The organism is Streptomyces sp. NPDC048734, assembly GCF_043198675.1.
GTDB lineage: Bacteria > Actinomycetota > Actinomycetes > Streptomycetales > Streptomycetaceae > Streptomyces.
In genome coordinates this window covers 220,828-278,498 of record NZ_JBICUZ010000010.1, presented here as the reverse complement: position 1 = coordinate 278,498, position 57,671 = coordinate 220,828, and the positions used below count along the sequence as shown (strand labels likewise).

Sequence of the window (57,671 nt, the reverse complement as noted above, 5' to 3'; positions counted from 1 at the left end):
GTCGACGTACTGCCCCTCGGCGAGGCCGAGACCGGTGATGTCCTCCGGGTTGACGAGCACCACACGCCGGCTGCCGTGGATGCCCCGGTAGCGGTCGTTCGACGTGTAGGGCACGGTGTTCCACTGGTCGTGCGAGCGCATGGTCTGCAGCAGCAGGTGCCCCTCGGGGGCGTGCGGCATCTCCCAGGCGTTCCGGGTGAACAGCGCCTTGCCCACGGCGTTGTGATAGACGCCCTCGTTGACCGGGTTCGGCAGCTGGATGCCGCCGGGACGTGTCACACGCCGGTTGAAGTCGTGCAGTCCGGGGACGACGCGGGAGATGCGGTCGCGGATCGTGCCGTAGTCGGCCTCGAACTCCTCCCACGGGATGTCGGCCCTCGCCCTGCCGAGAGTGCGGCGGGCGAGCCGGCACAGGATGGCGACCTCACTGAGCAGCAGGGGAGACGCGGGCTGGAGACGGCCGCGGGAGGTGTGCACCTCGCTCATCGAGTTCTCCACGGTGACGAACTGCTCCCCGTCGGCCTGGATGTCCCGTTCGGTGCGGCCGAGGGTCGGCAGGATGAGCGCCGTTTCGCCGCAGACGGTGTGCGACCGGTTGAGCTTGGTGGAGATGTGGACGGTCGTACGGCAGCCGCGCACGGCCTCCTCGGTGATCTCGCTGTCCGGTGCGGCGCGGACGAAGTTGCCGGCCAGGGCGAGGAAGAACCTGATGCGGCCCTCACGCATCGCCTTGATCGAGTTGACGGAGTCCAGTCCGTGGGCGCGCGGAGGGTCGAAGCCGAACTCCTCCTGGAGCGCGTCGAGGAAGCCGTCCGGCATCCGCTCCCAGATGCCCATCGTGCGGTCGCCCTGCACGTTGCTGTGCCCGCGCACCGGGCAGGCGCCGGTGCCTGCCCGGCCGACGTTGCCGCGCAGCAGCAGGAAGTTCACGATCTCCCGGACGGTGGGGACGGCGTGCTTGTGCTGCGTGATCCCCATCGCCCAGCAGACGACGACGCGGTCGCTGCGCAGCACCTCGTCCCGGACCTGCTCGATCTCCTCGCGCGTCAGTCCGGTCGCGGCGAGGACGTCCTTCCACTCGACGGTGCGGGCGTGCTCGGCGAACTCCTCGAAGCCCTCGGTGTCGGACTCGATGAAGTCGCGGGCGAGCACCTGGCCCGGCCGGGCGTCCTCGGCCTCCAGCAGCAGCCGGTTGATCCCCTGGAACAGGGCGAGGTCGCCACCGTTGCGGATGTGGAGGAACCGGTCGGCGATCTCGACGCCCTGCCCGATCATCCCGCGCGCCTTCTGCGGGTTCTTGAACCTCAGCAGGCCGGCTTCCGGCAGCGGGTTCACCGCGATGACACGGGCGCCGTTGCGCTTGGCCTCCTCGAGTGCGGACAGTTGCCGGGGGTGGTTGCTTCCGGGGTTCTGTCCCACCAGGAAGATCAGGTCGGCGTGGTGGAGGTCGTCGAGGCTGACCGTTCCCTTGCCGGTGCCCAGGGTCTCGTGCAGGGCGAACCCGCTGGACTCGTGGCACATGTTGCTGCAGTCGGGCAGGTTGTTGGTGCCCAGCGCCCTGGCGAACAGCTGAAGGACGAACGCGGCCTCGTTGCCGGCCCGGCCGGAGGTGTAGAACACGGCCTCGTCGGGGGAGCCGAGCGACGTCAGCTCCGAGGCGAGCAGGCCGAGGGCGTCGTTCCAGCTGATGGGCTCGTAGTGGTCGGATCCCGGCCGCTTGACCACCGGTTCGGTGAGCCGGCCCTGCTGGTTCAGCCACGCGTCGGAGCGCCGGCCCAGCTCGGAGACCGAGTGCGTGCGGAAGAAGTCGGCGGTGACGCGCCGCGTCGTCGCCTCGTCGTTGATGTGCTTGGCGCCGTTCTCGCAGTACTCGTTGCGGTGCCGGTGGCCCGGCGCGGGGTCCGCCCAGGCGCAGCCGGGACAGTCGATGCCGCCCACCTGGTTCATGGTCAGCAGCGTGTGCCCGGCATTGCGGGGGGAGGTCTCCTCCAGGGAGTACTCCATCGCATGGACCACCGCGGGCAGGCCCGCGGCCCACTTCTTGGGCGGGGTCACGGTCAGGTCCTCGGTCGGCTCGTCGCCGGGCGCCTTCTTCATCGGGTTGCCTCTCACTCACGCTGCTGCCGCTCGCGGATCAGCCGACGGGCCAGTGGGCCACCCGGCTCCTGCGCGGCTTGGCTTCCCGGGGCCGCACCCGCCCCCCGCGGATGATCCCCCGCCAGGCCCCGGTCTCTTCTCCCAGGCCCTCGATGTACTCCTTGAAGTGCCGCAGCTCGTCCCGTACGACACGGTCGGCCAGCCCGGTGAGGCCGGCGAGCACGCCGGTGACGCCGCGCGGTTCGATGTGGATCCGCACGGTCATCTCCGTTCCGCCCGCCGCGCCGGGCCGGAACGTCACTTCGCCCCGGTGGGCGGGATGCCGCCCGAGGCTCCGCCAGACCACGTGCGAGTCGGGTTCCTGCTCCACGATCTCGGCCTGGAACTCACGGCGCACCGGTCCGGCCGCGATGGTCCACGTGGTCAGGGCCGGCCTGACCTGGTCGACCCTCTTCACCACCGTCATGAACCGGGGGAAGCCCGTGACCTGCGTCCACTGGTTGTACGCGGTACTCACCGGAACCGCGATCCCGATCGTTTCCTCAACGCTGTGCATGGCCCACCCATCGTCAGCCGCCGCTCGTCCCAGTCTCACCGCACGCCCGGCCGGTCGCCACACGTCGGCCCGTACGCGGCCGACCGCCGCGGCCGACCGTCGGGGCCGCGCGCCGGCCCGCTCCGCCGCGCGTCCGACCACCGCTCACACAGGGCGCCTGACGGGGGGCGAGCGGTGACCGGGCGACGAGGCCGCCTTCGCGGACAGGGCCGATACCGATGCCGACGGGCATCTCCAGCAGGACTGCGTAGTTTCAGGCCATGGCGGGCACCCGTCACCGATGACCTCGGCTGATTTCCTGTTCGCCCTGCTCGGAGTGGGTGCGCTGGGGGCGGCGGTGCTGCCCCGTCTGGTGGCCGGCCGGCCCCTGTCGGCGCCCCTCGTGTTCCTGGCCTGTGGCGGGGTCCTGACCCTTCTGCCCGTGCCGCTGCCGGACCTCGATCCCATCGGTGACCGCATATGGGTGGAGCACCTCACCGAGATCTGCGTCATCGTCTCGCTGATGGGGGCCGGGCTCGCCCTGAACCGGCCCTTCGGCCGCCGCCGGTGGGGTGCCACCTGGCGGCTGCTCGGCATCACCATGCCGCTCACCGTCGCGGCGATGGCGCTCCTCGCCTGGGGGCTGCTGGACTGGCCGCCGGCCGCCGCACTGCTCCTCGCCGCCGTGCTGGTGCCCACCGACCCGGTGCTCGCCTCGGAGGTCCGGGTCGGTGAGCCCACCGACTCCGAGCACGACGAGGACGAGGTGCGGTTCGCGCTGACCAGCGAGGCGGGACTCAACGACGGGCTGGCCTTCCCCCTGGTGGCGGCGGCGATGGCGCTGGCCGGCGCAGCCGGTACGGGGATGTCCGGGGACTGGGTCGGACACTGGCTGCTGGTCGACCTGCTGTACAAGTGCGCCGTGGGCGTGGCCGGCGGTCTGGCCGTGGGGGCGCTGCTGGGCTGGGTGTTCTTCCGCGCCGGCTGGCGGATGATGCGGCTGGCCGAACACGGCGAGGGCTTCGTGGCCCTGGGAGCCATGTGCCTGTCCTACGGTCTGACCGAGCTCGCCCACGGCTACGGCTTCCTGGCCGTGTTCGTCACCGCCTGCCGCCTGCGGTCCGCCGAACGCGCCCACGGCTACCACAAGGTGATGCACGACTTCGTGGAACAGGTCGAGCGTCTCCTGACCGCCGGCCTGCTCCTGCTGCTCGGCGCCTACCTCGGGCAGGGGATCCTGTCCGAGCTGAGCTGGCGGGGGATCCTCGTCAGCCTGTCGCTGCTGCTCGTCATCCGCCCCCTGACCGGCTGGCTCGCCCAGCTCGGCTCGGCCGCGGGCCCCCGTGAACGCCTGGTGACCGCCTTCTTCGGCATCCGCGGCATCGGCTCGCTGTTCTACCTCTCCTACGCGCTCGGCCCGCAGACGTTCCACGTCCCGGCCGAGGAACTGTGGGCGGTGGTGGCCTTCACCGTCCTCGTCTCCGTCGTCCTGCACGGGATCACGGCCTCGCCCGTCATCTCCCGGCTGGACCGGCTGCGCCTGCTCCGGGCGAAGCGGGACCCGGCCACGGGACCCGAACCGGACGAGGTCGACATCGCGAACCAGCGGCTGTGAGCGAACGGGGGGCACCGGTTCGGCCGGTCCGCATCCGTGCGGGTCGGGCGATCTCCTCCGGACGGGCGTCGGCGACCGTCGTCCGCCGGGGACCCGGTCCGCTTCGTGAACTCGTCGCGTTCGCCCGCGTCCCCGGCCCGGGTCCCTCAGGGTGCTGCCGCGGGGCGCGGGGCGCAGGGTGCAGGGGGCGGGGCGCCGAGGAGGACCTGACCGGTGTGCCAGGCGAGGTGGCCGGCGGCGACACGGCGTGCGCCCGGCTGCGGCCCGACGAGCGGTCGGCCGGCGAGTGCCGTGACCTGCTCGCGGGCGCGGTGCGGAGTTCGGTGATCTGGCGAAGCGTCCGTACGACGTGCCCGGCGTTTTGGTGGTGCTCGTCCCGTGGCTGCCCCTGGTGGCGCGGTGACGGTGGCCCGGAGCGTGCCTCACCGTGGTGGCGGGAGCCTTCGCCGTCCACCGACTGGCCGCCTGTCCCACCACGTTCGCGAGCGTGGGGCCGTACGTCGCTCTGTACAGCGTGGGAGCCCACGGCAAGCCCGTCACCGGTGCCCGCCTCACGTCGACGGTGGCCCTGGCCACCGGGCTGTACGCCTTGTTCGCCGTCGGGCTGCACCACAGGGGCTCACCGCAGCAGGCGTCCGCCTCCCTCCTCGTCCTCCTCGTCCTCCTCGCGCCGGCCTCTTGCCGGGCCGCGGGCCGGGGCTGCCGGGGCGGCCGAGGCGTCCGGGCGCGGCAGGCCCCTGCCTTGCCCGGTCGTGCCGGCCGGCTCCGCGGCCGCCGACGGGAGGGTCAGAGGCGGATGACCACGAGTGCGGTGTCGTCGGCGTTGCCGCTGGAGGGGAGGAGATCGGCCAGGAGGCCGTCCGCCAGGGTCTCGGGGCCGGCCTGCCCGTGGCGGGTCAGGGAGTCGGCGAGACGGGCGAGACCGGTGTAGATGTCCTCGGTCCGGCGTTCGACGAGGCCGTCGGTGTACAGGACGAGCGTGGCGCCCTCGGCGAAGGGGACGGCCGCCTCGGAGCGCAGGACGTGCTCGGGGCTCACGCCCAGTGGAGGGTCGGTGGCCCCGTCGAGGAAGGTCACGGTCCCGTCGGGAGAGAGCAGTGCGGGCGGCGGGTGGCCCGCGCAGCTGTAGGTGAGGGTGTGGCTCTCCCAGTCGACGAACGTCTTCGCCACGGTGGTCGATTCGGCGCCGTCGACGGAGCGGGCGTAGAGGCCGAGGGCCTCCAGGGCCTGGGCCGGACCGTCGGCGACCTGGGCGGCCGCGCTCAGCGCGCTGCGCAGTTGGCCCATGACACAGGCCGCGGCGAGCCCGTGGCCCACGACATCCCCGACGGCCACCGCGATGCGGTCCCCGGCCAGGTCGACCAGGTCGTACCAGTCGCCGCAGACGTTCAGGCCGCCGATCGCGGGACGGTAGCGCACGGCCGCCCGGTGATGTCCGACCGGGCCCGGAGCGGGCAGCATCGCCCCTTGCAGCGTCAGGGCCACCTCCCGTTCCCGGGCGTGCGCCCTGCGCAGGCGCTCATTGACTTCCTGCAGTTCACGGGCGCGGGTGTAGAGCTCGGCCTCGAGCACCCGGGCCCGGTCGCTGCCGCCCCGGCCGCCACGGGCGCGGATGAGTTCGGTGACCTCCTCCACCCGGTGGATGATCAGGACCACTTCGCCGTCGGGGCCGAGGACCGGCGCGTTGACCGGGCTCCAGAAGTGTTCCTCCCAGTGGCCGGGCCGCCGCGGATCCTCGATGTCGTAACGGAGCAGCGCCATGGTGTCGCGCTCGCCCGTCTCCAGCACGCGTGCCATCGACGTCCGCGTCTCCCGCATGCCGGCTGCCGCCGGTTCACCGGGGTTCTCCGGGAACACGTCGAAGATGTGGCGGCCGAGCAACTGCTCGCGGGAGCGTCCGGTGAGCTGCGCGAAGTCCTCGTTGACGTCGGCGTACGCCAGGTCGGGGGTGAGCAGTGCGACCATGCCGGGAAGGGCCCGGAACACCGCCGCGTAGTCGATCCGCGGTCCGTTCATGTGCTGCCGCCTCGACGCCGCCCGTCACCACATGTGCGGTTCCACGATAGTTCGTGCCTGCCGTCCGAGCTCGGTCATTGCTCCGCCCGGGGACGGCCGGCGCCTGGGTGGACCCATGATGGCGAGATATGGCGCCAATTTGATTTCCTGTGGCGCCATCAATGTGCCATGATGATGCATCGGAAAAGGAGAACGGCAAGAAGGAGCACGCCACCATGTCCCTCGCCCCCGCCCCCGGCGCCCAGGACGAGGCAGCGCCCGGCGCCCGCACCGCCTTCGCCCGCTTCGTGCTCTGCGGCGGCGGGGTGGGGCTCGCCGCCGGCTTCGCCGTCGCCGCCCTGGCCTCCGCCGTCCCCTGGATCCTGGCCAACGCCCTGGTCACCGTGGCCTCCACCCTCCTGGCCACCGAACTGCACGCCCGCTTCACCTTCGGCGCGGGCGGGCGCGCGACCCGGCGCCAGCACGCGCAGTCGGCCGGCTCCGCGGCCGCCGCCTACGCGGTGACCTGCGCGGCGATGCTCGCCCTGGAGCAGCTGGTGACGGCCCCCGGTGCGGTGCTCGAGCAGGCGGTCTACCTGTCCGCCTCCGCCCTCGCCGGAATCGCACGCTTCGCGGTGCTGCGCCTCGTCGTCTTCGCCCGGAGCCGTTCGCGGGCCGCGGCCACCGCGGCCGTCCGCACCGCCCCTGCCGTGCACCCGGTCGTGACGGGCACCGCCCCTGCCGTGCACCCGGTCGTGACGGGCACCGCCGCCCCGGGCGGTCCCGCGGCCCTGTGCCACGCCGCCTGACCACCCGGGTGTGGGCCCCGCACGAGCGGCGGGGCCCACTTCGTCAGCAGGTGGAGTCGGTCTGGGTGAGCAGACCGAGCCGCCACGGCAGGCCGCTGCAGTCACCGCTCGCGTTGGGGTTCAGGCCCTGGTAGAGGTACTGGAGCCGGCAGGAGTTGATGCTGAGCGTCTGGCAGTGGCCCGCGCGGATCGTCTCACCGTGGCTGATGTCCCGGGTCCAGGCACCGGCGGGGAAGGTCACGTTGTTCGCCCGGGCGAAGGGGTTGCTCTCGGACGCGGCCAGCGGCGTCCACGAGCCGGTGAGGCTGCTCGCGGTCCAGGATCGAGGTGTAGGTGCCGTCACCGAGCTTTCCGGCGGCCACGGCGGTTCCGAAGTACCGCCCGGACTGCGCCGCCTGGGCGCCCGGTGTGCCTGCCCGCTCGGCGCCGGACGCGCCGGTCACGGTGGCGGGCGTCACCATGGCGGCCACGGCCGGCAGGCCAGGGCAAAGGCTCGGCGTCGGCCGGACCGTTTCAGCGGGTTCATCGTTCTCCTCGTACGGTGGGGGGCGGGCGGGGGAGCCGGTTGACCGGATCGGCTCAGGGCACGGACAGCTCGAACCGCGTGACGCGGACCGCGCCGCCGAGTGCCTGCGTGGCGTGGTTGAAGAGGGCGAACCGGTAGCCCATGAAGAACCGCCAGTCGTTGCCCAGGGAGAAGACGGGACCGAGGCGGGTGAAGTTGGTGCCGTCGGTGCTGTAGGAGAAGGTCCCGGGGCGTCCCGCGCCGGGGCGGATGTCCGCGCCGGCGCGCAGCCAGACGCGGCTTCCCGGGACGGCCGCGCTCGCGACCTCGGTGCCGGTGCCGGTGGTGTTCCAGTTGCCGTCCATGGTCAGCCCGTTGACCATCACCACCCGCGTCGTGCCGCCGTCGCGCTTGACGCCGATCCAGGCGGAGGAGTCACGCAGCAGCGCGAGCCCGGCCCGGTCGCCGTCCCGCATCGCGGAGTGGTCGAGCTGGACCGTGGCGGTGGAGGTGGGGCCCTGGATGCGGTGGGTCAGGGTGTTGCGGGCCGAGTACAGGTCGTCGGTGACGGTCGCGGTCCGCAGGGTCAGGCCGTTGCCGACCGACCACTTGGTGGTGTCCGGGTTGTGGTTCCACTCCCACCTGGGCTTCAGGGCCGTGCCGTCGAAGGTGTCGACGCCGACCATGGGGGTGACCTGGCGCGGCGGAGCGGGCACGGCCGGGCTGGGGTACGAGGTGCCCCATGCGCCGTTCACGAGTTGCACGACGGGCCAGCCGTCCGGCGTCCAGGTGACCGGCGCCAGGGCGGGCATCCGGCCGCCGGGGTAGGCGTCGACGAAGGCCAGGTAGTACCAGGCGCCGCTCTGCGTCTGCACCAGCCCGCCCTGGTGCGGAACACCGCCGCCGGGGATCGGCCCGCGCAGGTCGAGCAGGACCTGCCGCATCGTGTACGGGCCGAAGGGGCCGCCCGACGACTTCAGGATGTACTGACCGTTCGCGGGGCGGGTGAGGAAGATGTAGTACTGCCCGTTGATCTTGTAGAAGCGGGCGCCCTCGAGGGTTCCGACACTCGGCGGTGTGGTGAACACCTGCTGGATGCGGACCTGGCTGCGGCCGTCGGGCGAGAGCTGGGCGACGCTGATGGCGGTGTTCCCGTAGGCCACGTACAGGGTGTCGTCGCTGTCGACGAGCAACCCCGCGTCGTAGTAGGGGGTGCTGATGGTCGTCAGCCTGTTCCACGGCCCCTCGGCGGCGGTGGCGGTGTAGACGTACGTCCGGGCGAAGTCGATCTGGCCCAGCCAGTAGAAGGTCCGGTTGCTCGGACGGTAGGCCAGCGACGACGCCCAGATGCCGCGGACGTAGCCACGGGCCCCGTTCAGGTCGTACTTGGCGCCGAAGTCGAGGACGGGCACCGAGTGACCGGCGATCTCCCAGTTCACCAGGTCGTAGGAGCGCAGGACGGGCGCGCCCGGGGAGTAGTGCATCGTCGAGGCCGAGGCGTAGTACGTGTCGCCGACGCGCAGGACGTCGATGTCGGCGAAGTCCTGCCAGATCACCGGGTTCGTGTACTGCGCGGCGGCCGCGGGAGCCGTACCCGGGGCGGGAGGGGGAGCGGCGGCGGCGGTCTCGGGGGCCGCGGCCAGGGGCAGGAAGGCGCCGGTGGCCAGGCCGGTGGCGGCGGCCAGGACCCGGCGGCGGCCCAAATATTGATGAGAGCATGACATGTCCACGTTTCGTTCTCCTCGTGCGACCCGGGAACGCGCGGTAGGTCCTGCCTGCCGCGAGCTGAGCGGTCGGGCAGGCTCGCCTCGGTTCGTCATTTCGAACATCGATCGACTAACCGAGCAATTGGGACAGTAGAGAGCTTGGCGATCCCGTCAATCCTTCTCGCATGATTCGCTGTTCACATCGAAAAATTTCGAAGTGCGGGTGTGTGATTGCGTGCTGACGTCCCGTCGGGTGCCGTGGGGCCGGCGATCCGGACGGTGTTGACATGCTCAGCACCATCCCTGATGATCCGTCAAGGTCCTGAGTCCCGAATGGTGTTCGTCATGTCGAACGAATCTTTCGCTGCCCAGGTGTTCCGAAGCGGCGGGTCCGGTGTGGCGGCTTCAGGGGTCCCTGATGCGTCCGTGCGCCGCGCGGGCCTCACACCCGCCCTTGAGCGCAAGCAGTTCACGGCTTCCCCTTCCGGGAAAGGAGCCCCGGTGTTCAGACGATCAGGCAGGACACTGCTTCACCTCTTCGCGGCCGCCGCCCTGACGGTCACCGCCTCCGTCACGGCCGCCGTCCAGCCGACCGCTTCGGCCGCCCCCGGCAGTCCGGCGCTCACCCCACCGCTGGGGTGGAACAGCTGGAACAGCTTCGGGTGCGCAGTCACCGAGGCGCAGGTCCGCCAGGCCGCCGACGCGATGGTGTCCTCGGGGATGCGGGACGCCGGCTACCGGTACGTGGTGGTCGACGACTGCTGGTTCGACCCGCAGCGCGACGCGGCGGGCAACCTGCGGGCCAACCCCACCAAGTTCCCGAGCGGAATGAAGGCGCTCGGGGACTACATCCACGGCAGGGGCCTGAAGTTCGGCATCTACCAGGTGCCGGGCGAGCGCACCTGCGCGCAGGCCACGGGCGGCTACCCGGGGTCCACGGGCAGCAGGGGCCACGAGGCCCAGGACGCCGCCACGTTCGCCTCCTGGGGCGTCGACTACCTCAAGTACGACTGGTGCTCCTCCAGCGGCACCCGTGACGAACAGGTCGCCCGGTTCACGCTCATGCGCGACGCCCTGCGCGCCACCGGGCGGCCGATCGTCTACAGCATCAACCCCAACAGCCTGCACGCCATCACCGGCGCCACCTACGACTGGGGCGAGGTCGCCGACCTGTGGCGCACGACCGAGGACCTGCTCGACATCTGGCAGAACGGCAACACCAACAGCTACCCGATGGGCGTCGGCAACGTCCTGGACGTCACCGCCCCGCTCGCGGCGCAATCCGGCCCGCGGCACTGGAACGACCCCGACATGCTGGTCGTCGGCCGTCCCGGCCTGTCACTGACCGAGTCCCGCTCCCACTTCGCCCTGTGGGCCCTCATGGCCGCCCCGCTCATGGCCGGCAACGACATCCGCACCATGTCCGCCGACGTGAGCGCGGTCCTGCGCAACCCGCGACTGCTGGCGGTGAACCAGGACCCCCTGGGCGCGGGCGGGCGCAGGGTGCGTGACGACGGGACCACCGAGGTGTTCGCCAAGGCCCTGTCCGACGGTTCGGTCGCGGTGGGCCTGTTCAACCGGGGCGGCGGCACCGCCACGGTCACCACCACCGCCGCACAGGTCGGCTTGTCCGGAGGGCCGTTCACCCTCACGGACCTGTGGACCGGCGGCACGTCGAGCACCTCCGGGCAGATCTCGGCGAGCGTCCCCGCGCACGGCGTGGCCGTGTTCCGGGTGAGCGGCGGCAGCCCGTCGGCCGCCACCACCTCGCGGCTGCGCGGCAACGCGTCCGGCCGCTGCCTGGACGTGGACAACGCCTCCACCGCGGCCGGGGCCACGGTACTGATCTGGGACTGCCACACGGCCGCCAACCAGTTGTGGACCACCTGGGCCGGCGGCGAGATCAGGGTCTTCGGCGACAAGTGCCTGGACGCCTACGACGGGGGCACCACCGACGGCACCCGCGTCATCACCTGGCCCTGCAACGGCCAGGACAACCAGAAGTGGACCGTCGGTTCCGACGGAACGATCCGCAGCGTGCGCGCCGGGCTGTGCCTCGACGTCGACCGGGCCGGCACCGCCAACGGGACCCGACTGGTCCTGTGGACCTGCAACGGCCAGCACAACCAGAAGTGGACCCGCACGTGAGGGACGTCGCCCGCCGCCCGGCCGCTCGTTCCGCCGGCCGGCGTTCTCCTTCCCCGGCGCCGGACCGGCCGGGGAAGGGGTGCCGCCGGGCCCCCTAGCGATCGAGGGGCTCGTAGTCGAACCAGTCGAAGCGGACGGTGCCGGCCGCGGCGTACATGCCGAGGACCCGGCCGCTGAAGCCGCCGGCGACCTCGGTCGACAGGTAGCGGCCGTCGAGCGCCGCGAGCACCGTGAAGGTGCCGTCGGGCTCCTCGACGCCGAGGGAGACGACGTCGGGTCCGGTGACCGGTCCGTGCGGAGGCGGCGGGTCCGTGATCGTGAGGCCGAGCACCACGGGCCCGGCGGGCACGGGGTGCTCGGCCACGACCGTGCGCAGGGAGCCGACGCGCGCGATCACCCGGACCTCGGTGCCGGACGCCTCGATCGCGTAGTGGTGCCGCTCGTCCAGCCGGACGGCGAGCCCGCCGCGCCCCTGCGCGGGGTCGACGAGGGTGCGCGCCCGGCACGACAGGTGCTGCTGGCGCCGGCCGGTGAACACCACGTCGGGCTCGTCCAGGGAACCGCCCCGCGCCCGGAGCGTCAGCCATCCGGGGCGCTCCTCGGTGGTGCAGTGCTCGGCGGGCCGGTCCCGCAGGGAGATCCAGGACGGCCGCAGTCCGCTCAGCTCGAAGTCGTCCCGGTGCTCCTCGGCGGGCCCGGGGGAGAGGGGCCAGGGGAGCGTGGCCGGGTCCGGTCCGACCTCGCCGACGACCGGCCAGCCGTCCACCCAGGTCACGGGCGCCAGGAAGGTCTCGCGGCCGAGCACGTGCCAGCCGGGGGTGCCGCCGCGCGGTCGTACGCCGAGCAGGACCATCCACCACGAGCCGTCGGGGCCCTGGACCAGGTCGGCGTGGCCGGTGTTCTGCACGGGGTGGTCGGTGCTCCGGTGGGTGAGGACCGGGTTGGCCGGACACGGCTCGAACGGGCCGCCGGGCGCACGGCCCCGGGCGATCGACACGCCGTGGCCGCGCTCGGTGCCGCCCTCGGCGATGAGCAGGTACCAGTGATCGCCGATCCGGTACAGGTGCGGCGCCTCCGGGGCCTTCGCGCCGGGCGTGCCGGACCACACCCCGTGCGGTGTCCCGTACGTCCGCCCGGTGGACGGGTCGATACGGACCTGGGCGACCCCGGCGACCGTGCACCAGCAGGTGCCGTCCTCCTCCCAGGCCAGGTCGGGATCGATGCCCGGTACGCCCGGCGCGGGTACGGGATCCGACCAGGGTCCGGCGGGATCGGTGGCCGTGACGATCAGGTTGCCGCCGCCCTCGCGCACATGGGTGACGATCAGCCAGAAGCGGCCGTCGTGGTGGCGCAGGGTGGGGGCGTAGATCCCGCCGGAGGACGGCATGCCGGCCGGCAGGCGCAGTTGTTCCGGCCGGTCCAGGGCGTTGCCGAGCTGAGTCCAGTGCACCAGGTCGCGGCTGTGGAAGACGGGTACGCCGGGGAAGTACTCGAAGCTGGAACAGGCGAGGTAGTAGTCGTCGCCGACGCGGCAGACGCTGGGGTCGGGGTGGAAGCCGGGGATCACGGGGTCGCCCGGCCGGGCGGTCCGGTGCCGGATCGGCGCCTCCGCGTCGTCATGGCTTCGGCGGTTCAACTGCTGGCTCATGGTGGCGGCCCTGCCCTGGGGTGAGTGTCGAAGCGCTTCACTTGGTGGCAGGCGAAGGTAGCGGATGGGTTTCCCGTGCGACAAGAGCCGTAACGGCGGGAGAGTCTCGCTGCTCGGAATGCCGGCTGTTCCTCGGTCGGGGGTTGCGTCGATGCGCTTCGACGGGCGCGGGCCGTCGGCCCGGGCCCTCTTCTGCCCGCTTCTGTGCCGCTGAGGGGCCGGCGGGTCTCCTCCGCCCCGGCCCTGCGGCGGCCCGGTTGTCCGCCGGCACGTCACAAGGTGTTGAGTTCCTGCCCGGCGGGGGTGTCCTCGCGGTGCAGGAAGGTGGCCAGCAGGTCGCCGACGGGATGGCCGGCCTCGGCGGGATGGCGGAGGGCGACGCTGGGGTCGATGGTGTAGCGGTTGCGGCGGCCGACGCGGGTACGGGTGAGGTATCCGGCCGCTTCGAGGTCGGCGACGATGAACTGCACGGCCCGTTCGGTGATGCCGATGGCGTCGGCGACGTCCCGCAGGCGGGACCCGGGATCACGGGCGAGGGTGATCAGGACACGGGCGTGATTGGTCAGGAACGTCCACTGGTCACCGCGCGCGGAGGGCTGAGTCATGGCCTCCATCATACGAAGCGGACTTCGTCCGACCAATACTTTCTCACGAAAAAAGATTGACGAAAAACTTTTCGCGTAACTCTTGACCGGTGTCGGGTGGCCGGGTGACGCTGAGAACACCCCCCACCACTGCTCCACCCGCCGAAGGGAGCCCTCGATGAATGACCTGTCGTTCACCGTCCCGCTGTGGATGTGGGCCGCGGTCACCCTCGTCATCGCCGTCATGCTCGCCGTCGATCTCCTCGCCCACCGCGACAACCACGTGATCGGCTTCAGGGAAGCGGCGATCTGGTCCGGAGTGTGGATCGCCGTCGGTCTCGCCTTCGGGCTGGTCCTCCTGGCCTGGCAGGGCGGCGAGGTCTCCTCCACCTACTACGCCGGCTACCTGATCGAGAAGGCGCTGTCCATCGACAACGTCTTCGTCTTCGCGCTGGTCTTCTCCTTCTTCGCCGTCCCCGACGCCTACCAGCACAAAGTCCTGTTCTGGGGCGTCATCGGCGCCCTGGTCCTCCGGCTGGCGTTCATCTTCGTCGGTGCCGAGCTGCTGCAGCTGTTCTTCTGGACCGCCTACCTGTTCGGCGCGTTCCTGATCTGGACCGGCTACAAGATGGCCGTCTCCAAGGACGCGGAAGTCCACCCCGACCGCAACGTCGTCGTCCGCCTGGTCAAGAAGATCGTTCCCACCGACACCCGCTACCACGGGAGCCGGTTCTTCACGAGGATCGGCGGACGGCGGGTGGCCACCCTGCTGTTCGTGGCGCTGGTCGCGATCGAGGCCACCGACCTGATCTTCGCCGTCGACTCCGTCGCCGCCATCCTCGCGATCACCACCAACACCTTCCTGGTGTGGACCGCCAACGCGTTCGCCGTACTCGGCCTGCGCAGCCTGTACTTCTGCCTGGCGGGACTGCTGCGCCGCTTCGCCTACCTCCACTACGGGCTCGCCGTGCTGCTCGCCTTCGCCGGCGTCAAGCTCATCCTGTCCGAGACCCCCGTCGGCAAGCTGCCCATCCCCCTCACCCTCGGCGTCATCGTCGTCACCATCACCGTCTCCATCGCCTGGTCCCTCATCGCCACCCGGGGCGACCACGGTGACTCCGACGGTGGCGCCACGGCCCGAACCGACGGGACCGCGGGCGCCGAATCCGCACCAGCCGCCGGCGCCACCGGTCCGCACCACCCGGACGCGGCGTCATGAGCACCCGGACTCCTCACACCATCGGAGGGGCGCTTCCGCGCGATGCGGCCCAGCGCCCCCCGGTGGCCCCGTCCGCGTCACCGGCCCCGGCTCCGGTTCCCCGGGTCCCGGTTCTCCGGCCCCGGGGCCCGGCCCGAGCGCACCGCCCGGCTAGACGCGGTCCTGGAAGACGCAGTTCCACGCGTGCGTGCCCGCGACGCCGCCGTCGGCGCACACCGCTTCCAGGGTGTAGAAGTGCGTGGTTCCCCGCGCGGCCGTGGTGTCCGTGTGGGCACGGGTCTCGGCCGGCAGCAGTCCGGTGTGCAGCGGCTCGTACGCCTCCGTGGCCGCGTTCCACCGGCTGATCCGGTAGCCCACCGCGTCGTCGCACTCGGCCGTCTTGTCGCACCGCCAGTTGACGGACGGCCCGTCCTCGGCGGGTCCGCCGATCACGGTGCCGTGACCCGTGCTGCCGAGGTCCCAGTCCCGGACGACGGTCCCGGACGGCCGGACGTCCAGTTCGGTGGCCTGGACGACCGTGACCTTCGGGTCGCTCGGGGGCAGCGCGTTGCCCAGAGGTCCCTGGCGACGACCGCGTACACGTACGTCTCGCCGTCCGGCAGGTCGCCGCAGAGGACGGCGAGCGGGCCGCTCGTGCCCTCCCGGCAGGAGGTGGGGCCGAGCCACGTGACCGTGCCGTCGGCCTGCCGGGCGCCGGTCCAGACCGCGTGGCGCTCGACGTCGTCCTCGTCCGAGGCCGCCCAGCTCACCAGCACGCCGTCGGCGCGCGGGACGGCCTGCACGCCGGTGACCGGGCCGGGCGCGACGCGGTCGCCGGTGCGGACGACGAGCGGGGCGGACAGCGCCGACTCGTTTCCGGCCGGGTCCACCGCCGCGACCGCGTACGTCACGTACGTGCCCCCGGGCATGTCCAGGTCGTGGCAGATGCCGCCGGTGCTGGTCTCGTCGCTCCCCTCGGCGCAGGTCACGCGGGTGAGCGCGGCCGGGTCGAGGGGCGTGCCGGGCGAGCGGTAGACGTGGTACGTCCCGCCGTTGTCGAAGTCCTGCGTGGCGGTGACCAGGCCGCCGGTGGCGGCGAGGGCGGCTGTCGCGGCCAGCGCGGTCAGCCGGGTACTGCCGCCGGCGAGTGCCGGCCTATGTGCGACAGGCGGCCGTCGCGTCGGGGCGGGGGGTCGCGGTGGGGGCGTAGTGCCGGGAGAAGATCGCCGCCACCAGGTCACGGCGGCTGCGGACCCCGGTCTTGTCGAACACGGCCTTCAGGTGGTCCTGCACGGTGTGCGGCGACAGCCGCAGCCGTCGGCCGATCTCCTGGGTGGAGTAGCCGTGGAAGACGAGTTCGGCCACCGCGCACTCGCGTGGGGAGAGGCCGTAGGCGCGGACGAGGAAGGCCGCCCGTCCGAGCGGATCGGCGGGCTCCATCGCGACGGCGACGCACGCGCCGAGGTTCTCGTCCAGCGACCAGGCGTGCAACTGAACGGCCTCCCGGCTGCGCGCTCGGGCCCACGAGGTGACGGACCGCGACGCCTCGCCCGCGCGGGCGGCGGCCCGGACAGAGGCGGCCACCGCGTAGACGGCGATGGGCAGTCCGTGGCCGTCGTGCCCCGACTCCAGTTCGCCGAGCCAGTGATCGGCGGTGGGCGAGGTGAAGACCGGCTCGTAGTCGGCGTCCAGCATGACCAGCCCCGGGGCGGTGGGGTGGGAGGCCGCCCGCGCGCTCTCCTGGACGAGCAGGCGCCGCAGTACCTGTCCCAGCGGTTCGGCGAGTGAGCCGGCCGCTCCGAGTTCCGCCTCGTCGAACGGGGGGAGGTCGGCGCTGCGCCCCAGCACGAGGGCGCCCCAGCTCCCGTGCCGGTCGCGCAGCACCACCCGTAACTCGTCCCGCTGCCCCAGGGGCTGGCAGATGTCGCGGTAGCGCGGACTGGTCCGCGGGTCGCCCTCCACCTCGCGGCTGAGCAGACCGACCGGCGCGGGCCGGCGGGCGAGGTCCGGGATGTGGTTCACGTCCCCCTCGCGGTACTCGATGTCCAGCATCCGCGGCATCAGTTCGATCGGCACGCCCCGCCGGTAGTTCCCCCCGGTGCTGATCAGCGTCAGCGGATCGAGCGTGACACCCGCCCACACCTCGCAGGGGAAATCCGGAAGCATCACCTCCGTCACCCGGTCGAAGAAAGCCTGCACATCCCGCGCACCCGCAGCCGCCCGCAACGTGTTCCGGTGAATACGAGCGGACCGACCCCCGTCATGGCTCATGGGACGGAGCGTAACGCCGGGCACCGGATCAGGGGCAGTCGCAGGAGAGGAACAGGAGCGGAAGAGGAGCGCGCGCAGGCCCCCGGATTTCTCGGATCGGCCCGATCCGGCGGTGCTGCAGGCCTTGCCGGGCCGAGTCGGCACGGAGCGGCCGGGATCCTGGGGGGTCCTCGTCCGCGCGTACGAGGCGGAGCCGGACCCGGCGCTGCGGGAGGCGGTGGCCGCGGAGCGGATCGGCCGCCGTGTGACGCGCGAACCGCGCTCCCCGCCAGGTCTCCGCTTCGGGCGGTCCGGCACCGCACGGGCGCCGCTGGACGCCGGACGGGCCCTGGACGCACCGGAGTCGGTCCGACCGGCCCGCGATCTGGCCCCGCGCGTCCCGACGGTCTGCCCGAACCCCGACGTCTGCCACGGCGCCTCCGGGGCCGGACCGACCCGGCTGGGGCCCTGGGAGGCCACCGGCGAGCCCGTCTTCCTGGACCGGGCCTGAGACCCCCGACGGGTCCGGTCCGCCCGCCGCACCCGGCGGGCGGACCGAAGCGTCGTTTTCCTTTCCCCGGCTGCGGGAGCCGGTCGGGGAGGGGCCCGGTGCTCACCACGGAGGCCAGGAGCCACACCGCACAGGAGGAACTGCGGCGAAGGACGGTGCCCCTGACGCGCCGTCGGGTCATTCGGCCCAGGCACGCGTCGGGCCGTAGGATCGGGTGCCCTTGGGGGTGGGACTTGTGGTCAGACGGAGTTCGGGCACGCCGACGCTGGAAGAGGTGGCCGCCCTGGCCGGAGTGGGCCGGGGCACGGTCTCCCGCGTCATCAACAACGCGGCGGGCGTCAAGGAGTCCACGCGCCGTGCCGTGCGGCGCGCCATCGACGAACTGGGCTACGTGCCCAACCTGGCGGCGCGTTCACTGGCCGGGCGACGTGCGGACGCCGTCGCGCTGGTGATGACGAACACGGACTGGCGGTTGTTCGGGGAGCCGTTCTTCTCCGAGGTCGTGCGGGCGGTCGGGGACGCCCTGTCCGGTACGGCGGTGCAGCTGCTGCTCACCCTGGTCCGCACGGACGCCGACCGGAAGAGGTTCGTGGAGTACGCGCGCGGCGGCCGGGTCGACGGGGTGCTGCTGATGTCCGTGCCGGCCGAGGACCGGCTGCCGGACATGCTCGCCGACGCCGGGCTGCCCACGGTGCTGCTGGGCCGGCGCTCGGGCGACGAGCGGATGACGTACGTGGACGCGGACAACGTCGGCGGGGCGCGTACGGCGGTCCGCCACCTGGTGGCCGGCGGCCGCAGGGCCGTCGCGGCCATCACCGGCCCGCCCGACATGTACGTCGCCCGGTGCCGGCTGCGCGGTTACCAGGAGGCACTGGCCGAGGCCGGGCTCGGCGACGGGTCGGCCCTGGTGGCCCAGGGCGACTTCACCGAGGCCAGCGGGCGCCGGGCGATGGCCCGGCTCATCGAGCGGCGCCCGGAGGTCGACGCCGTCTTCGCCGCGTCGGACGCCATGGCGGCAGGGGCTCTGGACGCCCTGCGTGCGGCGGGGCGACGGGTGCCGCAGGACGTGGCGGTGATCGGCTTCGACGACTTCGAGCTGGCCGAGCAGACGGATCCACCGCTGACGACCGTCCGCCAGCCGCTGGAGGAGATCGGGCGGACGATGGTGCGACTGCTGCTGGAGGAGATCGAGCAGCCGGAAGTGGCCTGGCGCCATGTGATCCTGCGGACGCGGCTGGTGACGCGCGAGTCGGCGTGAGTCCGCCACGGGTGCGCCGGAGCGACCGGCGGCCGGCGCCCACGGGCACACGCCCACAGATCCACGCCCACCGGCCGAAGCCGCTCGGGCCCCGGCAGCGAAACTTTCGGGAGCGCTCCCAACCACCCTGCTCATGAAGTCTGTTGGGTATTCCGCATCCTCACCCGCCGCTGACCTGTGGCTTCGAAATCTGTTCGACACATTCGGCTTCCCGAGGGTTGTCAGGGGCGCGGGCGGCTCCTAATGTCCCATCCGAACCAGTGGGTGGGAGCGCTCCCAGCCAGGACGGGCCGGGAGCGCTCCCGATGTCCTGTGCGCTCCATCCGGTTGTCCCTCCCAGAGAGGCCCCCACATGCGACCGTCACCGCACCGCCCCAGAACCGCGCGCGCCCTGCTCGGCGCGCTGCTCACCGCTCTCGCCACCGTCGCGGCCCTCCTGGCCGTCGCGCCGGCGGCCCAGGCGGACACCGTGGTCTGCGAACAGTTCGGCTCGACCACCATCCAGGGCCGCTACGTCGTCCAGAACAACCGCTGGGGCACCAGCTCCCCCCAGTGCGTCACCGCCACCGACACCGGCTTCCGGCTGACCCAGGCCGACGGTTCCGTGCCCACCAACGGCGCCCCGAAGTCGTACCCGTCGGTCTTCAACGGCTGCCACTACACCAACTGTTCGCCCGGTACCAACCTCCCGGCGCAGCTCAGCGGCATCGCCGCCGCCCCCAGCAGCATCTCGTACGGCTATGTCGGCGACGCCGTGTACAACGCGTCGTACGACATCTGGCTGGACCCCACGCCCAGGACCGACGGGGTGAACAAGACCGAGATCATGATCTGGCTCAACAAGGTCGGCCCGGTCCAGCCGATCGGCGCCCAGGTGGGCACCACCACCGTGGGCGGGCGCTCCTGGCAGGTGTGGACGGGCAGCAACGGGTCCAACGACGTGATCTCCTTCGTCGCCCCGTCGGCGATCTCCGGCTGGAGCTTCGACGTCATGGACTTCGTGCGGGAGACCGTCCGCCGCGGAATGGCCCAGGACAACTGGTACCTGACGAGCATTCAGGCCGGTTTCGAGCCGTGGCAGAACGGTGCCGGGCTCGCGGTGAACTCCTTCTCCTCCGCCGTGAACCTCGGTACCCCCGGCGACCCCGGAAACCCCGGTGACCCGGCGGCGGCCTGCAAGGTGACGTACGCGACGAACGTCTGGACCGGTGGCTTCACCGCCGACGTCACCGTCACCAACACGGGCTCGACGCCGGTCGATCCCTGGAAGCTGGCCTTCACCCTGCCCTCCGGGCAGCGGATCACCAGCGCCTGGAACGCCACCGTCACCCCGTCCACGGGGGCGGTGACGGCGACCGCCCTCGCGCACAACGCGCGGATCGCGCCCGGCGCCGGACAGACCTTCGGCTTCCAGGGCACCTACAGCGGCTCGTTCGCCCAGCCGGCCGGGTTCAGCCTCAACGGCACCGCCTGCGCGTGAACGGACCCCCGCCTGCCGCCGCCCGGCGCCCGCACCGCCCGGTTCAGGACGGTCTCCGCCTGCTCCGGTGGCTACCGGGCGGAGGTCACCGCCAAGAACACCGGCACCGCAGCGTCACCGGCCGGACCGCCACCCGGGACCTGGGAGGCTCCACGATCAGCAGCTCCCTGGAACGGCTCGGCGACCGTGTCCGCGGGCCGGGCCGCCGTCCGCGACGCCGCCCCCAACGGCGCGCTGTCACCCGGCGCCACCACCTCGCCCGGCTTCACCGCCGACGGCCCCACGGGCATGCCCGCGACCCGGTGCACCGGCCCCTGACGCACGACCCCCACGTACTCCCGCGGAGGGCACGATGAACCGTCCGACCGGGCCCGGCGCCACCCGCCCGCGCCCGACCCGCCGACGCCCCGGCCGTCACCGCCCACGCCGGCACCGTGCTCATGCGGGCACACCGCCCGCCTGATCCACGCACGTCCACCCCAGATCCCCCCGCCCGTCCGGCGGCTTCCTCCCCGGACGGGCGGGGGCTCCATCACCGGACGGTGAACCGCGAAGGAGAGAAGCGCGACCGGAAGACGATCCCCACACAGGCACAGGAGACACCATGGCTCGACGCAACAACCGACTCGTCCCACTGGCGGCCGCGGTGCTGGCGACGCTGCTCGGCGGACTCGGTCTGGCCCTGCTGGGCCAGAAGGACGCACAGGCGCACGGCGTCACGATGACGCCCGGATCGAGGACCTACCTCTGCTACCTGGACGCCAAGACCAGCACCGGTTCCCTGGACCCGACCAACCCGGCCTGCCGGGCCGCGCTCAACGAGAGCGGCGCGAGCGCGCTGTACAACTGGTTCGCCGTGCTCGACTCCAACGCCGGTGGCCGCGGCCCCGGTTACGTCCCGGACGGCAAGCTGTGCAGCGCCGGCGACAGGTCGCCGTACAACTTCACCGGCTACAACGCCGCCCGCTCCGACTGGCCCCGCACGCACCTCACCTCCGGGAGGACGATCCAGGTCAAGCACAGCAACTGGGCCGCGCACCCGGGGTCGTTCCGGGTGTACCTGTCCAAGCCGGGCTACTCGCCCGCCACCGAACTGGGCTGGGACGACCTGGAGCTGATCCAGACGGTCACCGACCCGCCGCAGACGGGCTCGCCGGGCACCGACGGCGGCCACTACTACTGGAACCTGAACCTGCCCTCGGGCCGTTCCGGTGACGCGGTGATGTTCATCCAGTGGGTGCGCTCGGACAGCCAGGAGAACTTCTTCTCCTGCTCGGACATCGTCTTCGACGGCGGCAACGGCGAGGTGACCGGCATCCGGGGCTCGGGCAGCACCCCGACCCCGACTCCCACACAGACGCCGACCTCCACCCCGACGCAGACCTCCACTCCCACCCCGACACCGTCCGACCCGCACACCGGGTGCATGGCCGTGTACAGCGTGACCAACTCCTGGAGCGGCGGCTTCCAGGGCTCGGTCGAGGTCATGAACCACGGCACGACGGCGCGCGACGGCTGGGCCGTGAGGTGGACGCCCGGCGCGGGCACCAGGATCAGCAGCGTCTGGAACGGCGCGCTGGGCAACGGGTCCGACGGTACGGTCACGGTCGGAAACCTCGACTACAACCGGACCCTCCCGCCGGACGGCAGCGTCACCTTCGGGTTCACCGCGACATCGACCGGCAACAACTTCCCGGTCGGCTCGATCGGCTGCGTCAATCCGTAAGGACGCTGGTCCGGATCGGGCCGGGGCTTTCCGTTCCGGCCCGATCCGGACGGAAAGCCCCGGCCACCGACCCGGGGCGGGGGGGGGGGGGGGGGGGGGGGGGGGGGGGGGGGGGCCCCCCCGCCCCCCCGGGGGGCGCGGGGGGGGGGGGGGGGGGGGGGGGGGGGGGGGGCCCCCCCCCCCCGGGGCGGGGGGGGGGGGGGGGGGGGGCCCCGCGCGCGGCGGCCCCCCCCCCCCCCCCCCCCCCGGGGCCGCCCCCCCCCCCCCCCCCGCGCGCCCCCCCCCCCGCCGCCGTGCGTTCGCACGCGGTGCCCCTCCGCCCCCGTGAGACCCGTGCGGCGGGGACCTCCGGCCACGGTCCGCAGGCCCTCGGGTCCGGTGCGACGCGCGGGGTGGCGGGGAAACGGGGATGCTGGTGGCAGGAGCACGGACCCGTGACCTGCTGGGACGAGGTGGTGAGCGTCGTGGTGGTGAGCGATGGAACCCCGCGTGGAGCTGCTGTTTCACGCGTCGATCCGTTAGGGGATCCGTTTCTGCGGACGCGCTTCGTCCCGCCCGCGAGACCCGGCACGTTCCTGCACCGCGAGCGGCTGGTCAGGCACCTGGACCAGGCACCACCGACACCGCTGACGATGGTCAACGGATCCGCCGGCGCCGGCAAGACCCTGCTGGTGGCGGAGTGGGCCGCACAGCTGCCGCAGCCGGTCGCCTGGCTCACCCTGGACCGGGCGGTCCAGGGACCGGGGGTGTTCTGGGCACATCTGCTCCAGGCACTGCGCACCGCCGGTGTGCCGCTGCCCGTCGAGATCGGTTCTCCCGCCGACGCGAACCGGGTGAACCACACGTTGCCGACCCGGCTCGCCGCGGAGCTCAGCGACCGCGACCGCCCCGTGGTCGTGGTGCTCGACGAGTACGATCGCGTGACCGCCCCGGAGATCTCGCAGCAGCTGGATTTCGTCCTGCACCACGCGGGGCCGGGGCTGCGTCTGATCCTGGTCACCCGCACCGAGCCGCTGCTCCCGCTGCACCGCTACCGGGCGGCCGGGGAGATGACCGAGATCCGCGACGCCGAACTCGCCTTCACGCCCGAGGAGACGGTCGAGCTGCTGGAACTGCACGGGCTGGACCTGTCCGTCGAGGCGGCGGGGACGCTGGTGGACCGTACCGGGGGATGGGCGGCCGGCCTCCGGCTGTGCGCCCTGGCCGCGCAGCAGAGCCCGGACCCGGAGCTCTACCTGAAGGAGTTCGAGGCGGGGCGCAGTACGATCGCCGACTTCCTGCTGGCCGAGGTGCTCAAGCGGCAGACGTCCCAGACGCAGGACCTCCTGCTGCGCGTCAGCGTCCTGGACCGCTTCTGCGCCGATCTGGTGAACGCCCTGACCGGGCGCGGTGATGCCGAGCCCATCCTCGCCGGACTCCACCGAGAGAACGCGTTCGTCGAGCACCTCGGGCACGGGTGGTACCGCCTGCACCCACTGTTCCGGGAGATCCTCCGGGCCCACCTGCGGGAGCGTTCTCCCGGCCTGGAGCCCGAACTGCACCGACGGGCCGCGCGGTGGCTGCGGCGCTCGGGCTCCCTCGCGGAGATGCTCGCCCACGGCGCCGCCGCGGGGGACTGGGAGTTCACCTCCCGTGCCCTCGTCGACGATCTGGCGATCGGGCAGCTCCTCACCGGCCTGCGCGCCGACGGCCTGGCCGAACTGTTCGCCGACGTGGAACCCGGGGCGACGAGCCCCGCGGCTGACCTCGTCCGCGCGGCCCGTGACCTGTCCCGGTACGACCTCGATCGCGGCCTGGCCCATCTCCGGCACGCCGGGAAACAGCCGGCCGCCGACGCGTGCGAGCCGGCGGCGGCCCGGCTGAGCCGCGCCCTGCTGGAGGCACTGGCGGCCCGGCTGGCCGGCTGCCCGGACCGGGCCGAGCAGGCCGCGGAGACGGCCCGGGAACTGCTGCAGGAGATCCCCTCCCCCCTGCTCGACCGGCACCCGGAACTCCTCGCCCTGCTCCTGACCCACCTGGGCTCGACGCGGCTGTGGGCCGGGCGTTTCGCACCGGCACGGGTCGCCCTCACCTCGGCGGCCCGCAGTCCCGGCGGCGCCTCCACGGCGCTCCCGCGCAAGGATTCCCTGGAGCACCTCGCGCTCATCGACTACCTCGACGGGTGGCCCGGCAGGGCGGAACGCAAGGTCGTCGCGGCGATGACCGAGTCGGAGCGGTTCGGTCTGCCCCAGCCGTCCGGCTCGGAACTCGGGCGGCTGGTGCTGGCCGCGGTGGCCGTCGACCGCGACGACCTGGGCCGGGCCCAGGCCCTGCTCGACCAGCTGTCCGACCCGGCGGCCCGGGACCCGGTGGCCGCCGCGGTCCGGTCCATCGCGGCGGCTCGTCTGTTCCTGGCCCGGGGCCGGCCGCGCGCCGCCCTGGCGGCCACGGATCCGGCTTTGTCCACCGAGGTGGCCTCGCCCTGGGCGAGGGGCCACGCCGCCCTGATCGCGTCGGCCGTCCATCTGGCCGAGGGCCGCCCGGAAGCGGCCGCCGAGGCGCTGGAACCGGTGGCCGACGAGCAGCCGGCGTGCGTCGTGGGCGCCGCGCGGGCCCGCCTCGCCGCGGGCGACCGGCACGCGGCCCTGCACCTCCTCGACGCCGTCACGGCCCGCGGATCCGTCGGCCCGGCGGTGACCGTCCGCGCCGCACTGGTGCGGGCACAGGCCGCGTACGTGGCGGGCGATGTCGCCACCGCCCGCCGGCTGGTCGCCCATACGCTCGTGGAAGCCCGGCGCGAGAAGCTGCGGCGGCCGTTCCTGGAAGCCGGACCCTGGATCGGGCCCCTCCTGGCCACGGCGCCCCTGCGGGCACTGGCCGCGGGCTGGCTCGTGCCGGGACCCGCACCGGACGGCGGTTTGAACCCCTCCGCGACGGAGCCCGCACCGGTGCTGGTGGAGCGGCTGAGCGGACGTGAGCGTGACGTGCTGCAGCGGCTCGCCCAGATGATGTCGACCGAGGACATCGCCGCTGATCTGTTCGTGTCGGTGAACACGGTGAAGACCCACCTCAAGAGCGCCTACCGGAAGCTGTCGGTGAGCCGGCGCGGCGACGCCGTGCGGCGGGCGCGCGAGCTGCGGCTGCTGTGACCGCACCCGTTGAGGTGGCCGCCCGGCAGTGCTCCGGGTCCCGGGGCCGGGCCGGGCGTGGGCAGCGGCCGTACCGCCCTCGCCCGTGGCGGGTGAGGCGTCCGTCGGACGTCCGGGGTGCGATGGCGGCGGTGGCGTGCTCGCCGCCACCGCCCAGGTGCCGGTTCCGGTGCCGGGCCGACCCGGTGAGGTGGACACTGTGAGACGCCGATGTGCTTTGATCGTCCTGGGGAAGGCCCGGTTCCCGGTGGTGCCGGACACCTCCGTGACGAGCGTCTCCATCAGCGTCGATTCCCATGCCCCGGTCCGGTTCGACGGACCGGGGGCGGCCGTCCTGGCGGCCGGGGACATCACCCCGGTGAGCTTCCCGGCCACCCGGCACCTGCCCGCCGGCGGCGCCGTCGAGGACGGAGGCGAACCGGCGCCGACGACGACGCGGCCGGGGCGGTGCCCGGGCCCGCGACGGAGGTCGTGATGTCCCGGACCGGGCACGACGCGCCCCGGGCGACCGAACGCCGGGCGCACGCCGACTACACCGGCGGCGTCTACGGATCGATGCTCGCGGCCTCGGTCGTGATCGGTGCCGGCACCCTGGGTTCGTTCCCGCGCCTGGAACTGGTGCTGCTGTTGCTGCTCACGGGTGTGGTGTTCTGGATCGCGCACGTGCACGCCCAGTTGTTCGGCGCGCGTCTGGCGCAGCAACCCCTGGACCGCCGGGTCGTGCTGCACGTGTGCCGGGACGAGTGGCCGATCGTCAAGGCCGCCGTCCCGCCCGCCGTCGCGGTGGCGGTCAGCCCGCTGCTGGGTCTGGACACGTCGGGCACCCTGTGGCTGGCGCTCGCCGTCGCCGTGGCCGGTCAGGTGGGCTGGTCGATGGCCGCCGCCCGCCGGGCCGGAGCGGCCTGGCGTCAGGTGGCGGGCACCGCCGCGGTCAACCTGGCGCTCGGCCTGCTGATCGTCTCCTTCAAACTGGTCCTGACCCACTGACCCACTGACCCACTGACCCATGGCACCGGCTGTCGGCTGTCGGCTGTCGGCTCGTGGCGCGGCGGGTCACCTGCGCAGGGTGAGGACGACGGGCGCACGAGGACGGAGCATCGGAGCGGTGGATGCAGTTGGCCTGGCGGACGTGGCCTGCGGGAGAGCCCCCATGCAGTATGAGATCCGCGTCGACGGACACATGTCGAAGACGCTGACCAGTGCTTTTCCTGAGCTGGAGCACGTAGTGATCTCCGGCCAGACAGTGCTGTACGGACCTCTCGTGGACGAGGCGCACCTGTACGGCCTGCTGGCCCGCCTGCAGTCGCTGGGACTGCACGTGGTGGAGCTGCGGCGGCTGCCGGAGTGACCCGCAGGGCCCCGCTGGCGTCGCGGTCCGCACGGGGACCGCTCGACGCCGTCGGATTCCTCCCGCGGTGACGCGGACCGGGCGGGCCGCGGCCCGCCCGGTCCGCCGTGACCCGGCCGCGGTCACCCGCCGGGGGTGATCCGGCACCCCGGTGGTGCGCGGGACGCTGGCCCGACGCGGCACCGCACCGCGTCCCGTCGGCGGTCCGGCCGACGGCGCGCCGGTGCCACGAGGAGGAACCATGACCGAATCGCACGGTGCGGCGCCGCCGACCGGACCGGGATCTCCCGTCGGCGGGAGGACCGCGGACGGGGCGGGGGACCCCGCCGATCTGCTGGCGCGGCTCGGCGGCTCGTGGACCTGGCTGCTGGGGTCGGCGGTGGCGACCCTCGTGCCGGGCGTACTGGCGCTGGCCTGGCCGGACGCCACCCTGCACGTGCTGGCGGTGATCATCGGGTTGTACCTGCTGGCGAACGGTGTGTTCCGGTTCGTCTCCGTCTTCGCCCGGCGCGAGCCCGGTGAACGCCTGCCGGGGCTGCTCGTCGCGGTGCTCTACGTGCTGGCCGGGGTGCTGTGCCTGCGCAACCCCCTGCAGACGATCACCGCGCTCTCGCTGATCGTCGGGATCAGCTGGCTGGTCACCGGCATGCTGACCGTCTTCACGGCCCTGGCCGCCGAAGGCCTGCCCCACCGCGCCTTCCTGCTCGGTGCCGGGGCGCTCGGCGTCGTCGCCGGCATCGTCGTGCTGGTCCTGCCCACCGAGTCGGTCCTCGCCCTCACGCGGCTCCTCGGGCTGTGGCTGCTCCTGCTCGGTCTGGTCGAGCTGGGTGTCGCCTTCGCCTGGCGGGCCGCACTGCGCAGGGCGTGAGCCGTGTCCCCCGCCGACCCCACGACGGCGGCACGAGTCCCTCACCCACGCGCCCAGGACCGAGGAGAGCCATGGACACCAGGAGAACACCCTCGCCTTCGGGCCCCGACGGCGCCGGCGTACAACATGCCGGACACGTCATCGCCCGTCGGGCCGCCACGGCCGGCGGACCGGGCCGGGCAGGCCCGTGAGCGATGTCCAGGAAGTCCGGCGCGGTGCCGCGCCGGAGACACGCGCTGGAGCGGATCACGGCGACCCTCCGCACCGGGCCCGCGGCCCGGCTGCTGCCCATGCTGTCGGCGCTCAACATCGTGGAGGGCGCCGTCAGGCTGGCCGCGCAGGCTTTCCTCACGGCGCTGCCGCTGCTGATGACCGTGGCGGCCTTCGCACCGGACGCCGTACAGGACCTGCTCGTCGACTCCCTCTCGGCCGTCCTGGGCGCACCCGGCGACACCCTCGACGAGGTGCGCCGCACCTTCCAGGCCCCCGAGGGGGTGACGCGTGACTCCGTCGGAGCCGCTGGCGTCGTGGTGACGCTCGTCTCCGCCACGGCCTTCAGCCGCGCGTTGCAGGCGGTGTGCGAACGGTGCTGGCATCTGCCCAGATCACCGATACGGGCCGCGGCCTGGCGCTGGCTGCTCTGGCTCCTCGTCTGGCTCGCCGTCCTCCTCGTCCAGGCCCCCCTGCGCGACGGCTTCGGCACGGGGGTGGTGTCCGGCCTGGCGCTGTCGATGACGTCCGCGACGCTCATGTGGTGGTGGTCGCAGCATCTGCTGCTGAGCGGCCGGGCCGGCTGGCGGAGCCTGTTGCCCGGCGCGGTGCTGGCCGCCGCGGGCACCGTGCTGCTGAGCCGGATCGCCGGACTGCTGATGCCCACGGTCATGCAGCGCAGCCTGCGCGAGTTCGGCCCCCTCGGCCCGGTCTTCACCTTCCTGTCCTGGCTGATCGCCGTCTTCCTGGTGGCCGTCGCGGGACTGGCCCTCGGCCAGTGGATCGCGGGCTCCACCTGGTACCGCACCGTCCTCGTCCCCCGTCCACCGGCCGGCGACCGGTGAACGCGCCGCCGGGGAAGAGCTCACCCGTCCCGGGTGAGGCCCTCGGCGAGCGGCGCGCGCATGCTGAGGACAGCAGGAACCGGCGGTCGGGCACTTCGCCCGGAACGGAGCACCGAAAATGGGCACACAGACGTACCTCGCCTACGACTATCCGCTGCTGAGCATGTTCTGGACCATGCTGTGGTTCTTCCTGTGGATCATGTGGTTCATCCTGCTCTTCCGGATCATCGGCGACATCTTCCGCGACGACACCCTGAGCGGATGGGGCAAGACCGGCTGGCTCGTGTTCGTCATCGTCCTGCCCTTCCTCGGCGTGTTCGTCTACGTCATCGCCCGCGGCAAGACCATGGGCCGCCGGGAGATCACGCACGCCCGCAAGCAACAGGAAGCCTTCGACGCCTACATCCGCGAGACCGCGGGCGGCACCGGCGTCACCGGCGGCCCCAGCCGGGCCGACGAACTCAACCGGCTGTCGGAGATCCGTGCCCGCGGCGACATCTCCGACGAGGAGTTCCGGCGGGCCAAGGAACTCGTCCTGAGCGACCACGGCGCGTCGACTCCCTCCGGTCGCGGCGCCGCATCCCGTCACTGAGCACGGCCAGGAAAGCGAGACAGAGATGACCGCTGCACACACTCCCCGCACACACACGGCGAAGTACGAGTGGGCCGCGGGGCTGATGGTCTTCGCCGCCGTCATGCTCGCGCTCGTGGGCGTCCTCGACGTCTTCCGCGGCATCATGGCGATCGCCGAGGACGACGTCTTCCTCACCACACGCAACTACGTCTTCGAGTTCGACCTCACCGGCTGGGGCTGGATCCATCTCGCCCTGGGAGTGGTCGCCGTCATCGTCAGCGTCGGCCTGTTCCAGGCGTCGACATGGGCGCGAGTCGCCGGCGTCGCCATCGCCGGACTCGTCGTCATCGCCAACTTCCTCTCCCTGCCGTACTACCCGGTGTGGTCGATCGTCATGATCACGATGTCGGGGTTCGTCATCTGGGCCCTGTGCGTCGCCCGCAAGGAGGACTTCGCCGACTCCTTCGACACCATGCCGCCCGGTGACCGGTGACCGGTGAGCCGCCCGTCCGGCGGCACCGACGCACCCGGATGTGCCACCCCTCGACCCGTAGGCGGTCACTGCCGGACGCGGGGCGCCGGCCGGCCACGGGGCTGGGTGAGGGCCTTGACCTGCCGGAGGGCGGGCACGGCCTCCACCGCCCGTACCCCGGGGATCGCGTCCACGTGGTCGGCCAGGTGGGCGAAGAGTTCCTCCGTCGTGCGGGCACGGCACCGGGGCGACGATGTCCGACCGACCGCTGACCCCGGTGGCGCACCGCACCTCCCGGTGCTCCGCGAGAGCCCGTCCGGCCTGCCGCAGCCGTGTCGGCTCGACCGTCAGCCGGAGCACCGCCTCGGTGCCGTGCCCGAACGGCTCGTGGTCGTCATCGACGTCGAAGCAGAGCGCTCCGGTCGAACGCAGTCTCTCCACACGGCTTTGGCGGTCCACGGACCGATTGCACCTGCCGCGCTCCGGCGGGTCCGGGACGGCGCGACTGATCAGCGCCGGCGTCATGGGCAGCAGCGCGGCGGCGCCCACCCCCGACGACGCCTGCCCGATCCACACCGTCCGGACGGACCGCGCGGACAGGGACCGGGGCAGTCGTGACACCCGTGACCGCGGCCGAACACCGGGATCCACCCATTTCACGAGGGCACGACGCGATCACCTTCGCTCACCGTGAAGGGTCACCGATTGACGCTCACAGAGGCGGTCCCCAAGCTGGTAGGGGGCTGGTCGAAGGGACCGTGACCGTGAGTGGTGAACAGAGTGGACTTTCCCGGCTGCTGACGGCAGCGGAGACGGCGGCGCCGGTGGAGTCCGTCGACGTGGTCGCGGAGGACCTGCGGCGGCGTTTCGAGGCCACGGAGGTTTCGTTCCTCATCGTGGACCTGACGGGGAAGTCGGTGGCACGGTTGCCGACCGCCGTCGCCGCTGCCGCCGCCGTGGCCGGCGGGCGGGAAGCGGAGCGGATCCCCCTGTTCGGCGGCGTCTACGAGCAGGTCATCCGTACGCAGCGGCTGTATCAGGAGGCGACCGGCCAGGGACACCAAGTGATCGTGCCGGTCACCAACCGGGGGGACGCGATCGGGCTGCTGGAACTGATCCTGCCGACCGCCCCCGGCGAGGACGTCCTGGACGCGGTCGGCGAAGCCGCGCACGCCCTGGCCTACATCGTGATCGCCAACGGGCGCTTCACCGATCTCTACACCTGGGGCAAACGCTCCAGGCCCCCCATCCTGGCGGCAGAGATCCAGTACCAGCTGCTGCCCCCGTCACTGTCGTGCGAGGCGGCGCAGTTCACCCTGTGCGGGAACCTGGAGCCCTCCGAAGGCCTCAGCGGCGACACGTTCGACTACAGCCTGGACCGTGACACCCTGCACGTGTCGGTGACCGACCCCATGGGCCACGACATCGACGCCGCCCTGGCCGCAACGGTCCTGGTGGGCGCCCTGCGCGGCGCCCGCCGCGCAGGAGCCGGCCTGGCCGAGCAGGCCCGTCTGGCCGACCGGGCGCTGGCCGCCCACGGCCGCGGTCACGCCACCGGGCAGCTGCTGCGCATCGGCCTCCGCACCGGGCGGACGCAGCTCGTCAACGCAGGCCACCCCTGGCCCCTGCGCATGCGCGACGGGACCGCGAAGGAGATCACCTGCGAGGTGGACCAGCCCTTCGGGCTGTCCATGTCCGCGCCCCACTCCTACCGCGTCCAGGACATCGATCTGCGCCCCGGTGACCGACTGCTCATGTTCACCGACGGCATGCTCGAACGGCACGGGGAGAAGGTCGACCTGCCCGCACTGCTGGAGCGCACCCGGGACCTGCACCCGCGGGAGACCGCGCTGATGCTGACGTCCGCGGTCCTGGACGCCGGCGACGGCCGGCTCGAAGACGACGCCACCGTGATGTGCCTGGACTGGCACGGCCACCAGGAGACCCAGCGGCACGTCAGTTCCGGCGCGGACACGGGGCAGGCTTCGGCCGGTCGGACGCGACGGCAACCGTGACCGGGGAGCTCTCCTGAACGGTGTCAGGCAGCCTGGGAGCAGCTCTCGTCGTCGGCGCATCCCCTCTGAGCACCGTCGAGCTGACGACCGGGCGCGCGAGGGACTCGTCACCGTTCAGGGCGTCAGCCGCCCACTCCGGCTCATTCCGGGTGACCGCGACCCGGATCAGCGGGAACCGGGCCGGTCCGTCTCCTCGGCGGCCGTGTCCTGCGGGCTCGGAAGCGTCCGTCCCAGGAGTACCAGCGGGGACAGAGCCATCAGCACCGGAGACAGCATCATGCCCGCCGCCGTCACCAGGAGGCTGGTGCGCAACCCCCACTCCTCCGCGAGGAATCCGCCGAGGAGGGAGCCGAGCGGGGCCGACCCCATGCCGGCGAACGTGATCGTCGCGGCCACGCGGCCCTGCATCCCGTCCGGAGTGACGGCCTGCCGGACGGCCATCACCGTGACGTTCACCAACTGGCCCCCGGCCCCGAACACGAAGCCGACCGCAAGGAGCACGGCAACCGTCACCGCGGAGGAGCCGTGCAGCACGGGCACGCACAGGAACGCGCCGTCGCCGAGTGCCGCCGCGGTCACCAGTACCGCACCGTGACCGAACCGGTTCGGCAGGCAGGCGGCCAATAGCGAGCCCAGGAGCGCACCCGGTCCCGCCGCGGCGAGCGCGAGCCCCACGACGGTCCCCGACAGGTGCAGTTCCCTGGGCAGGAAGAGCAGGTAGACGGTCATCGTCGCCGCGAAGCAGAACTGGAAGGCGGCCGAGGCCAGGCACACGGTCCGCAGCGAGGTGTCACCGACGACGAAACGCAGGCCCTCGCGAATCCGCAGCCAGACCCGGGGAGGGCGTTCCGAGCGTTCCGGAACCGACTCGGTCCGGCGGATGCGGCGGACCGACAGGAACGACAGCGCGAAGAACAGCGCGCCGGAGACCGCGGCGACCGGCGCCGACAGCAGGGAGACCAGCACACCGCCGAGGGCGGGGCCGCCGATCTGGGCAGCGGACCGGCTGCCCTCGAGCGCGCTGTTGCCCCGGACCAGCTGATCGCGTTTCACGAGCCGTACGAGAGAGGACTGGTAGGCCACGTCGAAGAACACCGACAGGGCGCCGAGCGCGAGGACGACCGTGAGCAGCGCGGGCATGCCGAGCAGGCCGAGGACGCCGGCCACGGCGGTGGCGGCCAGGGTCAGGGCCCGACCGACGTCCGCCAGCACCATCGTCGTACGGGTTCGCCACCTGTCCACCCACGCCCCGACGAAGAGCGAGAGCAACAGGACCGGCGCCTGCCCCACCGCACGGAGGACACCCAGCTCGCCGGCACCTGCGTGGAGCGTCAGGACGGCGAAGAGCGGCAGGATCACCAGACTGGCGTGCTCACCGAGTTGAGAGGTTGTCTGGCCCAGCCAGAGTCTGCGGAAGTCGGCGTCCCGCCACAGGCTTGACGGAACAGGACGACCGGAATCGGATACGGCGGAGGTGGTGGACGGCACGCGAATCCCTTGTGTTGCCGACGACGGGGCCCGCCACCGGGCACCCGAAGGCGCACCGGCGGTCCGGGCAGGGGAAGGCTCGCTGTGCCGCAACATCAAGGGCAGCACGCGATGACAGGCCGGTCACGGCCTACAACGTCAACGCGCGCTCGGAAAACCGACCATGTCGAAGCTCCTCGTGGGGCACTCGCCGTACCCGCACACTAGCCCCCGGCCGCCCGGTGCGGAAAGCGAAAAACCGTCGTTCGAGCACGCTTGCCTCATGCGGAGCGGCCTTCCTCCGTGCCGCGGGCGGCGTGTGCGGTGGCCCGAGGGGGAGTCCGTCACCGCGTCTCGCGTAGGCGCAGGAGGTAGGCCGCGGTCAGCGCGACGGCGTTGTCCCCGTCCCGCGCCAGCTCCACGAGCGCACGTGACGCCGTGGCCCCCGGGATGTCCGCCAGCGCCTGGGTCAGCCGTACGCGCGCGTCGGCGGAGGCGTGGGAGAGGCGGTCGACGAATCCGGTGGCGATCCGCTCCGTCGTCGCGGTGCCGCTCGCCGCCAGCACGCCCAGCGCGTCGGCCGCGTCGGTGTCGTTCCTTCCCCGCACGATCATGTCGATGAGCGTCGGGACCGCATCGGTCACGCCACGTGTCCCGAGGGCCAGAGCGGCGTGGCCGCGGACCACGGCATCGGGGTGCGCGAGGGCGTCCCGCAGCCGGGCGGCAGCCTCACCGCCGGTCATCTCGGAGAGGCACCGGACGGCGCGTTCCCGTACCGCGGCCACCGGTGATCCGAGGCCGTCCGCCAGCAGCGCGGTGGCGCCGTCGCCGTCGCCCGACCGTGCCAGCGCCCAGCGGAGGGCTCCGGCGACGTTCGGTTCGGTCTCGCTCAGAACCGCCTCGACCAGGGCCTCCACCGGCACCTGGACCTCGTCGACCGAGGAAAGGGCCGCGCGTTGACGTGTGTTGGCGCTCTGCGACCCCAGCGCCTGCAGAACGGCGACGACTTGGAGGACGTCCTCCCAGCCGGCGGGTTCCGCGGCATCGATCCGGCGGAGCCGCGTGAGCAACTCGGTCTCGGCCGCGATGCGTTCACGCGTCCGGCGGATGAGGTCGTCGACGAGCGCCGAGGGCGTGAAACCGGGGTCGTCGAGCGCGCGCCCGACCTCCCGCAGCGGCAGCCCCAGCGAACGCAGGCTCTCGATGTGGAAGATCCGCCGGATGTCCTCGCCGGAGTACTCCCGATAGCCCGAACCCGTACGGCCCGACGGTCGGATCAGGCCGAGCGACTCGTAATGCCTGAGCATGCGGGCACTGACCCCGGAGCGTCGCGCCACCTCACCGATCAACACCTCCTATCGTCCCTCCGGGCCCGGCCCGCCGAGGGCCACGACACGCTTCGCCTCCTCGACCGCGTACGCGAATCCGGCGTCCGGGTCGCGCAGCAGCCGTTCGGTGGCGAGCGCGTGCGCACGCACCGGCAGATCAGCGGCCGTCATCGCGCCACGCAGCGCCGGCAGAACGACGTCACCCAGCTCCACCAGCGCCCGGCTCAGGCTCAGTTGCGTCTCCCGGTCACCGCGCCCGAGCTGCGTCGCCAGCGACGCGGCCAACCCGGACTCCGCACCTCGCGGCACGAGTACGACCGCTGCCCGCCAGGCGCTCCGCGCCACCTCGTCGTCGGCGTCGGACAGGAGCGCACCGGTGATCGCCGGCCACGCCTGCCGGTCCCCGATCTTGGAGAGCGTGTGCAGTGCCTGGCTCCGTGCCTGCGCACGCTCCGAGCGGACTTCGCGGAGCAGCACGGGAAGCGTCATGGACACCGGGTGGCGGGTGAGCGCCCAGGTCAGCATGTCGCGGACGAAGAACTCGGGCTCGACCGCGCATCGTTCCATCAGCTTGCCGACGAAGCGCGGATCCGGCGCCGTACCGACCGCCAGAGCCGCCCGCAGCCGCACGGACGAACGGCCGTCCTCCAGGCCCCGGAGCGCTCGCATCACATCCGTGTCCTGTCTCGCCGTGGTCATCAGAACCACCTCCTGGCAAGCAGTGAAGGCCTTGTCACCGTGTCAAGGTCAAGGTCAAGGGCAGGGGCAGGGGCAGGGGCAGGATCGGAGGGGCGGCTGGTCGGCCGGTATGTGCGGGGGCCGGGTCGTGGCGCGACCCGGCCCTCCGGCCGAGGCGTTCACCTCAGTGGGGCCCACAGTCCCCGTGCTCCTTGATCCGGTGGTGGTCCTGATGAAGAGGTGCCGGAAGCCCGGGCCGGACGGCTGCCGCGGTCAGGAGTCGAGGCCGGGAGTCAAGGTCCGCACGGGCCGTCGCGGCTCCCGCGAGGCTGCCCGCGAACCGGGCGCAAAGCGCGGTGTGTTGGCGGAACCCTTGTGTAGCCTGCGGGAGCGTCGACCGGCCTCACGGCCGACTTACCAGGGGAGGGCCATGCACGACAGAACACATTTCGGGCGAAGGAGGCGAAGAAGCGGCTGGGCGGCGGCGTGCGGGGCGGTGGCCCTCGTGTTGTCGACGGCGACGGGAGCCCACGCCGAGGGGCGCGGTGACGTTCGCGTGGTGTCGGCCGTCGTCAACGGCGGGGCCGACGTCACGGTGGGCACGGCGCAGAAGGTGACTTTCCCGATCGCCATCACCGTCAGGGACAACTCGGGGGTGAAGGGGCTCACCCGCGTCAGCACGTTCAACCGCTCCAACCTCTACGGTTTCTTCAGCTGGACGGGGACGACGTGCAAGAAGAAGTCCTCGACGACGTCGGTGTGCACGGCGACCATGTCGGTGGATCCGGCGTGGATCGCGGCCAGTGACGACATCGACTCCAACAGGGTCGCCGGGCTCTGGACGGTGAACGCCACCGTCAAGGCGAACGACGGGGACTACCGCATCTCCGACTCCCTCGCCGCGTACAAGGTGAAGCGGGACTCGAAGCTGACGACGGACGCGGCCCCCGAGCCGGTCGCCAAGGGCGCGAAGCTCACGGTCACCGGCAAGCTGTCGCGGGCGAACTGGGAGAACCGGAAGTACCAGGGGTTCGCCGGACAGGACGTGAAACTCCAGTACCGCAAGGCCGGCGCCGCCCACTACAGCACGGTCAGGACCGTGCGGACGGGCAGCTCCGGACAGCTCAGCACCAAGGTGACCGTCACCTCTGCGGGCAGCTGGCGCTGGTACTTCCCCGGCACGACCACGACCGCCCGGATCGTGTCGGTCGGCGACGCGGTGGCGCTCAAGTAGTCACCGCGTGTCGAACCCCCGGTCCGTCCCACGGGGCTCGAGTCCGCGCGGGACGGACCGGGGTTCCGGCGATCCGGCCGAGACCGGGGCCTCCTGCGTCTTCCCCGGTCGCACCCGGGTCGCGTTCTTCCTGCTTGATCTTCAAGTGCGCGACCTGATCTTCAAGTACGCGTCCAGGCGTGCCAGCAGGGGCACCGCGGCCGCGAGCGTCTCCCGCTCGCCGGGGCCGAGTGCTTCGGTGATCGCCGTGCCGAGCCAGTCCGCGCGCCTTCGGCGCTCCTCGGCCAGACGGTCGCTTCCCGCCGGTGTGAGGTGGAGCAGAAGCTTGCGCCCGTCACTGGGGTGGGCCTCGGCGCGCACGAGGCCCCGGCCGAGGAGTTCCTTGACCGCCTTGGCGGCCGACTGGTGGCTGACGCCCCGCTGTTGCGCGACGTCGGCGGTGGTCAGCGGGCCGCTGCGGTCCAGGTGGCCGAGGACGGCGGCCTCACCGGGGGGCATCGTGTCGGCGGTGCGCACCGTGCGTACGAGCTGTCCGATGGCCAGGCGAAGTTCTTCGGCCAGCTGATCGTCGTCCATGGCGCCAGCCTACTCATCCTGGTCAACCGAGCTGTACACCCTGGGTGTACGGCTCGGCGGCGGTGGGGTGGTCGGCCGGGTGGCGGGTTGCATGGGTGGTGGGGTTGCTGGACCGGGGGCGCGGACCCGGCCCCGACGACATTATCTACAGCCAATGTGTACAGTTAAGGTACATGAATAGCTGTCGAGAGGACTCGCGGTGAAGCTCACCAAGCACGCTCATGCCTGTGTCACCCTCGAGAAGGACGGCACTCGTCTGGTCATCGATCCCGGCACGTTCACCCCGGACGCGGCGCAGGCCGTCGCCCGGGCGCACGCCGTCCTGATCACCCATGACCACTTCGACCACTTCGACTCCGCACTCGTCGCCGCCGCCCTCGAAGCCCAGCCCGACCTGCACGTCTACGGCACCGCTGCCGTCGTGACCGCCCTCGGCGGCCGGAGCGACCGCGTCCACGCCGTCGCCGCGGGCGACACCGTCACCGTCGGTTCCCTCACCGCCACCGTTCACGGCCACCGGCACGCGCCGATCCACGCCGACATCCCCTGCCCCGACAACGTCGGCTACCTCCTCGACGACGGCGCCCTCTACCACCCCGGTGACGCCTACTTCGCGCCCGGCGTTCCCGTACGCACCCTCCTGCTGCCGACCAGCGGTCCCTGGACCAAGCTCGGCGAGGCCGCCGACTACGTCCGCGCGGTCGCCCCCGAGCGCGTCGTCCAGATCCACGAACTCATGCTCAGCGACCTCGGCCGGCAGTCCACCGCGGCCCTCCTGGGGGAGCAGGGTCTGACCGGTGTCCGGATCGACCGTCCGGAGCCCGGCACCACCGTCCGGCTGTGAACCCGTGCGCACTCGACCGCCGGCAGTTCACGACCCCGCGAAGAGGCGACGGCCGCGTCGCGGCCCGTGTCGGCGGCACGGGGAACCGCGCCGCCGGTCCGGGTGTGCGGGCCGGCGGCGACCCGCCGGCCGCCGCGCTGTCTCACCCGCCCGGCTCCGGGCGGCCGGCGCCTGAGTGCCCCTGAGCCGGCGTGCCTGTCGGTGCCTGCGGGGAGCGGACGTCGGCCAGGGTGGTGGCGAGGGACTGCCAGACGTGGGCTGCCAGGTCCAGGTTCTTCGACTCCGTCGCCTGCCGGCCGAGCCGTTGCAGGACCGCTATGCCCTCGTCGACACGGCCCGCCAGGATCATCAGCCGGCCGTCGAGGACCGACAGCCGTACCCGGTCGCGGTAGGACAGACGCAGGTCCTCCTCGGACAACAGGGCGTGACTGAGAACGCGGGCGTCGTCCAACCGGCCCTTGTGGAAGGCGAGGTGGGCCTGAAGTGCTCGCAGTTCCTGTACCTGCAGGGGAGTGCCGATCAGACCGAGGACACCCGCGGCCTCGCCCAGCCAGCGGTCGGCGGCGGCCACCCGGGGCGGTGACATCTGCAGCGCGGCGGCGGTGGCGGCGGCCCGCAGGCGGGTCCACAGGATCAGGTCGTCCTTGCAGTGGAGCAGGTCCAGGGCCGTTTCCAGCCTGGTCTGGGCGGCCGCGTGGTCGCCCTGGCGGTTGCTGACCATGGCGGCCGTCCACAGTGCCTCGGCCGCCAGGGCCGGCGCGGCCTCGGGCAGCAGGTCCCGCTCCAGCTCGTCGACGTGCCGTCCGGCCGCTTCGAGCCTGCCGAGTTCCGTCTCGATGCTGATCAGCACCATCACGGCGGACATGGTGTCGGCCACCGACAGCCCCTCGGCGCGGGCGATGGACAGCGCCTCCACGGCCGCCGGTTCCGCTGCCCGCACGTCACCCAGGGCACGGGTGCAGCGGGCGTACTGGACGAGTGACCGCGCCCGGAGGTCCGCGGCCTCCAACAGCTCGCTCAACTTGATGAGTTCCAGCAGCTGCACGCGCTCCCGCTCGCAGTCGCCGTCACGGCCGGCGGCGCGGCTCAGCAGCCACAGGGCCTGCCAGCGGGCGGCGGGATCGTCGCCGGCGTCCTCCTCGACCGCGCGGCTCAGGGCCGCGGTGTCGTCCATGCCGGGCGGCGCCGACGTCACGGCGGCCAGCACCGCGGTCAGGGACCTGCCGTCCGAAGGCCCGGTCAGCGCGGACGCGTCGACGCCGAGACGCTGGGCGAGATAGGCCACGGCGCGTTCGGTGGGGCGCCGTTCACCCGACTCCAGACGTGACAGGTAGCCCGTCGACAGGCCCTCGCCGACCAAGTTGGCCTGGCTCATACCCCGTTCGAGCCGGAGTCTCCTCAGCCGACGGCCGAAATACGGCTGTTCGAGCATCTCTCCCCTCTGGTCCGTTGGTGCGGTCGGCAGGACTTTCGTCCCGGACCGCCCGCTCGCGCGGATGGAGTTGTCAACACTCTAGGAAGCGCCAGGAAGGTGGGCAAGTCGTTTTGTGCATGTCAATCTCGCTGCTCAGGGCGGGCGCCGGCCCTCCGGCGCCCGGCCCTGCGGCCGGTGGTCACGCGTACCGAAAACACGCCATGTGCAAGGGAGTTGACAGGTTGTCCGGTTCGCTTGGCAAACCTTGTCAAGGCGGTTGCCGCCCCCTTAGTCTCCAACCTGCCGTCCTGATGCGATTCCCCTACTCGTCTCGTGGAGGTAATTCGTGCTGCGTCACGCCCGACCGGGCTCGTCGCGAAGGCCGATCGTCCGGCTGGTCGTGGCCGCCGGTCCCGCGGGGACCGTGACCGACCCGGCGTACCAGGCGTTCGACCCCCTGGGTCCCGGCGCCGCCGGCCCGGCCCCGCCCTCTGCGCCGGACGGCCTTCCCGCAGGGCCGAGTGGCGAGATCGAATGGCCCTGACAACGTTATCCAGGTGTCGGCCCTCCCGGTGCCGGCACCTCTGCTCCTGATCCGCCCCGGGAGCCCGGCGCCCGCCGCCGGACGGTCCGGGGCAACGCGGAACACCCGGCTCCCGGCCGCCGACGAGGTGGCGCGCCGTCACGGGACGCCCGCCGACACCCAGGCAGCGGCGCACCCGGTCAGTTCCGCGACAACAACCCTTCCCAGCCCCCACGCGCAGGAAGAAGGACGGTACGTCCGTGGCGACCACGAGTTTCCCCGACGCTTCGCCCCGCAACGAGAACCGAGCCACCCGAACGGCTCCACGCACCCACCGCGGCATCACCGGGAGCGGTACACCGCGTGATGACGCGTCATCGGACATCTGCACGGCCCACGCGTCCCCCGGTGACCTGGCCGTCAGGGCGGCGGATTCCGAATTCGCCCGCCAATTCGGTCTGAGCGTTCGCGAGATACGCGGGGCGGGCCTTCTCGACCTTCTCCGCACGCCCGTTCCCGCGCGGCTGCGAGAACAGTTCGCCGCGCTTTCCTCGGGGCGGCGCAGGCGATTCACGGAAAGGGTCACCGGCCGGGACGAAACCGGCCGCTCCTTTTCCGCGGAGATCACCGTGACCGCCGTCAACAGGCCTTCAGGTGAAGTCGCCACTCTCCTCGTCCTTCTGCGCCGCCCAGAGGACACGCAGCGGCCGGAGAAGGACCATGAGCCGGCGCCCCCCGGCGGACCCGTGCTCAGCGCCCTCGACGCACAGGTCCTGGAGGGAGTGGCCAGTGGTGAGTCCACGGTGCAGTTGGCCTCCCGTCTCTATCTGAGCCGTCAGGGAATCGAGTACCGCGTCGGGCAGATGCTGCGCAGGTTCGACGCGCCCAACCGCCCGGCCCTGGTGGCGCGTGCGCACGCGCTCGGGATGTTCGCCGTCGGCCAATGGCCGCCGCGCGTCCTGCCCGAACGCGTGAAGTAGGCGGGAGCGGCGGTTCGCCGACTCCTGCCGGGCTCCCCGGGCGGCGGCCGTGACGGTGTCCACCGCCACGGCCGCCGTCGCAGGGGCACCGCCACGGTCGCCGTCGTACGGGCGGCCACCGCCGGCCGTCGTACGGGTACAGCCCTCGCCGTGCCGGACGCCGCCCCCGGCGGCCGTGGGCGTCCGCCTCATGCCGCCGAGGGCTGCCACGCCTCCTGGAAACGGCGGCGGGCACGGAAGAGGCGGGAGCGGACGGTGCCCACGGGCAGGGAGAGGACCTCGGCCATCTCCTCCTCGTTCAGGCCGTAGGCACGCAGGGTGAGGACCTGCCGGTGCGCCCGGGACAGGCGTTCCAGCACGTCGCTGATGTGCACGGCGTCCAGCGGGTTCGTCTCCTGCCGCGACTCCAGGTGCGAGCAGGTCCGTTCCTCGCCGCTGCGCTTGGCGACGCGGACCGCCTCGCGGATCGTCACCGAGCGCACCCAGCCGTAGAACGCCGCCGGCTCACGCAGGGTGCCCAGGCCGCGGTAGACGGCGAGCAGCGCCTCCTGCGCGGCGTCGGCGCCGTCGTCGTGGGTGATGGAACGGCAGATGCGTACGACGTAGGGCGTGATGGCGGTCAGCAGGCCGTTCATGGCGTGCTCGTCGCCCGACTGGGCGCGGGGGAGCAGTGTCAGGGGGGAGGGGAGTTCGCTCACGGTGGTCATGTCGGGGTGGGGCTCCTTACGGCGCCGGGTCGGCGGGTGAGTGAGCGGAAGGGGCGGTGCTCAGCCCGTGGCCACGCGGGCGGACTCGGTCTCCGCCGCACCCGCCGGGCCGAGCAGGCCGAGGAGGCCGCCCCGTACGTCGTCGCGGAACGCCCGCATGAAGGACGGGCTGAAGCAGGCGGTGTGGTGCGGGAACTCGATGGCGAGCCGGCCCTCGAAGGAGACCACGCACGCCATGACGGGACTGCGTCCCGCCTGCGGGAAGTACTGTTCGCGGGCCGGCACCAGCCGGACGTCGACGGCCTCCAGTCCACTCGGCAGCCGTGGGCCCGGGACCACGCCCATGTTGGTGACGATCACCGTGGCGAGTTGCAGCAGGGGGTTCCGGGGGATCTCCGGCGTGATGCGCATCTCGTGGAAGTGGTCACCGCGCGAGATGAAGTCACCCAGCCGGGCGTGGACGGTACGTGCCAGGTCCAGGGGGTCCGAGGTCCCGGACACCTCGAGGGTCTGGAGGTGGGTGGTGACCGCGGGCACCATGTCGGACGCGGGCAGCGGCGGGGAGAGCCGGGAGCGCAGGTCGACGGGGGAGAGGCAGCCGAGCGTGCGGGCGCCGTCGCCGTCCAGACGCCGCCTGGCCGTGGTCAGCAGTGCCGCGGCGATCAGCGCGTGCACCGAGACGCCGCCCGCGCGTGCCGCGTGGCGCAGGCGCGTGGTGAGTTCCGCGTCCAGGGTCAGCCGGCGGACCTCGATGTGCCCTTCCCCGCCCCCGCCCGCGCCCCCACCTCCGCCTTCGCCGACCGCCCGGCCGGTCGTGGACGGCCGCCGCACGTCGTACGGCACCAGTTCGACCGGGTGCCGCCTCGCCTCCTCGACACGGCCGTCGAGGTACTCGGCCGTGTCGGCGTCGTCGGCCGCGGGCAGCAGCCGGCTGACGGGCTGCGGCCACCGGGGCGTGTCGGACCCGGAGGCCTCGACGCCGTGCTCGCCTTCGACCAGCTCCCGGTAGCGGTCCCACAGCGCGTTGTGCAGCGCGATGCCGCTGTGGCCGTCCGTGACGGTGTGGTCGACCACCAGGACGAACAGGTGGCTCCCGCCGTCCGGCGCGCTGACCAGGACGGCGCGGCTCAGCGGCCCCCCGACGGGCAGGGGGTCGTTCAGCTCCGCCGCGTAGGCCTCGTCCTCGGCGCCGGTACGGGTGACCAGGCGGGGCCGCTCGTCCTCGTCGAGCAGGCGCAGCGAGTGGCCCGTGCCCTCCTCGACGATGCGGGAGCGGAGCGTCGGATTCGCCCGCGTCATCGCGTCGAACGCGGCCGACAGGGCCTCGACGTCGACGGGTCCGCGCAGGGAGCAGGACAGTACGGCCCTGCTTCTCTGGCCCACGTAGAGCGACTCGACCGGACACAGCGCACGGTGCATGCCGTCAGCCTTCTTTCCGTCGTTCATTTCGTGTGTCCACATCGTTCGTTTCATGTGTCCACGGCTCATCTGTCCACGGCCCGGGAACGGCCTGTCACCGCCGGCTGTCCGCGGGAACGGGAGTCCCCCGAGAGTGCACCGGGAAGCGCGGCGGAATCCACACGGGAACGCGGTGCGCGGCGAAGTCGCGTGTTTTCCCTAAAAGTTGACTCGGCCGGCGGACTCCCTCGCATCGCGGTCATTAGGGAAACACCTGAATCGAGGCCCGGGGGAGCGGTCTCGGCTTGACCCGGTCGGGCCCGGTGTCCCACCGTGAGGTCCAGTGGAACCGGGGTCGGGCGACACCCGACACCCATTTCCCCGCCCCTGGTGTGCGACCTCCCTTTTCCGCCCCGTGAGCCCGCCCGGCGCGTACCCGCACGCGAGGGCGGCACGGAGCGGTGGCCGCACCCGTCCTATCCGGCCGGGCCTTCGCCCGTCCGGGACATTACGGCTCGTCACGTGAGGGTTGTGCCATGTCACTGCAGGAGGACGACCGCCGACCGCTGTCCGGGGCCCAGGAGGGCCTCTGGTACGCCGGGCGGCTCGCGCCGGACAGCGCCGCGTACAACACCGCGGAAGCGGTGGAGATCCACGGGCACCTGGACACCGGCCTGTTCGAGGCCGCGCTGCGGCGCACCGTCGGCGAGGCCGACACCTTCGCCCTGCGCTTCGTGGACACCGACGACGGCCCTCGCTGCCACCCCGCCCCGGACGCGGCCGACTGGAGCCTGCACCGGGTCGACGTCAGCGGCGCCGAGGACCCCGAGGACGCCGCCTGGGCCTGCATCCGCACCGACCTGGCCACCCCCGTGGACACGGAGAAGGGCCCGCTGTTCTCGCACACCCTGCTGACCCTGGCCCCCGACCGCTTCATCTGGCTGCTGAGGGCCCATCACATCCTGCTCGACGGCTACAGCTACAAGCTCCTCGGACGCCGCCTGGCCCAGACGTACAACGCCCTGGCCGAAGGGCGCGAGCCCGACCCCTGCGGGTTCGAGCCGGTGAGCCGGCTCCGGGCGGAGGAGGAGGCCTACCGGGGCTCCGAGCGGTACGTCCGCGACCGCACCCACTGGGCGCGGCGCCTGGCCGGGCTGCCGGAGCCCGCCCGGCTCACCTCCCGGACGGCCGCCCCCACCGCCCCCTTCCTGCGCCGCACCGCCGAGCTGGAGCCCGCAGAGGCCGCCGCCCTCGACACGGCGGCGGCCCGCCTCGGCGTCTCGCGCACCGACCTGCTGACCGCCGCCACCGCCGCGTACCTGCACCGGATGACCGGCGCGGAGGACCTGGTACTCGGTCTGGCGACGATGAGCCGGCTCGGCAGCGCCGCCCTGCGCACCCCCGGCACCGCCTCCGACGTCCTTCCGCTGCGGGTGGCGGCCGCCCCCGGCACGCCCGTCGCGGCGCTGGTGCGCGCGGTCGCGGACGAACTGAAGGCCCTGCGCCGGCACCAGCAGTACCGCGGCGAGTTCCTGCGCCGCGACCTGGGCCTGCTGGGCACCGGACGCCGGCTGTACGGGCCGGTCCTGAACATCGTCCCCTTCGACGAGTCCCCGGTCTTCGGCGGCCGGCCCACCACCTGGCACCACCTGTCCGGCGGCGCCGTCGACGACCTCCAGATCTCCGTACGGCCCGGGGCACGCACCGGCGCCGTGTGGCTCGCCTTCGACGCCAACCCCGCCCTGTACGAGGAGGACGAACTCGCCCTGCACCGCGACCGGTTCCTCACGGTGCTGCGCCGACTGGCCGAGGCCGGGCCGGCCACGCCGCTGCGGGACCTGGACGTCCTGCTGCCGGGCGAGCACCCTCGCGACACCCCCGTACGCGCCTACCCCGTCGAGCGGACCCTGACGGAACTGTTCGAGGAGCAGGCGGCACGCGTGCCCGGGCGGACCGCCGTCACCTGCGGGGACGAACACCTCACGTACGCCGGGCTGAACGCCGAGGCCAACCGGCTGGCCCGGCTGCTGACCGAACGCGGCGCGGGCCCCGGCCGGGTGGTGGCACTCGCCCTGGAGCGCGGCCCCCGGCTGCTGCCGGCGCTGCTGGCCGTCCTCAAGACGGGCGCGGCCCACCTCCCCCTGGACCCAGGCCATCCGGCCGAGCGGCTGCGACTGGTCGTCGAGGACACCGCCCCCGTCGCCCTCGTCACCGAGCACGCCCACGCCGACCTGGCCCAGGACACGGTTCCCGCCGTCCTCCTGGACGACCCGGAGACCGCCGCCGACCTCGCCCGCCGGTCCGCCGCCGACCTCACCGACGCCGACCGGCACGGGCGCACGAGCCCGTCCGACATCGCCTACGTCATCCACACCTCCGGCTCCACCGGCCGCCCCAAGGGCGTGCCCGTGCCGCACGCGAACGTCGTGCGGCTGTTCGCCGCCGCGGCCGAGCACTTCGACTTCGGCGCGGACGACGTGTGGACGCTGTTCCACTCCTACGCCTTCGACTTCTCGGTCTGGGAGATGTGGGGCGCCCTGCTGCACGGTGGCCGGCTCGTCGTCGTCCCGTACGCCGTCAGCCGCTCGCCGAAGGACTTCCTGGAGCTGCTGCACCGGGAGGGCGTGACCGTCCTCAACCAGACGCCGTCCGCGTTCGAGCAGCTGATCGACGCCGACCGCGAACGCGACGGCGACGCCGGGGCGTTGCGGTACGTCGTCTTCGGCGGCGAGGCCCTGCGCCCGGCGGCCCTGCGCCCCTGGGCCGACCGGCACGGCCTGGACCGCCCGGAGCTGGTGAACATGTACGGCATCACCGAGACCACCGTGCACGTCACCCACCACCGCCTCACCCGGGCCGATCTGGACGACCCGCGCCGCGGCAACGTCGTCGGCACCCCGCTCGCCGACCTGCGCGTCCACCTGCTGGACCCCGAGGGCCGCCCGGTGCCGCCCGGTGCGACCGGCGAGATGTACGTCTCCGGCGCCGGCGTGGCCGCCGGGTACCTGAACCGGCCCGAGCTGACCGCAGAACGCTTCCTCGACGACCCCCACGGCCCGCCCGGTACCCGCATGTACCGCTCGGGCGACCTGGCGCGGCGCCGCCCCGACGGCACCCTCGACTACCTCGGCCGGGCCGACGCGCAGGTGCAGTTGAGGGGCTTCCGCGTCGAGCCGGGCGAGATCGAGGCGGTCCTCGCCGCCCACCCGCGCGTCGCCCGGGCCGCCGTCGTGGTCCGCCGCGCCGACAACGGCGCCCGGCAGCTCGTCGCCTACACGGTGGCGGCGGACGACGCACCGGCGAGCCCCGCCGAACTGCGCGCCCACGCCGCCGCCCGCCTGCCCGAGTACATGGTCCCGGCCGCCTGCGTCCCCCTGGACACCCTGCCGCTCACCGCCAACGGCAAGCTCGACGTCCAGGCCCTGCCCGCCCCGGACTTCACCACCGAGGCGTCCGGCACCCGCCCCGGGACGCCCCGGCAGGCCCTCGTCTGCTCGCTGTTCGAGGACGTCCTGAAACTGCCCCGGGACACCGTGGGCGTCGACGCGAACTTCTTCGACCTCGGCGGCGACTCCCTGCTCGCCACCCGCCTGCTGGCCCGCCTGCGGCACGGGACGGGCGCCGAGATCCCCATCACGGCCCTGTTCGAGACGCCGACCCCGGCCGCCCTCGCCCACCGGCTGGCCGCACGGCCCGCCGCCGCCCTGCCGCGGCCCGCCCTCGGCGACGCCGTACGCCCGGAGCGCGTACCGCTGTCCTTCGCCCAGGAACGCATGTGGTTCCTCAACCGGCTCGACGACGGAGCGGCCACCTACAACATCCCGCTCCTCGTCCCCCTGGACGCCGACCTCGACGCCGAGGCGCTCCAGGCGGCCCTCGGCGACCTGGCCGACCGCCACGAGAGCCTGCGCACGGTGGTCGCCGAGCACGACGGAGCGCCGTACCAGCGGATCGTGCCGCCCGGCGGGCTGCGGCCGCCGCTGCACCGCGTCGACTGCCCCGCCGCCGAGACCGCCGCCCACGTCACCGCCGCGCTGCGGCACCGCTTCGACCTGACCGCGCAGAGCCCGCTGGCCGCCTGGCTGCTGGGCACCGGCACCGACCGGACCCTGCTGCTCGTGCTGCACCACAGCGCGGCCGACGGCTGGTCGCTGCGGCCCTTCGCCGACGACCTCGGCACCGCGTACGCCGCCCGCCGCGCCGGCCGGGAGCCGCAGTGGGCCCCGCTGCCGGTGCAGTACGCCGACTACGCGCTGTGGCAGCGCGCCCTGCTGGCGCCCGAACCGGACGGGACGGGCCGGCTGGAGCGGCTCACCGCCCACTGGCGCACCGCGCTGGACGCGGCGCCCGAGGAGTGCACCCTCCCCGCCGACCGCCCGCGTCCCGCCGCGCCGCGCGGCGGCGGCGCGCACGTCGAGACCGTCGTGGACGCCGCCGTCCACCGCGGCCTGCTGAGCCTGGCCGACCGCGAGAACACCAGCCTGTTCATGGTGCTGCACGCCGCCGTCGGCGCCCTGCTCACGCGCTGCGGCGCCGGCGAGGACATCGTCCTGGGAACCCCGGTCGCCGGCCGCACCGAACCCGCCCTCGACCACCTCGTCGGCCTGATCACCAACACCCTGGTCCTGCGGGCCGACACCTCCGGCGACCCCGCCTTCCGCGACCTCCTCGCCCGCCTGCGCACGGCCGACCTGGCCGCCCTCGACCACCAGGACCTGCCCTTCGACCGGCTCGTCGACGAACTCAACCCGCCCCGCAGGAGCGGGCGGCACCCCCTCTTCCAGGTGATGCTGGCCCTGCAGAACAACGAACCCGCCGTACTCGAACTGGACGGCCGACGGACCGAGTTGCGACCGACCGCCACCGGCACCGCGAAGTTCGACCTCTTCGTGGACGTCCTGGAACGCCGCACTGCCGACGGGAGTGCCGACGGCCTCGCGCTGCACGTCGAGTACGCCACGGAGCTGTACGACGCCGGTACGGCCGAGGCGTTCGCCCACGCCCTGCGCGACGTCCTGCGCACGGTGTGCGCCGACCCCGGGGTCCGCCTCGGGCGACTGCCGGCGATCCCCGACCGCACCCCCGCCCCGGCCACGGCCGACACCGCGCGGCTGGAGGAGGCGGCACGGGCCGTGCCCGGCATCCGCGACGCCCGCGCCCTCACCGGCGCGGACGGTGAGCCGCCGTGCCTGTACGTGGTGCCCGGACGGGCGGACGCCGCAGAACGCGTCGAGGACGCCCTGGACCGCGCGGGCCACGGCACGGTCCGCGTCACGGCGGTCAACGCGCTGCCCCGCGACGCCGACGGCGCCGTCGACACCGGGGCGCTGCGTGCCCTGCCCGTCGTCGACCGCACCGCGGCCGAGGCCTGGCGGGAACGACTGGCGCGCCTCCCCGGCGTCACCGCCGTCGAGGTCGCGGCGGAGAACACCCCCGCGGAACTCGGGCGCCGCCACGCCGGCCTGCCCGACCGCACGGCAGGCACCGCCCCGGCCGCGAGCACCGAAAGCACCGTCACGACACCCTTCGTCCCTGCGCTCAGCGAGGGCCCCGCGCTGTCCGAGCCGTCCGTGTCCGGCTGGGCGCAGGCCCTGCGCCGCGCCGCCGAGCTGGACCGGGGCGACATCGTCCACGTCCACCCCGACGGCAGCGAACACCGGCGCAGCTACGCCTCCCTGATCCCGGAAGCCTCACGGGTACTGGCCGGCCTGCGCCGGGCGGGCCTGCGCCCCGGTGACCGGGTCGTCCTCCAGTGCGACGTGAGCGAGGACTTCCTCGCCGTGCTGTGGGGCTGCGTCCTCGGCGGCTTCGTCGCCGTCCCGCTGACCGTCCCCGCCTCCTACGACACCCCCTCGGCGGCGCTCACGAAGCTGGAGGGCATCTGGCGGATGCTGGGCCGGCCCTGGATCGTGTGCTCCGCCGGCCGCGAGGCCGGGCTGCGCGACGTGGCCGCCCGACAGGAGTGGCCCGGGGTGCGGCTGACCACCGCCGACGCCCTGCGCGAGGCACCGGAGGACCACGACTGGCACCCCGCCCGGCCCGACGACCTCATCCTGATGCTGATGACGTCCGGCAGCACCGGCCTGCCCAAGGCGGTGCGCCTCACCCACTGCAACGTGCTGACCCGCTCCGCGGCCACCGAGCAGACGAACGGGCTGGACGCCACCGACGTCTCGCTGAACTGGATCCCGCTGGACCACGTCACCGGCGTGGTGATGTTCCACCTGCGGGACGTCTACCTCGGCTGCCGCCAGATCCACGCCCCCACCTCCTGGATCCTCCAGGACCCGCTGCGCTGGATGGACCTGGCCGACCGGCACCGGGTCACCGTCACCTGGGCGCCCAACTTCGCCTTCGGACTCCTCGCGGAGGAGTCCCACCGCTTCGCGGACCGCACCTGGGACCTGTCGCCGATGCGGCTGGTGATGAACGCCGGCGAGGTCGTCGTGGCCGCCGCCGCCCGCCGGTTCCTGCACACGCTGAAGCCCTTCGGCCTGCCGCAGGACGTGATGCACCCCGGCTGGGGCATGTCCGAGACCTGCTCGGTGGTCACCGACGCCGTCCTGCCCGGAGAACCCGCCGGGAACGAGGGCGCGTTCGTCAGCTGCGGCCGTCCCTACCCCGGCTTCGCCATGCGGATCGTCGACGAACGGGGCAAGGTCCTCGGCGAGGGCGAGGCGGGCCGCTTCCAGGTCCGCGGCACCTCGGTGACCGGCGGCTACCACGACAACCCGGCGGCCAACGCGGAGGCGTTCACCGGGGACGGCTGGTTCGACACCGGCGACCTGGCGTTCCTGCGCGAGGGCGAGCTGTACATCACCGGCCGCGCCAAGGACGTCATCATCGTCAACGGCGTCAACCACTACAGCCACGAGATCGAGGCCTGCGTCGAGGAACTGCCGCACGTGGAACGCAGTTTCACCGCCGCGGTCGCGGTGCGCTCCGATCCCTCCTCGCCCACCGACGAACTGGCCCTCTTCTTCCACCTCGCCTCCGACGCCTCCGGGGCCTCCGACGCCTCCGACACCGACACGGCGACGGCCCTGCGGGAGATCGCCGGCAAGGTCACCCGGGAGATCGGCGTCAGCCCGGCCTTCCTCGTCCCGGTCGAGCCGCACGACATCCCCAAGACCGAGATCGGCAAGATCCAGCGCACCAGGCTGCGCAAGAGCTTCGAGGCGGGCGCCTTCGACGACGCGGTCCGCAGGGCACAGCTGCTGCTGGGCACCGCCGCCACCGTGCCCGACTGGTTCCTGCGGCCGGTCTGGCAGCGGGCGGAACGCCCCGCCGCACACACGACCCCCGCCGGCCGGCACACCCTCGTGCTGACCGGCGCCGACCCCGGGGTCCAGCGACTCGCCGACCGGCTCGCCGACGCGCTGCGGTCCGGCGGCGGCCTGTGCACGGTGGTCGGCGACGGACCGGCGTACGCCCGGATCGACGCGGCCCGCCACCGCGTCCGGCCCACCGAGGAAGCCGACTACACCGAGCTGCTGCGGCAGTTGGAGCGCGACCGACGCCCGGTCGACGCCGTCCTGCACCTCGACGGCCTGCGCGGCGCCGTCCTGCACCTCGACGGCCCACGTGGCGACGGCCCACGCGGCGACGGAGCGTCGGAGCAGGCGCCGTACGACACGACCGGTACGGAGCGGCTGCTCGCGCTCGCCCGCGCCCTCGCCGCCCGGCCCGGCCGGGCGCGCCCCGTCGACCTGGTCCACGTCTCGACGGGCGCCCAGGCCGTGCGTCCCGAGGACCGCCCCTGCCCGACGCACGCCATGGCGGGCGCCCTGCTCAGGTCGCTGGGCGAGGAGTTCGGCTGGCTGCGCGGAGCCCACCTCGACCTCGCGCCGGACGAAGGCGCGGACCCGCTTCCCGTCCTGCTGGCCGAGTCGACGGTCGCCGCGGACGGCGCGGAGGTGGCGTACCGCGACGGCCGTCGTCACGTACGCCGCCTCGCACCCCTGCCCGACACGCCGTCCCGCGACCGGGCGGCCGCGCGCGACGGCTTCACCCTGATCACCGGAGGGCTCGGTGGCGTCGGCGGCGAGGTCGCGGCCCACCTGCTGCGCACGCCCGGTACGCGGCTGCTGATCGTGGGCCGCACCCCGCAGTCCGAGCTGGACCTCCGGGAAGCAGAACCGGCCCGCGGGGAGGTCCTGCGCCGGCTGCGCGAACTGGGCGAGGTCCGCTACGCCTGCGCCGACGTCACCGACGAGCGCCAGGTGCGGGCCGCGGTGGACGCGGCCGCCGACGCCTGGGGCGTGCCGCTCGCATCGGTCCTGCACCTGGCCGGGACCCTGGTCGAACGTCCCGCGGGCGACCTGGACGCGACCACCTGGCGCCGGGCCCTGGCGGCGAAGGCGCGCGGTGCGTGGGTCCTGCACCGCCTCACCGCCGACCACCCGGTCGTCTCCTTCACCACGTTCTCCTCCGTCAACGGCCACTTCGGCGGTGCCATGAACGCCGCCTACGCCGCCGCCAACGCCTACCTGGACGCCCTCGCCCAGTACCGCCGAAGCCTCGGCCTGCCCGCGCAGTCCCTGGCCTGGAGCATGTGGCGCGAGCACGGCATGAGCCGCGGCTACCGGCTCACCGCGCTCACCGAGGCCCGCGGCTACCGGCTGCTCGACGTCCCCGCCGCGCTGCGCTCGTTCGACCTCGCCCGCACCCTGGACGAGCCGCATCTGCTGATCGGCGCCGACCGTACCGCTCCCTGGGTCCGCAGCCACGTAATGGCCCCGGTCCGTCAGGTGCGGCGCCTGGCCGCGCGCGTCGGCCTGGACGACGGCACCGACCTGGGCGCCCTGTACCGCGCGGCGGCCGACGGCGCCCGCGCGGCCGGCCTGGGCGACGACTGGACGCTGCGCTCCGCGGGCACCACCGAGCACCGCGACCGGACGGACCCGGGAGAGGGACTGCGGCGGCTGGAGAGCCGGCTCGCCGAGGTGTGGTGCGGCGTACTGGGCCGTGACCGGGTCGGGCGGGACGAGAACTTCTTCGACCTGGGCGGAAACTCCCTGCTCCTCGTCACCGCCCAGAGCGCCGTGAACAGCGCCTTCGACGCCGACCTCTCCGTCGTCGACCTGTTCGCGCACCCCACCGTGCGGGACCTGGCCCGCCACCTGTCGACGCGCACCGGCACCGGGACGCCCGCGGAGCCGTCGTCACCGTCCGGGTCCGGCTCCGGGGCCGGCTCTGACTCCGGCTCCGGGTCCGGCTCGGGCTCGGGCTCCGGGGCCGGCTCGGGCTCCGGGGCCGGCTCCGGGTCCGCAGGGCAGCGGGCCGTCGCCCCCGCGGCACCACGGTCCTCCGGGACCACCCCCAGCGGCCTGGACCGCGCCAAGGAACAAGCACAGCGCCAGCGTGCGGCCCGCGCGCGCCGTACCGCACGGCAAGGGAAGGACCGAGGCCATGCCTGAGATGACCGAACCGTACGAGCAGCAGGTCCCCGCCGTCGCCGTCATCGGCATGGCCGGCCGCTTCCCCGGCGCCGCCGACCTCGACACCTTCTGGGACAACCTCGCGGCGGGCCGGGAGTCGGTACGGCCCGTCCCCGACGAGGAGTTCCTCGCCGCGGGCGGCGACCCGCGCGACCTCGACGACCCCTCACTGGTGCGCATGGCCTCCGTCGTCGAGGACATGGACCGCTTCGACTCCGGCTTCTTCGGCTACAGCCCCGCCGAGGCCGCCGTGGTCGACCCCCAGCAACGGCTGCTGCTGGAGACGGCCTACCACGCCCTGGAGGACGCCGGCTGCCTCGGCGGCGACCGCACGGGCGACGCGTTCGGCGTGTACGCGGGCAGCGGCGACAGCCGCTACTACCCCGCCCACGTGTACCCGCGCCACGCCGGGCAGCCCGGCTCGGTGGCGCTCGTGCACGCGGCCACCGCCAACTCCCTCGGCACCCTCGCCACCCGCGTCTCCTACGAGCTGGGTCTCACCGGCCCGAGCGTGTCGCTCCAGACGGCCTGCTCCACCGCGCTGGTCGCCGTGCACACCGCCTGCCAGGACCTGCTCGACCACCGATGCGACACCGCGCTGGCCGCCGCCGTCTCCCTCAACCCCTCGGCCGCGCTGGGCTACCGGCACGTGCCCGACGGCCCCTTCTCGCCCGACGGCCACTGCCGCGCCTTCGCCGCGGACGCCGCCGGCACCACCTCCGGCGACGGTGTGGGAGCCGTCGTGCTCAAGCGCCTGGAGGACGCCCTCGCCGACGGCGACCGCATCCGCGCCGTCATCCGCGGCAGCGCCGTCAACAACGACGGCCGCCGCAAGGTCGGCTTCAGCGCGCCCAGCGCCGCCGGGCAGACCGAGGTCGTCCTCGCGGCGCAGGCCCAGGCGGAGGTCGACGCCGGCACCATCGGCCTGATCGAGGCGCACGGCACCGCCACCAGGCTCGGCGACCCGATCGAGGTGGCCGCGCTGACCGAGGCGTTCCGGCAGAGCACGCGGCGGACCGGGTTCTGCGCACTGGGCTCGGTGAAGACCAACATCGGCCACCTGGGCGCCGCCGCCGGCATCGCCGGGCTCATCAAGGCGGTCCTGGCCCTGGAACACCGGCAGATCCCGCCGAGCCTGCACTTCGACCGGCCCAACCCGCTCATCGACTTCGCCTCCGGCCCCTTCCGCGTGCCCACCGCGCTGGAGGACTGGCCCGGGGGCGACCAGCCCCGCCGGGCCGCCGTCAGCGCCTTCGGGATCGGCGGCACCAACGCCCACGTCATCCTGGAGGAGGCCCCGCCCACCGCCCCGGCAGCACCAGGCGGCGTCCGCCCGCCCGCGGACGGACGCCGCCTGGTGCTGCCGCTGTCCGCGCGGACCGCCGGTGCCCTGCGCGGCCAGGCCGAAGCCCTCGCCCGGCACCTGGAGCGGCGGCCCGAACTGCGCCTGGACGACGTCGCGCACTCCCTGCGCGCCGACCGGCCCGCACTGCGCCACCGCCTCACCGTCACGGCGGCCACCCGCGAGGAGGCCCTCGACGCCCTGCGCACCGCCGCACCGGGCACCCCGCCGCCGTCCGACGAGCCCGCCCGCGTGGCGTTCCTGCTGCCGGGCGGCGGCACCCAGTACCCCGGCATGGGAGCGGAGCTGTACCGCGACCACGGCGTCTACCGCGACACCGTCGACGAGTGCGCCCGCATCCTGCGGCCCGCACTCGGCGCCGACCTGCGCACCACGCTGTTCGAGGAGCGGCAGCCCGACGACACCGCCGTGTTCCTCGGCCTCGTGGTCACCGAGTACGCCCTGGCCCGCACCCTCATGGAACAGGGCGTGCGTCCGGACGCGCTCATCGGCCACTCGCTCGGCGAGTACACGGCGGCCTGCCTGTCCGGGGTCGTCGACCTGGAGGACATGCTGCCCCTGGTCACCGAGCGCATCCGGCTCATCGCCTCCGCGGGCGGCGCCACCGTCGGCGTGGCCGCCCCGGCCGAGGACATCCGGCCCCTGCTCGACGACGAGCTGTCCCTGGCCGCGGCCAACGGCCCCGGCGCCTGCACCGTCGCCGGACACCTCGGCCCCGTCGCCCGCTTCGAGGCCGAACTCACCCGCCGGGGCATCCCGTTCCGCCGCCTGCGCATCCCCGTCGCCGCCCACTCCCACGTCCTGGACCCGGTCCTGCCGGCCTTCGAGACCCACCTGCGCCAGGTCACGCTGCGCCCGCCGCGGATCCCGTACGTCACCAACGTCACCGGCACCTGGATCACCGACGCGCAGGCCACCTCCGTCCGGCACTGGCTCGACCACACCAGGAACACCGTGCGGTTCGCCGACGGCATCACCGCCCTGTGGGACCGCCTGCACCCCGTCCTGGTGGAGATCGGGCCGGGAGACACCCTGACCAAGCTGGCCTGCGGGCGGCTCGCCGACGAGGCGCCCGTGACGGTGACCACCATGCGGCACGCCAAGGCCGAGGCCTCCGACGGGTTCGTCCTCGCGGAGGCCCTGGGCCGGCTCTGGAGCGCGGGCGTGGACACCGCCCTCCCGCCGGCGCCGGACACCGCCCGACGGGTCCCGCTGCCCCCGTACGCCTTCGAACGCCACCGCCACTGGATCGACGCCCCCGGTGCCCGCACGCACCCCGACGCGCCCGGCACCCCGGCCGCGGCGGAAGCGGACCCGGCGCTCGCCCCACGGCCCCGGCTGACCACCGAGCACGTGCCGCCGCGCTCCGACCGCGAACAGGCGGTGACCCGGCTGTGGGAGGAGGCCCTCGGCATCGGCGGCATCGGCGTGCACGACAACTTCTTCGACCTCGGCGGCGACTCGATGCGCGCCGTGCTGCTGGCGGGCCGGCTCCGCCAGGCCGGCGTCCTCGACGTACCGGCGGCGAAGCTGCTGGCCGCACCCACGGTGGCCGGGATCCTCGCCGCGTCCGACGAACCGGACCGGGGCACAGGGGGGACCACCTCCATCGCGCTGGGCCCGCTGCTGCCGCTGCGCGCGGAGGGCACCGCCACCCCCCTGTTCTGCCTCCACCCCGGCGCGGGAGTGTCCTGGCGCTACACGGGCCTGCTGCCCCACCTCGGCGGTGACCAGCCCGTGTACGGCATCCAGGCGGTCGGCCTCGACGGCACCCGGCCGCCCGCACCGGACGCCGCCGCCATGGTCGGCACCTACCTGGACCTGGTACGGCAGGTGCAGCCGCAGGGCCCCTACCGGCTGCTGGGCTGGTCCTACGGCGGTTTCGTCGCCCACGCCATGGCCTGCGCGCTCCAGGAGAGCGGCGAGCGGGTCGAACTCCTCGCCATGCTCGACGCACCGCAGCCGCACGGCACGACGTACGACCCCGGGGCGGCGGAACGGCAGGTGGCGGCGCTGCTGTCGCGGGTGACCGGACTGCCCGCCGGACCGGGGACCGCGCCACCGGACGTCGACACCGTCCTGGACCGCATCGACGCGGGCCTGGCGGCCGACCCGTCCAGTTCGCCCGTCACGCGGGCCGAGGCGGCCGCCATCGCCGCCGTCATGCGCAACAACCTGCGCCTCGCACCGCAGTTCGCGCCCGGTGTCTTCCGCGGCGACGTGCTGTTCTTCAGCGCGGCCCGCCAGGAGCCCACCGACTTCCCGGCGGACCTGGCGGTGCTGCCCGGCAAGGCCGACAGCTGGCGACCGCACGTCGACGGCACCCTCCACGACCACCAGGTGCCGTGCGGCCACTACGAGATGACCGAGCCGGAGCCGATCGCCCGCATCGGCGAGGCGGTCGGCAAGGCCCTGCGCGGACTCCGGGCGTGAGCCGCAGGACGGCGTCCACCCCCGTTCCCGACCCCCACCGAGTACGCCCCGACCGTTCAGGAGATTCCGCGTGACCGCGACCAAGGACCTCTACGAGCTCGGCGACGCGCCCGAGATCGGCACCGCCCCCGAGAAGATGTACGCCTCGCTCATCCGCCGCGAGCGCTACGGTCGGCCCGCCGACGCCTTCCGCACCGAGGTGGTCGACGTCCCGCCCGTCGGCCGCGGCCAGGTCCTGGTAAAGGTGATGGCGGCCGGCATCAACTACAACAACGTGTGGGCGGCGCTGGGCTCGCCGCTCGACGTGATCGCCGCACGGCAGAAGGCGGGTGCCACCGAGGACTTCCACATCGGCGGCTCCGACCTGTCCGGGATCGTGTGGGCGGTCGGCGAGGACGTGCGCGGGGTGAGGCTCGGCGACGAGGTCGTCGTCCTCGCCAGCCGGTGGGACGAGAAGGCCGAGGACATCCGCCTGGGCGGCGATCCCGCCTACTCCACCAGCCAGCGGGTGTGGGGGTACGAGGAGAACTACGGCTCCTTCGCCCAGTTCGCGGTCGTCGACGACTACATGTGCCACCCCAAGCCGGCCCGGCTGTCCTGGGCGGAAGCGGCCTGCTACATGGCGACCGCCGCCACCGCCTACCGCCAGCTCTTCGGCTGGGAACCGCACACGGTGCGCCCGGGCGACCCGGTGCTGATCTGGGGCGGCGCCGGCGGACTGGGCTGCATCGCCATCCAGCTGGTCCGGCACGTCGGCGGCATCCCGGTCGCGGTCGTCTCCAGTGAGGAACGCGGCGAGTTCTGCCTCAAGCTGGGCGCCAAGGGGTGGATAGACCGGCGGGAGTTCGACCACTGGGGCCGACTGCCCGATACCTCCGACGAGGCCGCGACGGCCCGCTGGCTGACCGGCGCCCGCGCCTTCGGCCGGCGCTTCTGGGAGGTGCTCGGCGAGCGCCGCAGCCCGCGCATCGTGCTGGAGCACTCGGGCGCCGACACCATTCCCACGTCCATGTACCTGTGCGACAACGGCGGCATGGTCGTCATCTGCGGCGGCACCACCGGTTACAACGGTGACGTGGACCTGCGCTTCCTGTGGATGCGGCAGAAGCGGCTCCAGGGCTCGCACGTCGCCGGCGTCCGCGAGGCACGGGAGATCACCCGGCTGATCGACCGGGGCGTCGTCGACCCCTGCCTGTCCCGGACCTTCGACTTCGACGAGATCGGCCTGGCCCACCAGCTCATCCACGACAACCGCCACCCGGCGGGGAACATGGCGGTGCTGGTGAACGCCCGGGTGTGACGGGTCCGGCGGCCGCGGCCGCCGAGGGGTGCGTCCCGCGGGGCATCCGGGATGATTCGCCCCCCGCCCGCGGGGTACCCGCCGCCAGGTACGACGCACGCGCTATCGCGGGAGGTACCCCATGGGCAAGCTGGGCGACATGGCGAAGAAGGCCAAGGAAATGGCCAAGGGACACCCGGACCAGGCCGAAAAGGGAGTGACGAGCGCCGAGCGGATGGCCGACGAGCGGACCGGCAACAAGTACGACGCCCAGACCGACAAGGCCGCCGACGCGGCACGTCGTACCTACCGGGACGGCGGTCCGACCGAGCGCTGACCCTCCTGTTCGGCTGTCGGCCCCCGGCGGGGGGGGCCCGGGGCCCCCCCCCACTGGGCGGTAAGGCAACCCCTGCAGGGTCCGGGGGGCCGGCCCAGGACATACCAAACAAACGCCAACAGCAAAAAAACTAACATCAGCCGCA

The 57,671-nt window shown here is 73.2% G+C and carries 40 protein-coding genes and 3 pseudogenes (1 of these 43 running past the window's edge); 25 read left to right on the top strand and 18 right to left on the bottom strand.

Annotated features, from left to right (window positions below; all coding sequences use genetic code 11):
* Both ACGFQC_RS25860 and ACGFQC_RS25855 read right to left on the bottom strand, forming a co-directional pair.
* On the bottom strand, window positions 1-2,097 hold the 5' portion of the coding sequence (locus ACGFQC_RS25860; RefSeq protein ID WP_363092406.1) for an FdhF/YdeP family oxidoreductase. It extends 222 nt beyond the left edge of the window; only the first 2,097 of its 2,319 coding nucleotides appear in the window; the start codon lies at window positions 2,095-2,097; the stop codon falls past the left edge of the window.
* Between the two features lie 37 nt (window positions 2,098-2,134).
* Window positions 2,135-2,653, bottom strand: a complete 519-nt coding sequence (locus ACGFQC_RS25855) for an SRPBCC family protein (protein WP_363092405.1) — start codon at window positions 2,651-2,653, stop codon at window positions 2,135-2,137.
* Between the two features lie 280 nt (window positions 2,654-2,933).
* On the opposite strand from ACGFQC_RS25855, the gene ACGFQC_RS25850 reads away from it, so the two are divergent.
* Window positions 2,934-4,247: a cation:proton antiporter gene (locus ACGFQC_RS25850; RefSeq protein WP_363092404.1), complete on the top strand. Its 1,314-nt coding sequence runs from the start codon at window positions 2,934-2,936 to the stop codon at window positions 4,245-4,247.
* Between the two features lie 146 nt (window positions 4,248-4,393).
* Here the strand turns inward: ACGFQC_RS25850 and ACGFQC_RS25845 are convergent.
* Window positions 4,394-4,555: pseudogene (locus tag ACGFQC_RS25845) on the bottom strand (restriction endonuclease); the annotation flags it as partial.
* Window positions 4,556-5,033: 478 nt separating this feature from the next.
* Window positions 5,034-6,263 (bottom strand): SpoIIE family protein phosphatase, encoded by a 1,230-nt coding sequence (locus ACGFQC_RS25840; protein WP_363092402.1) that lies wholly within the window; start codon window positions 6,261-6,263, stop codon window positions 5,034-5,036.
* A gap of 215 nt (window positions 6,264-6,478) precedes the next feature.
* Here ACGFQC_RS25840 and ACGFQC_RS25835 point away from each other — a divergent pair, with 215 nt between their 5' ends.
* Window positions 6,479-7,051, top strand: a complete 573-nt coding sequence (locus tag ACGFQC_RS25835) for a hypothetical protein (RefSeq protein ID WP_363092401.1) — start codon at window positions 6,479-6,481, stop codon at window positions 7,049-7,051.
* 43 nt (window positions 7,052-7,094) lie between these two features.
* Here the strand turns inward: ACGFQC_RS25835 and ACGFQC_RS25830 are convergent.
* Window positions 7,095-7,376: pseudogene (locus ACGFQC_RS25830) on the bottom strand (non-reducing end alpha-L-arabinofuranosidase family hydrolase); the annotation flags it as partial.
* Window positions 7,377-7,630: 254 nt separating this feature from the next.
* Window positions 7,631-9,280: a glycoside hydrolase 43 family protein gene (locus tag ACGFQC_RS25825; RefSeq protein WP_363092433.1), complete on the bottom strand. Its 1,650-nt coding sequence runs from the start codon at window positions 9,278-9,280 to the stop codon at window positions 7,631-7,633.
* 483 nt (window positions 9,281-9,763) lie between these two features.
* On the opposite strand from ACGFQC_RS25825, the gene ACGFQC_RS25820 reads away from it, so the two are divergent.
* Entirely contained in the window at window positions 9,764-11,410 is a 1,647-nt protein-coding gene (locus ACGFQC_RS25820) for an RICIN domain-containing protein (RefSeq protein ID WP_363092400.1), read from the top strand.
* Between the two features lie 94 nt (window positions 11,411-11,504).
* On the opposite strand, the gene ACGFQC_RS25815 is transcribed toward ACGFQC_RS25820, so the two are convergent.
* Both ACGFQC_RS25815 and ACGFQC_RS25810 read right to left on the bottom strand, forming a co-directional pair.
* Window positions 11,505-13,058, bottom strand: coding sequence for a glycoside hydrolase family 43 protein (locus ACGFQC_RS25815; protein ID WP_363092399.1), 1,554 nt, complete (start codon window positions 13,056-13,058; stop codon window positions 11,505-11,507).
* Window positions 13,059-13,330: 272 nt separating this feature from the next.
* The gene (locus tag ACGFQC_RS25810) at window positions 13,331-13,663 is read right to left on the bottom strand and encodes a helix-turn-helix domain-containing protein (RefSeq protein WP_363092398.1); all 333 of its coding nucleotides are present in this window, start codon (window positions 13,661-13,663) and stop codon (window positions 13,331-13,333) included.
* Window positions 13,664-13,820: 157 nt separating this feature from the next.
* Between ACGFQC_RS25810 and ACGFQC_RS25805 the strand changes: the two genes are divergently transcribed.
* Window positions 13,821-14,861 carry a TerC family protein gene (locus ACGFQC_RS25805; RefSeq protein WP_363092397.1) on the top strand — a complete coding sequence of 347 codons (1,041 nt, stop codon included), beginning with the start codon at window positions 13,821-13,823 and terminating at the stop codon, window positions 14,859-14,861.
* Between the two features lie 150 nt (window positions 14,862-15,011).
* Here ACGFQC_RS25805 and ACGFQC_RS25800 read toward each other — a convergent pair whose 3' ends face one another.
* The 3 genes from ACGFQC_RS25800 to ACGFQC_RS25790 all read right to left on the bottom strand — a co-directional run bounded on the left by ACGFQC_RS25800 (window position 15,012) and on the right by ACGFQC_RS25790 (window position 17,006).
* Complete coding sequence (locus ACGFQC_RS25800; RefSeq protein WP_363092396.1) at window positions 15,012-15,293, bottom strand: hypothetical protein; 282 nt, start codon at window positions 15,291-15,293, stop codon at window positions 15,012-15,014.
* Window positions 15,290-15,829, bottom strand: a complete 540-nt coding sequence (locus tag ACGFQC_RS25795) for a hypothetical protein (protein ID WP_363092395.1) — start codon at window positions 15,827-15,829, stop codon at window positions 15,290-15,292. Before ACGFQC_RS25795 ends, ACGFQC_RS25800 begins: the two co-directional genes overlap by 4 nt.
* A gap of 166 nt (window positions 15,830-15,995) precedes the next feature.
* Window positions 15,996-17,006 carry a helix-turn-helix transcriptional regulator gene (locus ACGFQC_RS25790; protein ID WP_363092394.1) on the bottom strand — a complete coding sequence of 337 codons (1,011 nt, stop codon included), beginning with the start codon at window positions 17,004-17,006 and terminating at the stop codon, window positions 15,996-15,998.
* Window positions 17,007-17,223: 217 nt separating this feature from the next.
* Between ACGFQC_RS25790 and ACGFQC_RS25785 the strand changes: the two genes are divergently transcribed.
* From ACGFQC_RS25785 to ACGFQC_RS25725, 13 genes are all read left to right on the top strand, one after another.
* The gene (locus ACGFQC_RS25785; protein WP_363092393.1) at window positions 17,224-17,601 is read left to right on the top strand and encodes a hypothetical protein; all 378 of its coding nucleotides are present in this window, start codon (window positions 17,224-17,226) and stop codon (window positions 17,599-17,601) included.
* 235 nt (window positions 17,602-17,836) lie between these two features.
* Window positions 17,837-18,859: a LacI family DNA-binding transcriptional regulator gene (locus ACGFQC_RS25780; RefSeq protein WP_363092432.1), complete on the top strand. Its 1,023-nt coding sequence runs from the start codon at window positions 17,837-17,839 to the stop codon at window positions 18,857-18,859.
* 352 nt (window positions 18,860-19,211) lie between these two features.
* Window positions 19,212-20,339 carry a cellulose binding domain-containing protein gene (locus ACGFQC_RS25775; protein WP_363092392.1) on the top strand — a complete coding sequence of 376 codons (1,128 nt, stop codon included), beginning with the start codon at window positions 19,212-19,214 and terminating at the stop codon, window positions 20,337-20,339.
* 12 nt (window positions 20,340-20,351) lie between these two features.
* Entirely contained in the window at window positions 20,352-20,657 is a 306-nt protein-coding gene (locus ACGFQC_RS25770; protein WP_363092431.1) for a cellulose binding domain-containing protein, read from the top strand.
* A gap of 286 nt (window positions 20,658-20,943) precedes the next feature.
* On the top strand, window positions 20,944-22,065 hold the full coding sequence (locus ACGFQC_RS25765; protein WP_363092390.1) for a lytic polysaccharide monooxygenase: 1,122 nt from the start codon (window positions 20,944-20,946) through the stop codon (window positions 22,063-22,065).
* Window positions 22,066-22,697: 632 nt separating this feature from the next.
* Window positions 22,698-25,193, top strand: a complete 2,496-nt coding sequence (locus ACGFQC_RS25760; RefSeq protein ID WP_363092389.1) for a LuxR C-terminal-related transcriptional regulator — start codon at window positions 22,698-22,700, stop codon at window positions 25,191-25,193.
* 474 nt (window positions 25,194-25,667) lie between these two features.
* Window positions 25,668-26,180, top strand: coding sequence for a hypothetical protein (locus tag ACGFQC_RS25755; protein WP_363092388.1), 513 nt, complete (start codon window positions 25,668-25,670; stop codon window positions 26,178-26,180).
* Window positions 26,181-26,343: 163 nt separating this feature from the next.
* Window positions 26,344-26,541: a hypothetical protein gene (locus ACGFQC_RS25750; protein WP_363092387.1), complete on the top strand. Its 198-nt coding sequence runs from the start codon at window positions 26,344-26,346 to the stop codon at window positions 26,539-26,541.
* Between the two features lie 241 nt (window positions 26,542-26,782).
* A complete protein-coding gene (locus ACGFQC_RS25745; RefSeq protein ID WP_363092386.1) occupies window positions 26,783-27,409 on the top strand; it encodes a DUF308 domain-containing protein in 627 nt (208 codons plus the stop codon).
* 194 nt (window positions 27,410-27,603) lie between these two features.
* A complete protein-coding gene (locus ACGFQC_RS25740; RefSeq protein ID WP_363092385.1) occupies window positions 27,604-28,464 on the top strand; it encodes a YhjD/YihY/BrkB family envelope integrity protein in 861 nt (286 codons plus the stop codon).
* A gap of 118 nt (window positions 28,465-28,582) precedes the next feature.
* Window positions 28,583-29,056: an SHOCT domain-containing protein gene (locus ACGFQC_RS25735; RefSeq protein ID WP_363092384.1), complete on the top strand. Its 474-nt coding sequence runs from the start codon at window positions 28,583-28,585 to the stop codon at window positions 29,054-29,056.
* Window positions 29,057-29,081: 25 nt separating this feature from the next.
* Window positions 29,082-29,531, top strand: coding sequence for a hypothetical protein (locus ACGFQC_RS25730; protein WP_363092383.1), 450 nt, complete (start codon window positions 29,082-29,084; stop codon window positions 29,529-29,531).
* Window positions 29,532-30,274: 743 nt separating this feature from the next.
* Window positions 30,275-31,525, top strand: coding sequence for a PP2C family protein-serine/threonine phosphatase (locus ACGFQC_RS25725; protein ID WP_363092382.1), 1,251 nt, complete (start codon window positions 30,275-30,277; stop codon window positions 31,523-31,525).
* A gap of 165 nt (window positions 31,526-31,690) precedes the next feature.
* Here ACGFQC_RS25725 and ACGFQC_RS25720 read toward each other — a convergent pair whose 3' ends face one another.
* The 3 genes from ACGFQC_RS25720 to ACGFQC_RS25710 all read right to left on the bottom strand — a co-directional run bounded on the left by ACGFQC_RS25720 (window position 31,691) and on the right by ACGFQC_RS25710 (window position 35,019).
* Window positions 31,691-32,959 (bottom strand): MFS transporter, encoded by a 1,269-nt coding sequence (locus ACGFQC_RS25720; RefSeq protein WP_393288744.1) that lies wholly within the window; start codon window positions 32,957-32,959, stop codon window positions 31,691-31,693.
* A gap of 377 nt (window positions 32,960-33,336) precedes the next feature.
* Complete coding sequence (locus ACGFQC_RS25715) at window positions 33,337-34,344, bottom strand: HEAT repeat domain-containing protein (RefSeq protein ID WP_363092380.1); 1,008 nt, start codon at window positions 34,342-34,344, stop codon at window positions 33,337-33,339.
* A 3-nt stretch (window positions 34,345-34,347) separates the two neighbouring features.
* Window positions 34,348-35,019: a HEAT repeat domain-containing protein gene (locus ACGFQC_RS25710; protein WP_363092379.1), complete on the bottom strand. Its 672-nt coding sequence runs from the start codon at window positions 35,017-35,019 to the stop codon at window positions 34,348-34,350.
* A gap of 409 nt (window positions 35,020-35,428) precedes the next feature.
* On the opposite strand from ACGFQC_RS25710, the gene ACGFQC_RS25705 reads away from it, so the two are divergent.
* Window positions 35,429-36,232: a hypothetical protein gene (locus ACGFQC_RS25705; RefSeq protein WP_363092378.1), complete on the top strand. Its 804-nt coding sequence runs from the start codon at window positions 35,429-35,431 to the stop codon at window positions 36,230-36,232.
* 141 nt (window positions 36,233-36,373) lie between these two features.
* Here the strand turns inward: ACGFQC_RS25705 and ACGFQC_RS25700 are convergent, their stop codons facing one another.
* Window positions 36,374-36,808 carry a helix-turn-helix domain-containing protein gene (locus ACGFQC_RS25700; protein WP_363092377.1) on the bottom strand — a complete coding sequence of 145 codons (435 nt, stop codon included), beginning with the start codon at window positions 36,806-36,808 and terminating at the stop codon, window positions 36,374-36,376.
* A 199-nt stretch (window positions 36,809-37,007) separates the two neighbouring features.
* On the opposite strand from ACGFQC_RS25700, the gene ACGFQC_RS25695 reads away from it, so the two are divergent.
* Window positions 37,008-37,652: an MBL fold metallo-hydrolase gene (locus tag ACGFQC_RS25695; RefSeq protein WP_363092376.1), complete on the top strand. Its 645-nt coding sequence runs from the start codon at window positions 37,008-37,010 to the stop codon at window positions 37,650-37,652.
* 142 nt (window positions 37,653-37,794) lie between these two features.
* Here ACGFQC_RS25695 and ACGFQC_RS25690 read toward each other — a convergent pair whose 3' ends face one another.
* The gene (locus tag ACGFQC_RS25690; RefSeq protein ID WP_363092375.1) at window positions 37,795-39,084 is read right to left on the bottom strand and encodes a helix-turn-helix transcriptional regulator; all 1,290 of its coding nucleotides are present in this window, start codon (window positions 39,082-39,084) and stop codon (window positions 37,795-37,797) included.
* A 765-nt stretch (window positions 39,085-39,849) separates the two neighbouring features.
* Between ACGFQC_RS25690 and ACGFQC_RS25685 the strand changes: the two are divergent.
* Both ACGFQC_RS25685 and ACGFQC_RS25680 read left to right on the top strand, forming a co-directional pair.
* Window positions 39,850-40,215 (top strand): annotated as a pseudogene (locus ACGFQC_RS25685) (PAS domain-containing protein); the annotation flags it as partial.
* Between the two features lie 3 nt (window positions 40,216-40,218).
* Window positions 40,219-40,569, top strand: coding sequence for a LuxR C-terminal-related transcriptional regulator (locus ACGFQC_RS25680; RefSeq protein ID WP_393288742.1), 351 nt, complete (start codon window positions 40,219-40,221; stop codon window positions 40,567-40,569).
* A 188-nt stretch (window positions 40,570-40,757) separates the two neighbouring features.
* Here ACGFQC_RS25680 and ACGFQC_RS25675 read toward each other — a convergent pair whose 3' ends face one another.
* Both ACGFQC_RS25675 and ACGFQC_RS25670 read right to left on the bottom strand, forming a co-directional pair.
* Window positions 40,758-41,276, bottom strand: coding sequence for an RNA polymerase sigma factor (locus tag ACGFQC_RS25675; protein WP_363092373.1), 519 nt, complete (start codon window positions 41,274-41,276; stop codon window positions 40,758-40,760).
* A gap of 60 nt (window positions 41,277-41,336) precedes the next feature.
* Window positions 41,337-42,695 carry a protein kinase gene (locus ACGFQC_RS25670; protein ID WP_363092430.1) on the bottom strand — a complete coding sequence of 453 codons (1,359 nt, stop codon included), beginning with the start codon at window positions 42,693-42,695 and terminating at the stop codon, window positions 41,337-41,339.
* A 515-nt stretch (window positions 42,696-43,210) separates the two neighbouring features.
* On the opposite strand from ACGFQC_RS25670, the gene ACGFQC_RS25665 reads away from it, so the two are divergent.
* The 4 genes from ACGFQC_RS25665 to ACGFQC_RS25650 all read left to right on the top strand — a co-directional run bounded on the left by ACGFQC_RS25665 (window position 43,211) and on the right by ACGFQC_RS25650 (window position 57,526).
* Window positions 43,211-52,093 carry an amino acid adenylation domain-containing protein gene (locus ACGFQC_RS25665; protein WP_363092372.1) on the top strand — a complete coding sequence of 2,961 codons (8,883 nt, stop codon included), beginning with the start codon at window positions 43,211-43,213 and terminating at the stop codon, window positions 52,091-52,093.
* Window positions 52,086-55,910, top strand: coding sequence for a beta-ketoacyl synthase N-terminal-like domain-containing protein (locus tag ACGFQC_RS25660; protein ID WP_363092371.1), 3,825 nt, complete (start codon window positions 52,086-52,088; stop codon window positions 55,908-55,910). The genes ACGFQC_RS25665 and ACGFQC_RS25660 overlap by 8 nt, the downstream gene beginning before the upstream one ends.
* A 70-nt stretch (window positions 55,911-55,980) precedes the next feature.
* Entirely contained in the window at window positions 55,981-57,210 is a 1,230-nt protein-coding gene (gene ccrA / locus ACGFQC_RS25655; protein WP_363092370.1) for a crotonyl-CoA carboxylase/reductase, read from the top strand.
* Between the two features lie 121 nt (window positions 57,211-57,331).
* On the top strand, window positions 57,332-57,526 hold the full coding sequence (locus ACGFQC_RS25650) for an antitoxin (protein ID WP_363092369.1): 195 nt from the start codon (window positions 57,332-57,334) through the stop codon (window positions 57,524-57,526).
* Window positions 57,527-57,671 lie beyond the last annotated feature (145 nt).

Bases quoted from the DNA above. Each gene is read 5' to 3' on its own strand.
- ACGFQC_RS25775 (WP_363092392.1), top strand. From the start codon at position 19,212: ATGCGACCGTCACCGCACCGCCCCAGAACCGCGCGCGCCCTGCTCGGC.
- ACGFQC_RS25740 (WP_363092385.1), top strand. From the start codon at position 27,604: ATGTCCAGGAAGTCCGGCGCGGTGCCGCGCCGGAGACACGCGCTGGAG.
- ACGFQC_RS25735 (WP_363092384.1), top strand. From the start codon at position 28,583: ATGGGCACACAGACGTACCTCGCCTACGACTATCCGCTGCTGAGCATG.
- ACGFQC_RS25650 (WP_363092369.1), top strand. From the start codon at position 57,332: ATGGGCAAGCTGGGCGACATGGCGAAGAAGGCCAAGGAAATGGCCAAG.
- ACGFQC_RS25790 (WP_363092394.1), bottom strand. From the start codon at position 17,006: ATGCTTCCGGATTTCCCCTGCGAGGTGTGGGCGGGTGTCACGCTCGAT.
- ACGFQC_RS25665 (WP_363092372.1), top strand. From the start codon at position 43,211: ATGTCACTGCAGGAGGACGACCGCCGACCGCTGTCCGGGGCCCAGGAG.
- ACGFQC_RS25750 (WP_363092387.1), top strand. From the start codon at position 26,344: ATGCAGTATGAGATCCGCGTCGACGGACACATGTCGAAGACGCTGACC.
- ACGFQC_RS25730 (WP_363092383.1), top strand. From the start codon at position 29,082: ATGACCGCTGCACACACTCCCCGCACACACACGGCGAAGTACGAGTGG.
- ACGFQC_RS25760 (WP_363092389.1), top strand. From the start codon at position 22,698: ATGGTCAACGGATCCGCCGGCGCCGGCAAGACCCTGCTGGTGGCGGAG.
- ACGFQC_RS25815 (WP_363092399.1), bottom strand. From the start codon at position 13,058: ATGAGCCAGCAGTTGAACCGCCGAAGCCATGACGACGCGGAGGCGCCG.
- ACGFQC_RS25825 (WP_363092433.1), bottom strand. From the start codon at position 9,280: ATGTCATGCTCTCATCAATATTTGGGCCGCCGCCGGGTCCTGGCCGCC.
- ACGFQC_RS25690 (WP_363092375.1), bottom strand. From the start codon at position 39,084: ATGCTCGAACAGCCGTATTTCGGCCGTCGGCTGAGGAGACTCCGGCTC.
- ACGFQC_RS25675 (WP_363092373.1), bottom strand. From the start codon at position 41,276: ATGACCACCGTGAGCGAACTCCCCTCCCCCCTGACACTGCTCCCCCGC.
- ACGFQC_RS25705 (WP_363092378.1), top strand. From the start codon at position 35,429: ATGCACGACAGAACACATTTCGGGCGAAGGAGGCGAAGAAGCGGCTGG.
- ACGFQC_RS25850 (WP_363092404.1), top strand. From the start codon at position 2,934: ATGACCTCGGCTGATTTCCTGTTCGCCCTGCTCGGAGTGGGTGCGCTG.
- ACGFQC_RS25810 (WP_363092398.1), bottom strand. From the start codon at position 13,663: ATGACTCAGCCCTCCGCGCGCGGTGACCAGTGGACGTTCCTGACCAAT.
- ACGFQC_RS25840 (WP_363092402.1), bottom strand. From the start codon at position 6,263: ATGAACGGACCGCGGATCGACTACGCGGCGGTGTTCCGGGCCCTTCCC.
- ACGFQC_RS25670 (WP_363092430.1), bottom strand. From the start codon at position 42,695: ATGCACCGTGCGCTGTGTCCGGTCGAGTCGCTCTACGTGGGCCAGAGA.
- ACGFQC_RS25805 (WP_363092397.1), top strand. From the start codon at position 13,821: ATGAATGACCTGTCGTTCACCGTCCCGCTGTGGATGTGGGCCGCGGTC.
- ACGFQC_RS25755 (WP_363092388.1), top strand. From the start codon at position 25,668: ATGTCCCGGACCGGGCACGACGCGCCCCGGGCGACCGAACGCCGGGCG.
- ACGFQC_RS25835 (WP_363092401.1), top strand. From the start codon at position 6,479: ATGTCCCTCGCCCCCGCCCCCGGCGCCCAGGACGAGGCAGCGCCCGGC.
- ACGFQC_RS25745 (WP_363092386.1), top strand. From the start codon at position 26,783: ATGACCGAATCGCACGGTGCGGCGCCGCCGACCGGACCGGGATCTCCC.
- ACGFQC_RS25660 (WP_363092371.1), top strand. From the start codon at position 52,086: ATGCCTGAGATGACCGAACCGTACGAGCAGCAGGTCCCCGCCGTCGCC.
- ACGFQC_RS25710 (WP_363092379.1), bottom strand. From the start codon at position 35,019: ATGACCACGGCGAGACAGGACACGGATGTGATGCGAGCGCTCCGGGGC.
- ACGFQC_RS25855 (WP_363092405.1), bottom strand. From the start codon at position 2,653: ATGCACAGCGTTGAGGAAACGATCGGGATCGCGGTTCCGGTGAGTACC.
- ACGFQC_RS25700 (WP_363092377.1), bottom strand. From the start codon at position 36,808: ATGGACGACGATCAGCTGGCCGAAGAACTTCGCCTGGCCATCGGACAG.
- ACGFQC_RS25765 (WP_363092390.1), top strand. From the start codon at position 20,944: ATGGCTCGACGCAACAACCGACTCGTCCCACTGGCGGCCGCGGTGCTG.